Raw genomic sequence first — 54,715 nt, 5'->3', positions numbered from 1 at the left:
TAAAAACCTCGCAATCGCCCGAACATAGCGAAAGCGGATCCTATCGTTGTGGGAGCGACTTCAGTCGCGACAAGGACTTGCGATAAGGCACGATCGTCGCGACGAAAGTCGCTCCCACAGAAGAGCCAGTTTTTAGAGGTTGCCTTCAGAAGCCTGCGCGTGTTCGCCTTCTCCCATTTCTCACTCCTCTTCGCTGACTCCTGAAACTCACGCTTCCGCCTCCACATTCTTCCCCCGATACGCCGGCGTCAACACCAAGCGAAAGCAACTGCCACCGCCGGCAACACGCACATACTCGAGGGACGCCTGATTCGCCTCACTCATCTGACGAGCCAGATAAAGCCCCAGCCCCGTGCCGTATTCATGCGTGGTGTAGAAAGGCTCGAAGATCTGCGCGGCCACCTTTGGAGGAATGCCAGGGCCGCGATCGATCACTTCCAGAATCGGCACACCGTGTTCGCCATGACGTGCCACCACCATCACGCGCGCCGGCTGGCCGGGCATGCGGCCATAGCGCAGCGCGTTCTGCACCAGGTTCCAAACGACTTGCTGCAACTGCTGCGGATCGGCCATGGCGGCTACCGGATCGTTGCCGGCGATCACGCGTAGCGAGTCTTCGCCCAGGTCGTTGCCCTGGCGATATTCCTCGACGAAATTAAGCGCCCAGCGCCCGAGATCGAGCGTTTCCGGGCGGGAGCGCTCGCGCCGCGACAACTGCAGGATGTTCTCGATGATTTCGTTGAGGCGGACGCAGTGGTTGTTGATGATCTCGACCATGCGCTGGTCGGTGCTGCTCAGGTCCTGCGATTCGGCCAGGAGCTGTGCCGAGTAACGGATCGCGGCGAGCGGGTTGCGGATTTCGTGCGCGATCGAGGCGGACAGCCGGCCGAGCGAACTGAGCGTAAGTTCTTCCGCGCGACGCGAGACCAGCGAGGTGTCGTCCAGGAAGATCAGTACGTGCGAATCGTCGTTCGGTGCCAGGCGGGTAAAGCGCGGTACGACTTCGGGCACGCCATCGGCCAGCTGGGTGGCCGTCTCGTCGAGCTTTCCCGAAGTAATCCAGTGATACAGGCGGCGCGACAGCTCCGGCGCCAGCCGGCCCAGGTCGCGCTGGTCGGCGGAAGGATTGCCCAGCAGCATCCAGGCCGATTCGTTGATCTGATGGATGCGGTTGGCATCGTCCACCAGCAATACGCCGGTCTTCATGCGCCGAATGATCAGCTCGTTGACTTGCGAAAGGTTGGCCAGATCGATGCTGCGTTGTTCGGCCAGGGCTTCGGTGGCGCGCATCTGCCGGCTCAGTACGTGGCAGAGCAGGGTGCTGGCGAAATACGCCAGGCCGAACAGGCCCGATTCGAGCAGTTCCCGGTCCATGCTCGAATCGACACTGGGTAGTTCGAATACCGAGTGGCCGAGGATGCCCAGGGTGGCCAGTGCGGCGAAGAACAACGATAAGCGCAGCGGCAGGATCAGCGCGCCGGCACTCAGGTTCACCGCAAGCATCATCGCGATGCCGATGCGCGCATCGTGCATCGAAGTCACTGCCATGACCGCCGCGACGATATCCACCACCAGGCTGCCCGATACCACCAGTCGGCTGCGTTGGGTGCCGCGCCGGGTCAGCAGCAGGGCGGCCATGGCAAACAGCAGGAAGACCAGCGCCACGTTCCGCGCGAAGCCGGCATCGGTGAGCTTGGGCCAGCCAAGCCCCGGAGGACTGAAGGCCAGGCCGACGTAGATCAGCGCCTGGACCAGTCGAAAATAATTGAGGAAGGACAGTTCGTGGCGGACCGCCTCGACGGCGGGGCGCGATGCGGGAGCGGGGGACGGCGCGGTGGCTGGCACCTAGGCGGCACTCGTTGGCGTGGGCGATGGTGCCAGTATATGTGGTGAGACCAAGGGGAATAGAGAGGTCGGTCGCCTGCGGAGGCTGTGGCGCATCGCGGCATGCAGTGCCGGAAAAGGCCGCCCTTGGCCGCCTGGTCGCCTACGAAAAGTACCCATACGATCAAATACCTGGCGCCGCCCGGCCTTGCCGCACCGCACAAGCCCCTTTCCATCGCCCCGGGGTTCCGCGAAAATACCTGGCCGTATTGCGCGGTTTTCGCCATGCCCAGGCATGGCGGCAGCGCACTGCATGCCGGCAGCGCGTTGCTAGAAGTACCGCGGTCCGCTCTCCTCACCCGTGCCAAGGTACCGGCATGCGGTTTCAATGTTCCCCGTTCGCTCGAGGTATCGAATGAATTTCCACGAGTACCAGGCTAAAGAACTGTTCGCGCAGTACGGCATTGCCGTGCCGCCGGGCAAGGTTGCCAACTCTCCCGATGCCGCTGTCGACGCTGCCAAGCACCTTGGCGGTTCGCAGTGGATGGTCAAGGCACAGATTCACGCAGGCGGCCGCGGCAAGGCCGGCGGCGTGAAATTCTGCAAGAGCTATGACGAAGTGCGCGATGCAGCCAAGGGCATGCTCGGCACCAAGATGGAAACCTATCAGTCCGCCGGCCGTGCGCTGCCGGTGAACCTGGTTCTGGTTACCGACGCGACCAACATCGCCAAGGAACTGTACCTGTCGATCCTGGTCGACCGCGATTCGAAGTCCGTATCGTTCATCGCCTCCAAGCATGGCGGCGTGGACATCGAACAGGTCGCCAAAGACACCCCCGAAGACATCCACACGATCGTGGTCGACTTCGTCGAGGGCCTGCAGCCGTACCAGTGCCGTCAGCTCGGCTTTGCGATGGATCTCAACACCAAGCAAGTCGGTCAGCTGACCAAGATCATGCTGGGCCTGTACAAGCTCTTCAACGAGAAAGATCTGTCGCTGGTCGAGCTCAATCCGTTGGCTATCCTCGAAGACGGCAACCTTGCCGCGCTCGACGGCAAAGTCAACTCAGACGACAACGCCGAATTCCGACACGCCGATCTGGCCGCCATGCGCGACCTGAGCCAGGAAGACGCGGCCGAGGCGGCTGCCGTGCAGCACAACCTCAACTACGTGACGATGGACGGCACCATCGGCTGCATGGTCAATGGCGCGGGTCTGGCTATGGCGACCATGGACGTGATCAAGCTGGCAGGCGGCGAGCCGGCCAACTTCCTCGACGTCGGCGGCGGCGCCACCAAGGAGCGCGTGACCGAGGCGTTCAAGCTCATTACCTCTTCCGACAAGGTGAAGGCCATCCTGGTCAACATCTTCGGCGGCATCGTTCGCTGCGACATGATTGCCGAAGGCATCATTGCCGCGGTGAAGGAAGTAGGGTTGACCATTCCGGTGGTGGTGCGCCTGCAGGGCACCAACGTGGAGCTGGGCCGCGAACTGCTGGCCAACTCCGGTCTGGCGATCACGCCGGCCGACGATCTCAACGACGCGGCGCAGAAAGCCGTGGCCGCCGCGAAGTGAGGAGCATCCAAGCATGAGCGTTCTCGTTAATAAGAACACCAAGGTGATCGTGCAGGGCTTTACCGGCCAGCAGGGCACCTTCCACGCGCAACAGGCGCTGGACTACGGCACCACGGTTGTCGGTGGCGTCACCCCGGGCAAGGGCGGCAGCGAACACATCGGCCTGCCGGTCTTCAACTCGGTGTCCGAAGCCGTCGACGAAACCGGTGCCGATGCGTCGGTGATCTTCGTGCCGCCGCCGTTCGCGGCCGACTCGATCCTCGAAGCGGTCGACGCGGGTATCCGCGTGATCGTGGCGATCACCGAAGGCATCCCGGTGCTGGACATGCTGCGCGTAAAGAACGTGCTGGCCCAGCACCCGGAGACCGTGCTGATCGGCCCGAACTGCCCCGGCATCATCACTCCGGGCGAGTGCAAGATCGGCATCATGCCGGGTCACATCCACAAGCCGGGCAAGGTCGGCATCGTGTCGCGCTCCGGCACGCTGACCTATGAAGCCGTGTTCCAGACCACCAACGAAGGCCTGGGGCAGTCCACCTGCATCGGCATCGGCGGCGATCCGATCAACGGCCTGAACTTCATCGACTGCCTGAAGATGTTCCAGGACGATCCGCAGACCGAAGGCATCATCATGGTCGGCGAAATCGGCGGCAGCGCCGAGGAAGACGCGGCGGAGTTCATCGGCGAGTACGTCAAGAAGCCGGTCGTGTCCTTCATTGCGGGCGCCTCGGCTCCGGCCGGCAAGCGCATGGGCCATGCCGGTGCGATCATCTCCGGTGGCAAGGGCACCGCCGCGGCGAAGTTCGCCGCGCTGGAAAAGGCTGGCGTCACCACGGTGAAGTCGCCTGCCGACCTGGGCAAGACGCTCGCCAAGCTGATGAAATAATAAGTAGCGAGTCAGGCATTACATAAAAAGCCGCGGAATCCGCGGCTTTTTTATGCTCCGAAAGCGGTTGGCTTAGCCTGTTGCGACAGCCCCGATACCGTCCTCAATGTGGTTATCGTTACATGTGTGCGGGACAGTTTTCGACGGCCGTCTCGCGGTCTTTTTTTGCGTGCAACGACCGCGTCGTATAGGGCCGATTCGGCGCGGAGTCATGCGGCGATCGATAACGCAAGCACGCCTTGAAGCCGCTGAGATTGAGCGTCCGATTAACGCAACGCATCTCGCGCAGCCTTGCGCAAGACCTTTGTTATTGCCGAAAGCATTCGCGCACGTAGCGACCAATGTTGCCAGTACAGTGGGACATCCAGCCAACGTTTGGGGGCCAGTACTCGCAAGGCTCCGGCGGCCAGTGGCTTGGCCAGCAGGGATTCCGGTGCCATGGCCCAGCCCATGCCTAATGTTGCCGCTTCGACAAAGGCTGTCGAGGAAGGGACATAATGCACCGGCGGTGCAAGGGTTGCGCGCGTTACGCTGCGTGCGAAGCGCGCTTGCAAATCGTCCTTGCGATTGAACACCAGCATTGGCGCTTGGCCGAGGCTGCGGGCGTCGACACCCGCACCGAAATAGCGCTCCACCAGGGCGGGTGAGCCCACCGGCAGATAACGCATAGTGCCTAGCGGTTCCACATGGCAACCCTGTACGGGATGTGCGTCGGCAGTGACCGCGCCCAGCACATTGCCTTCGCGCAACAGACGGGTCGAATGGTCCTGATCTTCCACTCGAAGATCGAACAGCAAACCATGTTCTCGATGCAACTCAGCGAGCGGCTCGAGCAACCAGGTTGCCAATGAATCGGCATTGACGGCCATCGAGACACGGCCGCCGGCCATCTCGTCGTTATGCGCGCCGAAACCGTCCAGTGTCTCGATTTCCAGCAAGCGCATCTGCTGCACGCTGCGCAGCAGTTGCTGGCCTGCGGCGGTGGTTCGGCAGGGCGCCTGTCGCAGGATGAGTATTTGACCCAGGCGCTCCTCCAGCGCCTTGATCCGCTGCGACACCGCCGAAGGCGTCAGCGACAACCGCCGCGCGGCGCGTTCGAAGCTGCCTTCATCGATCACGGCCATAAAGGCGGCCAGCTGGGGATGGAGCAGGCTCACAATGGATTAGAAAAAATCAGCTGGGGTAAGAAAAATTAGTTTTACTAAATCGATCGGTCGATGGAAAGTGCCCGTTTCTTCGGGAGAGCATCAATGCTGTTGACCGCGTATTTCTATGGATTAGGTGCCGGCACCAGCCTTATCGTCGCGATCGGCGCGCAGAACGCCTTCGTATTGCGGCAAGGGTTGTTGCGGCGCTACGTAGCCGATGTCGTGTTCGTGTGCGCGTTGGCAGACGCTTGCCTGATACTGGCCGGTGTCGCCGGCATGGGCGCGGCCGTGCAAGAGCGACCGGGTCTGTTGAATGTGCTGCGTTACGCCGGAGCAGTCTTCTTGTTCGTCTATGGCGTCATGGCTGCGCACCGCGCCTGGCGCGGCGAGCAGGGCCTGCTCCCCGACGATCGGGCGCCGGACGCCCGCCGCCGCGTCTGGCTCGCTTGCCTTGGCTTTACCTTGCTCAATCCGCACGTCTATCTGGACACCGTCGTTTTGCTCGGCAGCTTGTCGACTCGCTATCCCGGCGCCTTGCGTTGGCTGTTCGCCGCCGGTGCCTGCACAGCCAGCGTATGCTGGTTTACCGCGCTGGGTTGGGGCGCTCGCGTCTTGTTGCCGGTGTTTCGCGACGCACGTGCCTGGCGAATGCTGGATACATTTGTCGCCTTGCTGATGTTTGCGCTGGCGACTCTGTTGTTGCTCCGGCCCCTGCGTTGATCCGACGACAAGCCAAATTCATTCGATCGCCGCCATCGCGCTGGGCGCCGCTGACCGGTCGTGGCTGTCGAGGTCCTATGTCCGTCGCCGTCTCCGGGGCGGTCGGCGCGAACTTTCCTGGCTCTTCAATCGCTCTTCGAAAAGTTCGACAAATGTCGGGAGCGATACGCCGTAGACCGCACTCAGTTCCCTGACCTGCAACAGATCTACGCCACGCTGCCCCACTTCGACAGCCGACACATAGGTTTGAGGCCGTTCCAATGTTTCTGCTACTTCCGCTTGGGACAGGCCTGCTTTAAGCCGCAGGTCTTTGAGTAGCAAGACCAGTTCGGCGTGTTCTGATGTGTAGATCGACGCTCGCTTCATAGCCGACCTCGAAGGGCAGCCTACAAGTTATTACTCGGCTACCATTTATTCGAAAGTCATCATACAACCCGTTAAATGGGTAACATTCGAAAAAGGAAGCTTGCGGAATGCGCTGCTCCGATCGAGGCCGAGATAACGCCTGCCACAAGATCGGCTATGTTCGTAAACGCGGCACGCGATAGCCACGGCGGGCACGATCCGCCTCGACACGGATTTCCCTCACCTATGAGCCAGATCGATCAACGCGCCAAGAAGATCCTGTTCGATACCTTCTGGAAGAACGGCTGGATAGACACCGATTACAGGAATACGCCGCCTGAAGATTTCGAGTATGCCAAGGCGCAAGGACTGATGTTCGATCCGCTCGTCATCACGCACGATGCGCTGATTGAACGCATTGTCGATCTCGCCCAAGGGATGCCCGCAGGCAAGCCAGCCAAAGCCTTTCTATGCAGTCTCTCCTCGCGGCGGGTCGATTGGCGTTCGGGTCTTGCTTCATGGCATGTCGCGCGGCGGATGCCCAAGCACCTCTACCAGGAGCTCAGGCGCCTGGGCGGACATACCTTCAGGAATGGCGTTTCGACGCCGCACTGGCGATACGAGTGCAGTGTTTGCGCGGGGCGGGATACCTATTGGCAGGAGGACCTCAATGTCCTCAACTTCGAGCGCGTTCGTTGGGGCGGTGTGCGCCATGGCGACTTGATCTATACGCTGCTGGATCTGGAACAATTGGAAAAGGCCCGGATCCCTGAGCCATTGCCCGAGGATATCGAGATCTTCAAAGGGATATTGGATGCGGCGACATCGCTTCGTCCGAACGATGCTCCCGGAGCCCTGCGCGAGCGGCTCCGCGGTGTGGTGCCATCCTCCAAGGAGGAGCGAAGCAGGCTTGTCGAGATACTCGCCTGCGCTGGCATTCTCCAGGCGTTGGCCACGGATCGCCCCCGGCTTGGCGGCACGCCCGACTGGAGGTTCATTACCGATTGGCGAGGTCAGGACGGATTCAATCCGACCGCGGTCGATGCACTTTTCGGCGCGTGGCTGTGAGGGGCCTGGAGAGTTCCCAGGCGTGGCCTTGCAAAAAGCCCGATGCGCTACCATTGGCGTCTCCGGTTTCCTGCTAGAAGCGTTATCGCATGGCTGTCCTACGTCTGGCCCTGGCCCAATTCGATTTTTCGGTCGGCGCAGTGGCCGCCAATGCCGCCAAGGTACGCGAACTGTTGGCCCAGGCGCGGGAGGGCGGGGCTTCGCTGATCGCCTTTCCCGAGCTGACCTTGAGCGGGTATCCGCCGGAAGACCTGCTCCTGCGTCCGAGCTTCTTGGCAGCGTGCGAGAACGAGTTGCATGCGCTGGCGCGCGAGACCGATGGCGTTGCCGCCGTCGTGGGGTATCCGCACAGCGAAGGCGAGGTCTATAACGCTGCGGCTTTGTTGCGCCATGGCACGGTCGAATGGACCGCGCACAAGCAAGCCTTGCCGAACTATGGCGTATTCGACGACAAACGTTATTTCCGTCCCGGTCACGAAACGCGTGTTGCCATGATCGATGGCGTGCGGGTCGGCTTCCTCATCTGCGAGGATGTGTGGGAGCCCGAACCCGCCGCGGCCGCTGCGGCGGCAGGGGCGGAACTCATTGTCGTGATCAACGCTTCGCCTTGGGACAAAGCCAAGCAGAAAACGCGCGAGGAAGTACTCGCCGCACGGGCCAGGGAAACTGGCTGCGCCCTCATCTACCTCAATATGGTCGGTGGTCAGGACGAGGTGGTTTACGACGGTGCATCGCTCCTGGTCGATGCCGATGGTACGGTGGCTGCACGTGCGCCGACGTTCACCGAGGTATTGCTATGGGCCGAGTTCGACAGCCAGACGCGCCAACTCGCCGCGCGCGATTGGCCGGCGCCCGACAGCCCCCCCGCCGAAAGTACGCTTTATCGCGCCCTGGTTCGTGGCATTGCCGACTACATCAACAAGAATGGTTTTGGCGGTGTGCTGTTGGGCTTGTCCGGCGGTATCGATTCGGCCTTGACTCTGGCATTGGCCGTCGACGCCCTCGGCCCCGAGCGGGTCACTGCGGTCATGATGCCTTCGCGTTATACCTCGCAGCTGTCGCTCGATGGCGCGCGCGAACAGGCCGAGCGGTTGGGCGTGGCGTACCATGTGATTTCCATCGAAGAGACCTATGGCTCCTTCGTACGCGCGCTTACGCCTGCGTTTGCCGGGAAGGCGGCCGATCTCACCGAAGAGAATCTGCAGTCGCGCACGCGTGGCGTGATGCTGATGGCGCTGTCCAACAAGCACGGTCGTTTGCTGCTGGCTACCGGTAACAAGAGTGAGATGGCGGTGGGTTACGCCACACTGTACGGCGACATGTGCGGAGCCTATGCGCCACTGAAGGATGTCTACAAGACAGTGGTCTACGGCCTCTCGCGTTGGCGCAACAGTATCGAAGGCGAGGGTGGCTGGGTGATTCCGCCACCGGTGATCGAGCGTCCGCCGTCGGCGGAGCTACGCGACAATCAGACCGATCAGGATTCGCTGCCGCCCTACGATGTGCTCGATGCCATCCTGGAACGCTTCATCGAAGGCGAGGAGTCGCAGGCGGAGATTGCCGCGCAGGGTTTCGATCCCGATACCGTTCGGCGGGTCGTGCGGTTGGTGCTGCTCAACGAATTCAAGCGCCGCCAGTCGGCGCCGGGCCCACGTGTAACTACGCGGGCATTTGGACGCGAGCGGCGTTATCCGATTACATCGGGCTGGCGCTGAGCGTTTGCCGCGAGGCCGCTGAGCGATGCTCACCGGCTGCGCGACGGTTCATTTGCAGTTGTAGCAAACCAGCGCGAAATCCTGGTCTGTATCGTCCCCCTGGTTGGGCAGGCCGTCAGAGTTGATATCGCTGGCCACTACCTCCAGCGTCAGCTCACCTTTGAGCTGCTCAGGGCTGAGGAAGACACCCTCGAGATTGTTCTTGGCGTCGGCCTCGCCGTTGCTCACCGACCAGCCTTCCTCGCCCAGTGCATTGCCCCAATAGTCGGTATCGCCGACCTTTACGTGGAGGTCGAGGTTGTTGTTCCACGCGGGCGTCGTCCCGCCCAGCCCATGGCCTGGTGCATCGGTCCAGGCCAGCATGATGCGCACGGGTAGGTTCGGGTCGTCGGCTTCCACTTGCTGGCGCCAAGTTTCGCCGCTGTTTTCGAACACATGAGTTTGATCGACGTAGAGCACCTTGGTCTTGGGTGCCAGTACGCTGTCGAGCTGCATGCGCCCCCAGCCTTGTTTGCTGTCCGGAGCACGACCCAGCGCCTTGCCGTCGGCATCTGCGCCGCCCGCCAGGTCACGAGCTGCGGCGGTGAAGGCGGCCTTGATCAAGGCTGGGCTCGGCGTGGCGTCGTATGCGAGCCGGTACTTCTGCACAAAAAGTGCGGCCGCACCGGCGACTGCCGGCGACGCCATGCTTGTGCCGCAATCGAGACCGTGCTTGCCGCCGGTAGCGGCAGAATCGACCCAGCAACCTGGTGCCACCATATGCGGAATGCGTCGACCATCCAATGCGGGACCGTGGGCGGTATTTGCAGAGAGGTCGTCGACGGAGCTGTCCTGCGACCTGTTTTCGAGCTGCGCCTTGGTCGAGCCAATAGTGAAGGCATTCTTGCTTTCGTCGGGCGAGCCTTGCGTCTGCGTACCGCCGTTCCCGTTCATGAAAGAGAGGACATAGGCAAGCGGTTGATCGCCGGTCTGGTCCGGGTCGGCGTCACGAATCGCGGCATCCACCTGACGCGTATCGTTGTCGTAACCGCGGGGGCTGCCGCCGGGTCCCCAGCTATTGCCGGAAATGATTGCGCCGTTGCGTACGGACTCCTTCATCAGCAGCGCCATGCCACCGGGTTGCAGGAAAAACGTACCGTAAATCTGCTCGACTAATTGAGCGCCGGGCGCGACGCCTAAGCCGCGCAGAAAATTTCCTTCCGGCTGCCGATCTATGGCGCCCGAACGACCGTCGCCCGCCATGATGGCTGCGGTGTGCGTGCCATGAAAGGATGTGGCCTCATGCCCGCACGTGGTGCCTTCGCAAGGAAGCATTCTCGCGGTCAGGTCTGGATGGGTATGTTCGATGCCTTGATCGACATTAGCGATGACAACCCCGTCGCCATCGACCTTCCAATCCTGCAGTGCTTGCAGATAGGTTGGCGCGACCCGGGTCCCTGGCTGGACGAAATCGCGGTTGAGCATATTGCTCAGCTCGCCACGGCTGCCACCGTCCTTTGGCAACGTCTGGATGCTGTAGACGCCCGGCGTCCGAGCTAACGTGACGATCCCATTGGCATCGGTACGGAGCGTGTGGGCCTGGAGTTGCCCCGGTTCGGTTACCGTCGATGTCGTGGCCTGACGTGAGGCCATGGCTGTGCGTGCTGCAGCCGACGATGGGCGAACCAGGACACGAACATCCTCCATGCCTCTGGTTTGGTGTCGCGTGGTGCCTTGCATGCGATAAGCCGGAAGAAAATCGCCGCTCCAACGCACTTGCGCCTGTCGCGACGCGGCTACCAGATGGCTGCGCTTTCCCCAGACGACATAGGTGTAGGGGTGGATGTACTGCACCGGCTCCAGGCCGCTGCTACGTAGCGCATCCAGCCAGGGCTGCTGCACGGGGCCATGGAACTGGACGAGGTGGAAGTCGTCTCCTTCCGCTTGAGTTCGCACCCAGGCCGCATCGGTCTTGATCGGGACGTGTAGCGGATCGAAGCGTTTCCCGCCGAGATCGAGCTCGTAGCCGGAGCGTGGTGCCTGGGCAGGATCGGCATGGATGGACAAGGGTAGGGAAACCGAAAGTAATGCAAGAGCAAGGCGTGATAAACGAACAGCCATGGGTCATTCCTTTTTTGATGGCAGGCCATCGACGCGCCATCGACGGTGGCTTTTATGAGAGGACTTTTGTTGGCGGCCGCAAACGGGGTTTTCCTGAGGGCAACGTCAAGCAGCAAGGTGCCGCCGCGTAGGCCATCGGCCATTCGATGATTTCCTGGGAGCTATCACGCCATTTGCACTTGACGAGGCCCGGCAGTTCAATAATTATTCCGACCCTCACTCACGAGGAGTGCGCCAATGATTGTCATCGCTACGCACACGTCCATCGTCGCCGTCCGGCAGCTTGCCGCTTGCTAATCGGTTTACCGATTTAGCCTTTCTCAGGTTGACGAGCTCCGTCCCTTCGGACGTGTCTTTCTCGCATTTTTGTCCTGCACCTGACGGTGCGGGTGATGTTTCGTGTCGCATGAGTGCCTTGGGCGCTCGCGCGCCGCATTGCCGAGTGCCTTGAACTTATGACTATGCATGAACACATGGCATTACGCCGTGTCGCTGCCTACTTGCGTGCCCGTATGGACGTGCAAGGGGACGTACAGCGGCTGGCTCCCTTTACGATCACCTTCGATCCGGCCAGCGCCGAGCCATCGCGCAACTATGCCGTGCCCGACGACGGCGCGACGGCAGGACGGTTCGCGGTATCGGCGCTCAAGGAGGCTTTTCTGCGCCGTGAGCGGATTCCCCGGTTGGAATACATCGACGAGCTGGCGCCTTCGCTGTTGGCCGAACTCAACGAGCAGGGTTTTGCGGTGGAAATGCCACTGTCGTTGATGACTTGCACGCGCGAGGCATTGGCCACCGAATGCGATCTGGACGGTGTGGCCTGGACCCTGGCCGAATCGGAGGCGCAATTGCACGCCGCCGCTTCGGTGCAAAACCATGCCTATGGTGTCGAGACGACGACCGAGGCCGACGTAGAGCGGCTGTATCGGGTCGTAGCACAGGGCGGCGCGGTCGCCTTGGCCCGTTGCGTCGAGGGTGTGCCGCTGGCGGCAGGCTTGTACACCCCGCCGCGCGAAGGTGTCACCGAGATCGCAGCCATCGGCGTGCATACGGATGTGCGTCGCCGAGGTCTCGGCCGAGCTGTCACCGCGCTGCTGGCCGATCATGCCTTTGTCCAGGGGGTGGAATTCCCGTTCCTGATGACCGAGGCGGCGAATGAGGAGCGCGTTTATGGGAGCGCCGGGTTTGTGCGGTTCGGGCGCATGTTGGTCGTCGCTGGCTCAAGAAGCGAGTGAATGGGAGCGAGGAGTGACGAGGCCGGCATAGTTGGGCTTTCTCTATTTCCTCGCTCCTCTCCACTAACTTCTTCTGGAGTGGGCACAAAAAAAGAGCCGGCACGCTGCCGGCTCTTTTTATCCTCTCACTCCAGACCTCAGTGGTGGCCGGAGAATGGAACCATCTTGCGCAGTGTCGACGGCGGACGCGGCCACTTGGGGTCGGTCAGGTAGGGGTGATCGGGGTAGTTCAGAGCCAGCACCTGGCGGGTCTGGTCGGCCAGGGCCTTCTGGTCCAGCGCGATGTAGCTGCGGGTCAGGATCGCCAGCGCATCGCCGGCCTGCGGCGCTTGCTGATAATGCTCGATCACGTACTGGGCGCGGTTGGCCGAGGCGATATAGGCCTTGTTGCGCAGGTAGAACTCGGCCACGTTGATTTCGAACTGTGCCAGCACGTTACGCAGGTAGATCATGCGCTGGCGCGCATCGGTGGCGTAGGCGCTATCGGGGAAGCGGCGGGTCAGCTCGGAAAAATCGTCGAAGGCCTGCAGGTTGTAGCCCTGGTCGCGACGGGTCTGGTTATCGTCACGGTGGAGCAGGCGCTCGATCGCGCCGCCGGTGCGATCGAAATTGATCAGGCCGCGCAGGTAATAGGCGTAATCGACATGCTTCTGTGTCGGATAGGTCTTGATGAACCGGTTGATGGTGGAATACGCATCGTCAGGCTGGTTGTCCTTGTACTGCGCATAAGCCAGTTCCAGCTGCGCCTGCTCGTTGTAGTCCCCGGACGGGAAACGCGCGATCAAACGCTGGTAGGCCTTGACGGCTGCGGCATAGTCTGCGTTTTCGAGCGAAGTATGCGCGGTGGAATAGAGCTTCTCCAGCGGCATGGTGTCGATGTTGTCGCGCTTGTGGCGGAACATCGAGCAACTGCTTACCGCCATGGCAACGACGAGCACGACTAGTATTTTGAGAACCGGCTGGGTTACGCGCATGGGTAGCTATTCTTCGGTGTCGAACGGTGGATGATAACCTATCGGGTCGGGACTCGGGACGGACGAGCCCGGGCGCAAGGAATTCCACCGTGCAGCCGGGGCACTGAAGCCTGGGTGCGGCACGGGGTCTTGGCGCCCGGACGTCGGATCGGCCGGCCCGGCCTGCCAAGTTCGAGTCTTAAAAGCCCATGACTACAGTGCGTCACGAAGCCATTGTCCCCTTGTCGGCCGCAGGTCGCAGATTCGACCAGGCCTTGGCGGAGATGTTCCCCGATTATTCGCGATCCCGGCTTACGGCCTGGATCAAGGACGGGGCAGCTACCCTGGACGGTGCTGTTACGGCGCCGCGACACCTGTTGCGGGGTGGGGAAAAAGTCTTGCTGCAAGCGGAGTTAGCGGTGGAGGTCCACTCGCAGCCGGAAGCTATCGCGCTGGATGTGGTGCATCAGGACGACTATCTGCTGGTGCTGAACAAGCCAGCCGGGCTGGTCGTGCACCCGGGGGCCGGAAACCCTGCCGGTACGGTGTTGAACGCCTTGCTGCATCTGGATCCGAAGCTGGCCGAGCTGCCACGCGGCGGCATTGTCCATCGCCTGGATAAAGAAACCTCCGGCCTGATGGTGGTGGCTCGCAGCCTGGCGGCACATACCGGCTTGGTCGAGATGCTGTCGCGCCACGAGGTGGAGCGGCAATACGAAGCCGTCGTACTGGGTACCCTGGTTGCCGGCGGCACGGTCGATGCGCCGATCGGACGCCATATGGGCGACCGCCTGCGCCAGGCGGTGCGCGACGAGGAGGACGGCAAGCACGCCGTTACCCACTACCGCCTGCGCGAGCGCTTCCGGGCCCACAGCCTGATCCAGTGCAGCCTGGAAACTGGCCGTACGCATCAGATTCGCGTGCATATGGCACATATCGGCCACCCGTTAGTGGGCGACCCGTTGTACGGCGGTGGGCTGAAGCTGCCCAAGGGCGCCACACCGGACCTGGTGGCAGCGTTGCGCGGCTTCCGTCGCCAGGCCTTGCATGCCGAGCGGCTGGCGTTTGAACACCCGGTTACCGGCGAACCGCTGTCGTTTGCCGCCGAGCGGCCGGCAGACCAGCAGGGGCTGATCGATGCACTGCGTGCCGATGCGGTAGGACACGAACCGGAGTGAGGGTGTTCTCCGGGACGGGGCCTCTCGCATCGTAGCTTCCCACGCTATACCCTGATGGCTCCCCCAGTCCTCGACACTTATGACTGCCGCTGCCTGGCTGTTTCCCGATTGGCCTGCTCCGTGTTCCGTCCACGCCGCCGTAACGACGCGGCAGGGGCCGGGTGTATCGGCGCCGCCGTTCGATCGCTTCAATCTTGGCTTGCGCAGCGGCGACCGGGCCGAGGCGGTAGTCGCCAATCGCAGTGCCTTGCACGAAGTGCTGGGTTTGCCGTCAAAGCCGCGCTGGCTGCATCAGGTGCACGGCACCGTGGTGGCCGAGCTGGGGCCTCTGCCGGGCGAGCATGAGCCGCAGGCCGACGCGGCGGTCTCGCATGTGCCTGGCACGGTGTTGGCGATTCTGACCGCCGATTGCCTGCCGGTGCTTTTCTGCACAGACGACGGTCGCCAGATCGGCGCGGCGCACGCCGGTTGGAAAGGCCTGGCTCATGGTGTGCTCGAAACTACGGTGGAGCAGATGCAAGTGGCGCCACAACGCATGATGGCCTGGCTGGGGCCGTGCATCGGCCAGGCGTCGTATGAGATCGATGCCCCGGTACGCGAGGTGTTCGTGCAGGAAGATGCTGCCGCCAGCGCCTATTTCAGCCAGACACGTCAGGGGCATTGGTTGTGCGACCTGGCCGGGTTGGCGCGTTATCGACTGGCGCGAATGGGCTTGACGCAAATTTACGGGGGCGGTTTCGATACGCGTACGGATGAGCGGTTTTATTCGTATCGGCGCGACGGAGCCAAGAGCGGACGATTTGCCAGTTTGGTCTGGCTCGAAGGCTAGGTGGGGTTAGAAAGCCTCACGCTTCGACTTCAGAAGAAGACACGCCGTCAAGCCGCCAAAGCGTTCAAGAATGCCGTGCGCCAAGCGGTAATGTCCTGCTTCTGCAAAACCTCCATCATTGCGTGCCAACGGTTGCGCCGTTCCTTCAGGGGCATCTTCAGTGCGCGCTCCAGCGCATCGGTCACTTCCTCCGTATCGGCCGGATTGACCAGCAGCGCCTGAGTCAGTTCCTGTGCCGCGCCGGCAAAGCGCGAAAGTACCAGCACGCCGGGATCCTTCGGATCCTGGCTGGCGACATACTCCTTCGCCACCAGATTCATGCCGTCGCGTAACGGTGTGACCAGGCCCACGCGCGCGATGCGGTAGTAGCCGCTGAGAACGTTATGCGGGAAGGAACTGTTGACGTAGCGGATCGGCGCCCAGTCGGGCGCTGCGTAGGCTCCGTTGATGTGCCCGGCGCTGCGCTCCAGCTCGCGACGGATTTGCCGGTATTCGGGCACGGTGGTGCGCGACGGCGGTGCGATTTGCAGGAAGGTTACCTTGCGATGCAGATCCGGTGCGCGCTCGAGCAAGCGCTCGTAAGCCTGGAAACGTTCGGGCAGGCCTTTGGAGTAATCCAGCCGATCTACGCCGATGATCAGCGCGCGGCCCTCCAGACTGATTTGCATCTGCTGGATTTCTTCCTGCTTGCCTGCCTGACGCGCCATCTCGGCGACCTGCTTGGTATCGATGCCGATGGGAAACACACCCGCGCGAAAGATGCGTCCATTGTCCGCGCGCATCCGGTGGCCCGGACGCATGACAGCATGGGCTTCGTGCAAGAAATAATCTTCCAGGGCGCGCAGGTCGCGTGCTGTATGCAAGCCGATCAGGTCATAACTGGACAGGGTCTCCAGCAGCTCGCGATGCTGCGGTAATGCGATCAGCAATCCGGCGGCCGGCAAGGGCGTATGCAGGAAAAAGCCGATGCGGTTGCGCACGCCTCGTTCGCGCAGCATCGAGGCCAGCGGAATCAGGTGATAGTCATTGACCCAGACCAGGTCGCCCGGTTCGATCAGCTCGACAAGCCGCTCGGCAAACAAGGTGTTGACGCGCAGATAGCCCTCCAGGTGACCGCGGTTGTAATCGACCAGGTCGGGCCGGTAATGCAGCAATGGCCACAGTGTCCGGTTTGCGTAGCCGTCATAGAAATGATCGTGGTGATCCTTGGACAGATCGATCGTGGCGTATTCCACCGGGCCGTCTTTCAATCGGTGTAATTCGCCCGCGGTACGTCTGGCGATCTTGCCACTCCAGCCGAACCACAAGCCGCCGCGTTCCCGCAGTGCATCGCGCATGGCCGAAGCCAGCCCGCCTGTAGCGGTCTGCTTGGGAAGGGCGACGCGATTGGAAACAACAATGAGGCGGGTCATAGCAGTCCTTGATGTGTTAGCGGAAACAGGTCGGCGAACCTGCGTTACATCGCATCCTCCCAGCGCCGTGACAGCCGCATGGCCGCCTGGATCAGGCCGACCAGCGAATAGGTCTGGGGAAAGTTGCCCCAGTGCTCGCCGCTGTGCGGCGCGAGGTCCTCGGACAAGAGACCCAGCGGATTGAGGCGGGCAAGCATGTTCTCGAACATGGCGCGAGCCTGGTCGCGCCGACCGGTGGCGGCGAGCGCTTCGATGTACCAGAAGGTACAGATGGTGAAACTGTTTTCTGGTGCGCCGAAATCGTCCGGTGCGATATAGCGGAACAGATAGTTGCCGCGGCCGAGTTCTTTGCCGATGGCATCGACGGTGGAGACGAAGCGTGGGTCGTCGGCCTTGAGAAAACCGATGTCGGCAAGCAGCAGCAAACTGGCATCGAGGCGGTCGCCATCGTAGGCATCGGCGAAATAACCCTTTTCTTCATTCCAACTGCGCGCCACGATGCGCGCGTGCAGTGCGACCGCTTCCTCGTGCCAATAGCGCGCCCGCTCATCCAGGCCTAATTCGGTGGCGATATGAGCCAGGCGTTCGCAGGCGGCCCAGCACATGGCGGCCGAATAGGTATGCACCGCACTGCGTCCGCGGAATTCCCACAAGCCGGCATCCGGCTCTTCAGCCATTTTCAGGGCCATGTAGCCCATCCGCTCCAGACGCGCGAACGTGCGCTGGTCGCCCTTGCTTTCCAGCCGCTGGTCGAAGAACAACTGCGCGGAGGCCAGCACGACCGAGCCGTAGACATCGTTTTGGCGCTGTCGCCACGCGTCGTTGCCTACACGAACGGGGCCCATGCCGCGATAACCGGCCAGGCTGTCGATCTGTCGTTCTGGCAGCTCGTGTTCGAACAGGATGCCGAATACCGGGCCGATCTCGCGATCGCCGTCGGCGGCCACCAAGTTGAACACGTAACGGATGTACTCCTCCATCGTGCGTGTCGCTCCGAGGCGATTGAGTGCGCGCACGGTAAAGGCCGCGTCGCGCAGCCAGCAGTAGCGATAATCCCAGTTGCGCGATGTGTGCGGCGCTTCGGGGATCGAAGTGGTCAAGGCGGCGACGATCGCGCCGGTCGCCTCGTATTGGCAAAGCTTCAAAGTAATCGCCGCACGTATGACATGGGTTTGCCATTCGTACGGTACCGACAGATAGCGCACCCACTCGCGCCAGTAGGCCAAGGTGTGATCGAGGGTGTGATGAATAAACTCGGCGGGACTCTGAGTCAGTGTTTCATCGGGTCCGAACACAAAGTGCGCGCTGCGATCGAGGAAGAACGGCAAACCACCCTCGATCAACGGAGAGGCGACGTCCGAGGTCAGGCGCATGACAGTATTGCTGAGCAGATAACGGATGTGATTGCTGCCGGAAGTTGTCTGCGGCGCATGGGCGCCGTAGTCGCACAAAGGCCGCAGCAGTATGCGGATGCGCGGCGAACCGGCAATCGGCCGTACACGCCGGGCGATCAGCACGGGGTGATAGAAGCGCCCATGTGCCCTGAAGCGCGGAGCGAAATCGACGATTTCGATCGCGCCGCCATGACGGTTGTAGAGCCGGGTCTGAAGAATGGCGCTGTTAGGCAGGTACTGCTGTTCGGCGCGCTCGAAATCGTCCAGTGCAATCGTCCAGTCGCCGCCATCGCGTTTTGGCGAGAGCAGGGCGCAAAAGCTGGCGTCGTCGTCGAAGCGCGGTAAGCAGCACCAGACGATCCGCGCCTGCGCGTCGATAAGCGCCGCGACGCTGCCGTTACCGATCACGCCCAATGACAAATTGGCCTGTGGCGTGCCGGTTAATTCAGATGCTGCCGTGTTGGCGGCGCTCTCCGGATTGTTGAGCATGCGTTGTCACTCCCAGGACGTGCAGAACGCGGGCCAGCCAGGCCTGCACGCTGGCCGGTCCAGGCAGGCCGTATTGGGCCAGGCTCGGTTCGCGCGAACCGACGCGGATGCTGATGCCGTTCTCCAGATTGGCGGCGGCAAAGCCATGCTCGTCGGTGAAATCGTCGCCGACGTAGACAGGCATGCGGCCGTGGAACGGCGCACGCGAAAGCAGCTCGGTCACGGCCTTGCCTTTATCCATGCCGGCGGGCTTGATTTCGATCACGCGGTGGCCAGGTTGCAGTTCGTAATCGGGCAGCTCGCGGACGAGCGCCTCGGCGGCCTCACGCAATGCCCGCATGGCGGGGTCGGTGCTGCGGTCATGCAATGCGATCGCCACACCCTTGTCTTCAAGCAGCACCTGCGGCAGGCGCTGGACCAGCACATCGGAGGCTTGTCGCAGTTTCTGCCGTGCGGCCGGATCCAGCTCGATTTCGCGACGGGCACCATCGGCGTGACGTAGTTGCAGGCCATGCACGCCGGCCATCGCCCATCGCGGGTTGCCGAACAGACGCTGCAGGTCGGCGATAGGACGGCCGCTGACCAAGGCCAGCGCGCCACCCAGCGCTGGGTGCAGTTCGGCCAAGAGCTTGGCTAAGGTTCGGCTGACATGGACCCGTTCGGGCCGGTCGGCGAATTCGAGCAGGCTGCCATCGACATCGAGGAACAACGCCCAGGTTTCATGGGCGCCAGGCAGCGGCGGCGCCGGCAGCGGCGTGGAGACAGGCATGGAAAAGTTCGTTCGAGCTGACACTCGGATCACCCTATCAGAGCCGGTGTGAAGGCTGGTCTTCACCTAAACGAATGCTTTCCGGGGCGCGAGTTATCCTTGAACCGTTAAGAAGGCGTCCACACATCGTGGAGCAGTGGCGGCCTGCCGCCGAAACACATCCAGAGCTTTCTTGCGGGGATCAATCCAATGCGGATGGACAAACTCACGTCGCGTTTCCAACAGGCGCTCGCCGATGCCCAGTCGTTGGCGGTCGGGCGCGATCACAACATGCTCGAGCCGGTGCATGTCTTGGCAGCGCTGCTCGATCAGCAGGGCGGTTCGACCGCGCCTTTGCTCACCCAGGCCCAGGTCAACGTGCCGGCGCTCCGCCAGCGCGTGGCCGAACAACTGGACCGTCTGCCCAAGGTCAGCGGCCAGGAGGGCAATATCCACGTCGGCAACGAGTTGACACGGCTGCTCAACCTGACCGACAAGCTGGCACAGCAACGCGGCGACCAATTCATCGCCAGCGAGTTGTTCCTGCTGGCCGCGCTGGAGGATAAGGGGGAGCTCGGTGCCGCGCTGAAGACGACCGGCGCCACCAAGGTCAACCTCGAAGCAGCCATCGACAAGCTGCGCGGCGGCGAGAAAGTGCAGAGCGAAAATGCCGAGGAACAGCGTCAGGCTTTGGAAAAATACTGTATCGACCTGACCGAACGCGCCGAGAGCGGCAAGCTCGATCCGGTGATCGGACGGGACGAGGAAATCCGTCGCACGATCCAGGTTCTGCAACGCCGTACCAAAAACAATCCGGTGCTGATTGGTGAGCCGGGCGTGGGCAAGACTGCCATTGTCGAGGGCCTGGCCCAACGTATCGTGAAGGGCGAGGTGCCTGAGGGGTTGCGCGATCGCCGCGTGCTCGCGTTGGACATGGGCGCGCTGATTGCAGGCGCCAAATTCCGCGGCGAATTCGAGGAGCGCCTGAAGGGAGTCCTCAACGATCTGGCCAAGCAGGAGGGCCGGGTCATCCTGTTCATCGACGAGCTGCATACCATGGTCGGTGCCGGCAAGGCTGACGGCGCGATGGACGCGGGCAACATGCTCAAGCCGGCGCTTGCGCGTGGCGAGCTGCACTGCATCGGCGCGACGACACTGGACGAATACCGCAAATACATCGAGAAGGACGCCGCGCTGGAACGTCGTTTCCAGAAAGTCTTCGTCGGCGAGCCTAGCGTGGAGGATACGATCGCGATCCTGCGCGGCCTGAAGGAGCGCTACGCGGTACACCACGGGGTGGAGATCACCGATCCGGCCATCGTTGCGGCGGCGACGCTGTCCAATCGCTATATCACCGACCGTCAGTTGCCGGACAAGGCGATCGACCTGATGGACGAGGCGGCATCGCGTATCCGCATGGAAATCGATTCCAAGCCGGAGGAGCTCGATCGCCTCGAGCGACGCCTGATCCAGCTGAAGATCCAGCGGGAGATGCTGAAGAAGGAAACCGACGAGGCGTCGAAGAAGCGTCTTGCCGACCTGGATGCGGATATCGAAAAGCTCGAGCGCGAATTTTCCGACCTCAACGAAGTGTGGAAGTCGGAAAAGGCTGCCTTGCAGGGTGCGACCAAGGTCAAGGAACAGATCGAGCAGGTGCGCCTGGAGCTCGAAGCTGCGCAACGCCGGCAGGACTACGCCAAGATGAGCGAGCTCCAGTACGGTCGCTTGCCCGAGTTGGAAAAGCAGCTCGCGGCCGCTCAGGCTGCCGAACAGCAGGACTTCAAGCTTGTGCAGGATCGCGTGACGGACGAGGAAATTGCCGAAGTGGTTTCGCGCTGGACAGGTATCCCGGTCAACAAGATGCTCGAAGGCGAGCGCGAGAAGCTGCTGCAGATGGAATCGGCGCTGCATCAGCGCGTGGTCGGCCAGGACGAGGCGGTGCGAGCGGTCTCCGATGCCATTCGTCGCGCGCGGGCGGGCCTTTCCGATCCGAATCGGCCCTACGGTTCGTTCCTGTTCCTGGGGCCCACGGGCGTGGGTAAGACGGAGCTGTGCAAGGCGCTGGCCGAGTTCCTGTTCGACACCCAGGATGCGATGGTGCGCATCGATATGAGCGAGTTCATGGAAAAACACGCCGTGAGTCGCCTGATCGGCGCGCCTCCGGGCTACGTCGGTTACGAGGAGGGCGGCTACCTGACCGAGGCGGTGCGCCGTCGGCCGTACAGTGTCATTCTGCTCGACGAGGTGGAGAAGGCGCATCCGGATGTGTTCAACATCCTGCTGCAGGTGCTGGACGATGGCCGCCTGACGGATGGGCAGGGCCGCACGGTGGATTTCCGCAATACCGTGATTGTGATGACCTCCAATCTGGGCTCGCAGATGATCCAGGAGCAAGCCAGCGATAGTGAGGCGGACTATTTGCAAATGAAGGCGTCGGTGCTGGGCGTGGTGCAGGCGCACTTCCGTCCGGAATTCATCAATCGCCTGGACGAGCTGGTGGTCTTCCGCCCGCTGGAAAAGAAACAGATTCGTCAGATTGCCCGAATCCAGCTGGCCTATCTGGAGAAGCGCCTGGCCGAACGCCAATTGCAGTTGGAGATCGGCGACAAGGCATTGGACTTGCTGGGCAATGTCGGCTTCGATCCGGTGTACGGTGCGCGGCCGTTGAAGCGGGCGATCCAACAGCAGTTGGAGAACTTGCTGGCACGGGAGATTCTGGAGGGGCGCTTTGTCGCGGGCGATCGAATCGTGGTGGATGCCGAAGGTGGGCGTCTGGCGTTCCACAAGGGCTGAGCCCCTGGTACGAAGGGGTGTGTGCGTAGGAGCGAGGCGTGAGTAAGAGTGGGGGGCGTGACCAGTTTTCTCTGCTCCCTCGCTCCCTCGTTTCTATGCGCTCACTCTTTTATCCGGCCGGCAGCCCTTCGGTCATCGCGGCTCGGCTCGCTCAAGCTCGCCACCCCGTCTTCCATATGTCCGGCCAGGCGACGTAGCCATCTGTCGGCTTCGGCTACCGTCACGCTGAGATCGTACCAATTGGCGAGGTCGCGCAAATCCCAACTGTCGGTCTCGGTCCCACGCGCAGGCACCGAGTACATGCGCACGTCCTCGTCGGTATAGCCGTTCTTCACCGTAAACGTGCATGCGCGGCTACCTTCGTTATGCATCGTCAAATGCACGCGTCGATTCGCCGGGTCATAAGCGAGCGATGTTTCCGGCATCGCGTCGGCAGTAGCGATATGTCCATTCCATACGCGCAGAAAGCCGTTAGGTCCATGGGCTTCAAGCTGGTAGGCGCTTTCGGAGCTCCAGTCGTCCGCAAGCGTTTTTCCTGCTTCGACGGTATAGCGTCGCGGCCCATCGTCGCGATGGGCTGCATACACCTGAAACACGGCTCCTGCGCCGCCCGTATTGGCGAATCTCAGTCTGTACTGCCTGCCTGCGGTGTCCAAGCTGCCCTGAATATCCAGTTCGTACGGCAATGCGCGTGCGAGACGCCGCCGATTCGATTCGGGTGAGGGCATCGATGGCGCAAGGGGCACGGTAGGCTCGGGAAGGTTCGAGCACTGCGCATCGGCTTCGGCGGGATAGCCGTTCGTCTCCGGTAGGCTGGGCCACGCGGTATCGCCGGCTGTGAAGTCGAACACCGAGGTAAGGTCGCCGCAGACCGCTCGCCGCCAGGGACTGATATTCGGTTCGACCACGCCAAAGCGAGCTTCGAGAAAACGCAGCACCGATGTATGGTCGAAGACTTGCGAACACACCCAACCGCCCCGGCTCCATGGCGAGATGGCCATCAATGGCACGCGAAAACCCAATCCGATCGGTTTGCCGTCGACGATCTCGCCATCTGTGCTGGCGGTCGAGAGCCCTTCGGCGACCGAGGCCGGCGGTGTCGGCGGCGGTACATGGTCGAAGAAGCCGCCGTTCTCGTCGTAATTCAGGATGAATACCGTCTTGGCATAGACATCGGGACGGGCCACCAAGGCGCCCAGCAATTGGGCCGTCAGGTGCTCGCCATATGCGGGTTTGTAGTTGGCGTGCTCCGAGAGGTAATCCGGCGCAACGATCCACGACACCTGCGGTAATGTATCGTCGGCGACGTCCTTGGCGAATGCGGCGACCAGGTCCGGCACGGTCACCATGCCGCGCTCATAAAGCGGCTGGCCCGGCGTGGCACGCTTGAAGTTGGCGAACCAGGCCAGTGCGTTATCGTCGAAATTATTGCTCTGTTGATACACCTTCCAGCTGATCCCGGCCTCCTGCAGGCGCTCGGCATAAGTAGCCCACTCGAAACCTTCGCTAGGTTCGGTATTGTCCAACGCCGCGTCCCGCCCGACCGAGAGACCATTGGTGCCGCTGAAAAAATGCAGTCGATTGGGATTGGTCTGGGTGAGGGTGGAGCAGAAATACTGGTCGCACAGCGTGAACGCATCGGCCAATGCGTAGTAGAAGGGTAAGTCGTCACGGGTGAAATAACCCATCCCCAGCCCGGGCTCACGCGCTGTATTCCAAGCATCGAATCTTCCGCCATTCCAGATTGCCGTATCTACCGGGTAGCTCATCGCTGGCGCGTGCATGCACATGCCGCTGGTATGCGCTGTATCGATACGGAACGGCAGCATATAGCCGGCCTGGCTCGCATCCGGCTGGCGCCACACTTTGTCCTGACCACCAGGCAAGGGTGCCGGTACGCGATCGGCGAAACCGCGGACGCCGGCAAGACTGCCGAAGTAATGATCGAACGAGCGGTTCTCCTGCATGAAGATCACTACGTGCTGCACGTCGGTGATATCGCCGGTCTCCCGCGCGGCTGGGGTGGCCAGGGTTTGCCGAATCACCGGAGGCAAGGCGCACATTGCGGCCAAGCTGCCGGCGGAAGCGGCGCCGATCTTCAGAAATCGGCGCCGCGCGGGATCGTCGATGCGGTTCATGGGTCGCACGAGCCGTTCTGCGGGGCTCGTGCTAGGACACCGCATCAGTGTTGCATTACTGTGCCAATAACAGGTCAGTTTGTTGGCGCATCGAGATTCCCGTTACCGGGCGAGTTCTTCGGAGATGAATGCCATCCGTTCAGATCGCCTGATCCTCTTCGTGGTACGTAAATCTTCCATCATGCTCCGCCGTCGGTTGCTCGAATCGAATGACGGGCACGGCCAGTCCGTTGGATTTGACGAAGAAGCTGCGTTGAATGGCTTGCGCGGACGCGCGTCCGTTGGCATCCCCTGGTGTGTATAGATAGAAGACGCATTCATGTAGTTCTGCCTGAAGAAAGGGGGGGCTGAAAAGAGCGTATGAAAGATCGACCTTTTTTCGAACGTCTTGATGTAGTTCATTTCCGAAATGTCTCGAGCTAGATTCCTTGGCGACGGTAGTCCTTAACATGTGCCGTCCCTCCGCCAGCACTGACGAAACCGCCACGGTGCTGCTAAGATCGCGGCGCCTTGAGGTGACTGCTGCTTGTTTTAGCAGCGGTTGAAACGGGAATTCGGTCAGTCTCTTGAGACCCAAGCCGAAGCTGCCCCCGCAACGGTAAGCGAGCAAACGGGCCGTACGAAGCCACTGTGCGTGAAGCATGGGAAGGCACGGTCCGGGAGGAAGAACCCTCACTCGCGAGCCCGGAGACCGGCCTCGAAGGTAATACCGGACAGGCGGCGGGCCATGTCGGGCGCCGTCTCGTTTCTCTCGGCACCGCTCCGGCAAGCCCCCTGTCCATCGCCATTCATGCCGCGCGGGTAGGCGCGGACTCGGGAGCTTGAAAGCTGTGCAGACTTACTCTTTGACGTTAGGCCGTGCCTTGCTGGCGGCTGCTTTGTTCAGCGCGTTTTCCTCGGCTTTCGCCGACGGTGCCGCCACCGATCTCAACCAGGTCGTCGTGACCGCCACTCGTACGGCCCAGACCCAGGACCAGACGCTGGCACCGGTAACGGTGATAGACCGTGCCGATATCGAACGGTTGCAGCCAGCATCCATTGTCGATCTGCTGCAGGGAGGACCTGGCCTGCAATTGACCAACACCGGCGGTATGGGCAAGCAGACGTCGATCTACATGCGCGGCACCAATAGCGACCAGGTTCTGGTGCTGGTCGACGGCGTGAAGATCGGCTCGGCGACCGCTGGCGTGGCGGCATTGCAGGATATCCCGCTGGAGCAGATCGAGCGCATCGAGATCGTGCGCGGGCCGTTTTCCAGCCTTTACGGTTCGGAAGCGGTCGGCGGTGTGATCCAGATCTTCACGCGCCGCCCCGAAGGGGCCTTCGTGCCGCATGCCAGCTTCGGTGCTGGCAGTTACGACACCCTCAAGGGCGCCGTAGGCGCTGCCGGCAAGCAGGGCGCCGGCTGGTACTCGTTGGAGGCTTCGCATGACCAGACGCACGGCTTCAACGCTTGCCGCGGTCCGGGTGGCTGCTTCACGATCGAGCCGGACAATGACGGTTACAAGAACGACGCCCTCACCTTGCAAGGCGGTTACAAGTTCAATGAGCAATGGGATGCCGATGCGCGCTTCTTCGAGGCTCGTGGTAACAACGAATATGACGGCACCAGCAGCAACAGCTCCAAGACGGAGTCGCAAGTCGCCGGTGGCCGGGTGCATTACAAACCGTTCGACAAGCTGACGCTGACGCTTGCGTTGGGCCAGAGCAAGGATTTCAGCAGCGACTATCTGGATAACGTCTACGTCGATACCTTCAATACACGCCGTAAACTCGGCTCATTGCAGGCAGATATCAGCGCCGGCGGCGGCTTATATACCCTCGGCTATGACGTGCAGCACGACAACATCGACGGTACGACCGCCTATATGATCGATCGCCGTACCGATCGCGGCGTCTTCGGTCAGTGGCAGCAGACGTTCGGCAGCCAGCAACTGCAGGCCAGTGTGCGCCGTGACGACGATACCCAGTTCGGTGGCCGCAACACGGGCTCGGTGCTGTGGGGCTGGGATTTCACCAGGTCGCTACGTGTAACCGCCAGTTACGGTACCGCTTTCCACGCGCCGACCTTCAATGAACTTTACTATCCCGATTTTGGCAACCCGGATCTGAAGCCCGAGCATTCGCGCAGCGCGGAACTCGGCTTGCGCGGCACGCACGGCTGGGGAGGCTGGACGCTCAATGCGTATGAAACCCACATCAGCGACCTGATCGCTTTCACCGGTCCGAACTTTCTGCCGATCAATGTCGATCGCGCGCGTATCCGTGGCGTGGAGGCGACGGCCCACACCGAAGTCGCCGGTTGGATGCTGCAAGGCACGGCCAACTGGCTCGATCCGCGCGACGACAGCCAAGGCCCCGACCGCGGCAATCTGCTGCCGCGCCGTGCCAAGCAGACCGCGCGCTTCGATATCGACAGGAAGATCGGTCAATTCAGCTTCGGGGGCAGTTACTTCGTCTCGGCCAAGCGCTTCGACGATACCGAGAATGAAACCCGCCTGGGCGGCTATTCGCTGACCGACTTGCGTGTGGCCTATGCCTTCGCGCCCGATTGGCGTGTGCAGTTCAGCGCCAACAACGTGTTCGACAAGCGCTATGAGACGGCGGCGTTCTTCAATCAACCGCGTCGGAACTACATGCTGACCGTGCGTTGGCAGCCAGCACAATAAAGCCCGCCAAGTAACTTGACTCACAAGAGGCATTCCTCGATGAAGGCACTATCCCGTACGCATGGCGCGATGATCCTGGTCTTGCTGATCGCCTGCATGATCGCCACCCGCTTCAAGCATTTCGGCGACGTGCTGCATTTGCCGGATGCCTCGATGGCGGTGTTCTTTATCGGCGGCGTTTATCTGCGCCGCCATCTGGCCTTTGCGGGCTTCATGACCCTGGCTGTGCTGCTGGACTGGGTCTCGGTGAGCTATGCCGGCGTGAGCGATTTTTGCATCACGCCGGCCTATGTGTTCCTGCTGCCCGCCTACGCTTCATTGTGGTACGCCGGACGGCTGTGCGGTATGCGCTCTGGGCTGGCGATGCTGGCAGTCGGTTTCGTCGCCGCCTGTGCGTCGTTCGCCATTTCCAACGGCGGTTTCTATTGGTTGGGTGGACGCTACGCGCAACCCCATGTGTCCGAATATCTGGCCCGCCTGTGGCAGTGGGGGCCGTTGTTCGTGCGGACGACGACGATCTACATTGCCGTGGCTCTGCTGCTGCGCCGGCTGGTCGTGGCGCTGATGCCGACAACGGTCGATGCCGTCGTTTCGAAGCAGGCATGAAGACATGCCAATGACCTCGACGCCGATTTGCTGGTTGACCGGTCTCGCGCTGGCCATCCTGATGGCTTGTACGCGCGCGCCGACGCTCGCTGGTTTTCTGCCGCGTATCGCTCGCTATTATCCCCATTGGCTTGGCGTGACATCGGGCTACGTGGCCGCAGCAGTCGCATTGCAGGCGGCTGCCGTCGTATGGGGCGGGCGCTCGAACAGGTTGCAGCAGGGTATACACGTATGAATGACACGAACGATCGCCACGACATGACCCCCGAAGAGCGTCATCGCGAACGCATGCAGCGCAAAAAAGAACTGGTGGACCGCAAGATCGCCCGCGCCGTCATCGAGCGTGGCGTGCTGGTGGTCAACACCGGCAATGGCAAGGGAAAGAGTTCGTCCGGCTTCGGCATGCTCGCTCGCTCGCTGGGGCATGGTTTCCGCTGCGGCGTAGTGCAGTTCATCAAGGGCAGTTTTTCCACCGGTGAGGAGGCGTTCTTCCGGCGCTTCGACGATGAGCTCGACTACCACGTGATGGGCGAAGGTTTTACCTGGGAGACGCAAGACAAGGCGCGCGATATTGCCGCCGCGCAGGCCGCATGGCAGGTGGCCGCGCGGATGCTCGCCGATCCGTCCTACGACTTCGTCCTGCTTGACGAACTGAATATCGCTTTGGTCAAGCAGTACGTTACGCTGGAACAACTGCTGCCCGCGTTGGCCGAGCGTCCCTCCGCCCAACACGTAGTCATCACCGGGCGCGGCGCGCCGCAGGCTCTGCTCGATGTGGCCGATACCGTGACCGAGATGCGCATGGTCAAGCACGCGTTCGAAGCGGGCATCAAGGCGCAAAAAGGTATTGAGCTGTGAACGATCGGCTGTGCCCGGCCTTGCTGGTCTCGGCGCCCGCATCGGGGCAGGGCAAGACCAGCGTGACCGCTGCGCTTGCGCGCTGGCACCGTCGCCAGGGACGCGTGGTGAGAGTGTTCAAGACCGGTCCGGATTTTCTCGATCCCACCGTACTGGAACGCGCCAGCGGTGCGCTGGTCTACCCGTTGGATATGTGGATGGGCGGCGAGGAGGACGTGCGCGCGCGTCTGTATGCCGCCGCTGGCGAGGCGGACCTGATCCTGATCGAAGGTGTGATGGGTCTGTTCGACGGCAGCGCTTCCAGCGCCGATCTGGCGATGCGGTTGGGCATACCTGTGCTGGCGGTGATCGACGGTTCGGCCATGGCGCAGACCTTCGGCGCCGTGGCGACCGGCTTGGCGCGCTACCGTGAAGGGCTCCAAGTCTATGGTGTCACCGCCAATCGCGTGGGCAGCGATTATCACGCCCAATTGCTGGCTGGCAGTCTGCCGTCGGACCTGACCTGGCTCGGCGCGTTGCCGCGCGATCCGGCGATGGCGTTGCCCGAGCGGCATCTGGGCCTGGTTGCTGCGAGCGAGCAGGACGATCTGGAACATCGCCTCGATGCGCTGGCCGACGCCTGGGCAGCGCATGCGCAAGACCGGCTACCGTCGCCCGCGCGATTCGTCGAAGTCGTACTGCCGCCGGTCGAACGGCTGCTGGAAGGGCGTCGTATTGCGGTGGCTCGCGATGCCGCCTTCTGCTTTATCTATGCGGCTAATCTCGATGTGCTAAGGCAGAGTGGAGCTCAGATCGCATTCTTTTCGCCATTAGCGGGCGATGCGCTGCCGCCTTGCGATGCCGTATGGCTGCCTGGTGGTTATCCGGAGTTGCACTTGGCCGCTCTTGCACGCAATGCGCGTCTGCGCGATGCGTTGCATCGGCATGTGGACACCGGTAAGCCCCTGCTCGCCGAGTGCGGCGGCATGCTCTATTCGCTCGATGCCTTGACCGATCGCGATGGCGTGGCGTATCCCATGGCCGGTTTGCTGCAGGGCCAGGCAGCGATGCAAGCGCGCCTCAGCGGCTTGGGCATGCAATCGGTCCAATTGCCCGAGGGCGATCTGCGAGGTCATGCCTTCCACTATGCCAAAGCCCAGATCACACCGTCGCCGTTGGCATTGACGATCAATCCGGATGGAGGCCCTACGCGCGAGGGAGTCTACCGGCGCCAGCGCATGACCGCGAGCTTTATGCATCTGTATTTTCCGTCGAATGCGACGGCGGCCATGAGTTTGTTCTTGCCGTGACCGCCCTGGGTCTGCTCGCGGCAATGCTGCTCGATCTGGCTTGGGGCGAGCCGCGCCACGCGCACCCTCTGGTCTTGTTCGGTCGATTCGCGGCATTCCTGGAGCGAGTCGGTTACGGCGATTCGCATTACAAAGGCGTCATGGCATGGTGTGCCGCGGTGCTGCCGTGGACTGCGCTTGCCTGCGCGGTTTCGTACATATCGGTGCGGATATCGCCTTGGGCTTCGTTCGCATTCAATGCGCTCGCATTGTATCTGGCAGTCGGCTATCGCAGCTTGGGCGAGCATGCGCGCCCGGTGGCGCGGGCCCTGCGAGAACACGATCTGCCTGCGGCGAGGCGCGCGGTGTCGCGCATGGTCAGTCGCGACACCGCGGCGCTGGACGGCGAGCGCATCGCCGCCGCGGCAACCGAATCGGTATTGGAGAACGGTGCCGATGCCGTGTTCGGCGCCCTGTTCTGGTTTGCCGTGTTCGGGGCACCCGGCGCCGTGCTGTATCGCCTCGCCAACACACTCGATGCGATGTGGGGTTATCGCACGCTGCATTACGAGCGTTTTGGGTGGGCCGCGGCACGTATCGACGACGTGCTGAACTTTATTCCCGCGCGGCTTACCGCAGCGACCTATGCGCTATGCGGCGATGCGGCCTGCGCATGGCGCTGCTGGCGTGGGCAGGCGCGGAACTGGGATAGCCCCAACGCCGGTCCCGTGATGGCGGCCGGCGCGGGTGCGCTACGCGTGCGCCTGGGCGGTCCGGCGCCTTACCACGGAACAATGGAGGAGCGTCCGTTACTCGGTGAGGGCGAGGCACCATCGGCTGCGACGATCGATACTGCGTTGGCGCTGGTTCGGCGCGCCGTTGTGTTGTGGTTGAGCGTTGCGTTGCTCTGGGCCTTGGCGAGCGCAGGAGGGCGACATGTTTGAGCACACCGGGCTAGAGCACGGCGGGCGTCTGGCGCGGGCAGCCAGGACGTATGGGATTGCATTGGAAGACTGGCTCGACCTATCCACCGGGGTCAGCCCTTACGCATGGCCGGTGCCGGCGATACCGGCGCAAGCATGGCAACGCCTGCCCGACGACGAAGACGGTTTGATCGAGATAGCGCGCGATTACTACGGTAACGGCTTTCTGCTGCCGGTGGCCGGTTCGCAAGCGGCAATCCAGGCTTTGCCGACGCTGCGCGCACCCTGCGAGGTTGGCGTGCTGGCACCCGGTTATGCCGAGCATGCGCACGCCTGGCGTAAACACAGCCACCGCGTGACGCTTGCCGCTGCGAATCTATTGTTCGCCGAGGTCGAGCGCTTCGATGTGGTCGTGCTCATGCATCCCAATAACCCGACTGGGGAGCGCTTCGCGCCCGACGACCTGCTGGCCCTTCAGGCGGCGCTGGCCGCGCGTGGCGGTTGGCTGGTGGTCGATGAGGCGTTTATTGACGCAACGCCGGATCAAAGCCTGTGCACGCATGTTGGAAACGAGGGGCTGATCGTATTGCGCTCGGTAGGCAAATTTTTCGGCATGGCCGGCGCGCGCGCAGGCTTTGCCTTTGCGCCGCCGCCATTGCTGCGCGCCCTGCATGAGCAACTCGGTCCGTGGACGCTGAGCGGCCCCACGCGCTATGCGCTTAAACAGGCTTTATCCGACGACCTGTGGCAAGCCGGCGCCGGCGATCGATTGCATCGAGAAAGCCAGCGTCTGGCACGGGTATTGACCCGACGGGGTCTGCCGCCAACGTCTGGCACGGCATTCTTCCAATGGTGTTGCGACGCGCGCGCGGAGGTGCTTCATCGGCAATTGGCACAGCGTGGCATTCTTACGCGATTGTTCGATACGCCCGCCAGTTTGCGTTTCGGACTGCCAGGCGACGATGAGGCGTTCGAGCGCCTGGAACGTGCGTTGGGCGAGACCGTTTGAGATGACCGCACGTGTCGTCATGGTGCAGGGTTGCACGTCGGATGCCGGCAAGAGCACGATTGTCGCTGCATTGTGCCGTTGGTTGCACCGGCGCGGTATCGCGGTGGCGCCGTTCAAACCGCAGAACATGGCGCTCAATTCCGCCGTAACGATCGACGGCGGCGAGATCGGTCGCGCGCAGGCCGTGCAAGCCCAGGCGGCGGGTATCCCTGCGCATACCGATTTCAATCCGGTTCTGCTCAAGCCCAATTCGGATACCGGTGCGCAGGTCATCGTCAACGGTCATGCGGTGGCGAACATGAATGCGCGCGATTATCACCAATACAAGGCTGTCGCGATGCAGGCGGTATTGGCAGCGCACGCGCGGCTGAGCGATGTCTATGCAGCGGTCGTAGTCGAGGGTGCGGGCAGCCCGGCCGAGATCAATCTGCGCGATCGCGATATTGCCAATATGGGTTATGCCGAAGCCGTCGATTGCCCGGTCGTGCTGCTGGCCGATATCGATCGCGGTGGCGTATTTGCACATCTGGTAGGCACGCTGGCGCTGCTTTCGCCGAGCGAGCGCGAGCGTGTGGTCGGGTTCGTTATCAATCGCTTTCGCGGCGACGTCTCGCTGTTGCAGCCCGGACTCGATTGGCTCGAACGCGAGACAGGCAAGCCGGTGCTAGGTGTATTGCCCTACCTGCATGGGCTGCAGCTGGAAGCCGAAGATGCGCTGCCACGGAACGCAGTGAGTAACGCGAAGACCGATCTGCGCGTGGCCGTACCGGCGCTGCCGCGCATCAGCAACCACACCGATTTCGATGCGTTGCGCGCGCATCCGCGGATCGATCTAAGGTTCGTCGGACCGCGTGAAGATTTTCCTGCGTGCGATTTGATTGTGCTGCCCGGCTCCAAATCCACCCGCGCCGACCTTCATTGGCTGCGCAAACAGGGGTGGGAAGAGGCAATCGCACGCCATTTGCGGTATGGCGGCAAGCTGATCGGTATTTGCGGGGGGCTGCAGATGCTCGGTCGCGCGGTGCACGATCCGCATGGCATCGAAGGCCCGCCGGGCTCCAGCCCAGGGCTGGGCTGGCTGGACCTGGAAACCGTCCTTGCACCCTCCAAGCAATTGCGCCGCGCCAGCGGTCGATTGGTACTGGACGATGCGCCCGTGCACGGTTACGAAATCCATTGCGGCGTAAGCACGGGCGCCGGATTGACGGCGCCGTCGAGTCATTTGGACGACGGTCGCGACGATGGCGCGATATCGGCCGATCGCCAGGTGCTGGGCACCTATCTGCATGGCGTGTTCGATCACCCGCCCGCGCAGGCCGCCTTGTTGCGTTGGGCTGGCATGCACGATGCTGCGCCGGTAGATGTCCTGGCCGCGCGCGAACGCAGCATCGACCGGCTTGCCGATGCCATCGACGATCACTTGGACACCGCCGTCTTGGCGGGTCTGTTTGGCTTGGAGACTGCCGCATGTACTCACCGACGCTGATCCTGGGCGGAGCCCGTTCGGGCAAGAGCGCCTTGGCCGAACGCCTGGCCGAGGCCTCCGGCAAGACGACGTTCTACCTCGCCACAGGCGTGGCGGGGGACGGAGAAATGGCTGAACGCATTGCGCACCACCGGGCGCGCCGGTCTGCCGAATGGACCACCATTGAAGAACCGCTGCGGCTGGCCGATACCCTGGTCGAATACGCACGAGAGGATCGCTGCCTGCTGGTCGATTGCCTCACCCTCTGGCTTACCCAGGTACTGTGCGATGCCGATCCGGCCTGTTTCGCGCGCGAGCGCACGGCATTGCTCGATTGCCTGCCGCACCTGCCTGGCGAGGTACTTCTGGTGAGTAACGAAGTTGGGCTGGGCGTGGTGCCGATGGGCGAACTGAGTCGCCGCTTTGTCGACGAGGCAGGTCGCCTGCATCAAGCCATAGCCAGGCTTTGCCCCCGCGTATTATTTGTCTCCGCAGGTTTGCCGTTTGCTTTAAAGGGCCTTGTGCCGGAAGGAATTGCCTGAATGAATGCGTCGTGGTTGGAGCGGCCGGTTGCGCCTCTAAATGAAGCTGCTATCGAAGCGGCTGCCGCGCGCCAGGAGCAATTGACCAAGCCGCCCGGTTCGTTGGGTGAAATGGAGCACGTCGCGATTCGATTGGCAGGCATGCAAGGCCAGCTCAAGCCGTGCGTCGATCGCATCTGGATCAGCATTTTCGCGGGCGATCACGGCGTCGCAGCGGCAGGTGTTTCTGCCTTTCCGCAGGCGGTGACTGGGCAGATGATCCTCAATTTTGCCGCGGGCGGGGCAGCCATCAGCGTGCTGGCGCGCGAGTTGGGTGCCACGCTGGAAGTGGTCAATCTTGGCACTGTGAACGATCCGGGGGAGTGCGCGGGTGTGCGGCGCGCGTTTATCGCAGCGCAAACTGCCGATTTCTGTGCTGCTCCGGCCATGACCGAAACGCAGCTGGCAGAGGCACTGGCTGCTGGCGAGCACAGCGTCCAACTGGCCCGGGACGCGGGTGCGCAGTTGTTCATCGGCGGCGAGATGGGCATTGGCAATACCGCTGTCGCCACGGCGCTGGCATGCGCCTTCCTCGATGAGCCGCCCGCACGGCTGGTCGGTGCGGGCACTGGCCTGGATGCAGCGGGTATCGCACGCAAGAGCGAAGTGATCGAACGCGCCTTGCGCCGCCACGCGGGGCTGACCGATCCGTTGGCGATTCTGCGTTGCCTGGGCGGGTTCGAGTTGGCGGCACTGGCAGGCGCCTATATCGCCGCGGCGCAGGCGGGTTTGCCCGTATTGGTGGATGGTTTCATTGCGAGCGCCGCCGCATTGGCAGCCGTGCGTATCCAACCGGGTGCGCGCGATTGGCTGTTGTTCGCGCACCGCTCGCACGAACGCGGCCATGCGCGCGTGCTGGAAGCCCTGCATGCTCGTCCGCTGCTCGACCTGGACCTGCGCCTGGGTGAGGGCAGCGGTGCGGCTGCCGCGGTGCCTTTGCTGCGTCTGGCCTGCGCGCTGCATGGCGGCATGGCGACCTTTGCCGAGGCTGGAGTGGCCGACGCATGAACGCTTCGATCGAGCTGCTGCGTCATGGCGATACCGGTCAGCGCAGTTATCGCGGGCAGCTCGACGATAGCCTGAGCGCGGTCGGTTGGAACCAACTGCGCGAAGCGGTGATGGGGCGCGAATGGGACGCTGTGGTCTCCTCGACTCTGCGCCGCTGTGCCGATTTCGCTGCCGAATTGTGCGCCGCGCGCCAGTTGCCATTGCGCCTGGACGCAAGGTTGGCCGAATACCACTTCGGCCATTGGCAGGGTGTGCCGATCGAGGAACTGGCCGAGCGGCACAGTGCCGCGCTTGCCCGCTTCTGGAGCGATCCGGTGCGCTATCCGCCGCCGGGCGCCGAGCCATTCGATGCATTCCGGCAGCGACTGAGCGAGGCGCTGGACACCGTCGTCTGCGGTCATCCCGGTCGGCGCGTACTGGTAGTGACGCACGGCGGCGCGATCAGATTGCTGCGTTGCGTGGCCGAATCGCGCGATTTCGGCCAGATGGCCAATATCGAAGTGCCGCATGCTTCATTGCATCCGCTGGTCTGGCCGTCGCCATGATGCGCGACTTCCTGGCCGCCCTGGGTTTTCTCACCCGCCTGCCAGTGCCGCTGCATGTGTTCGACGATGGGCGCGCTGGTGCGCGTTCGCTGCCCTGGTATCCAGCCGTCGGTGCCTCGATCGGGGCGATGCTTTGGCTATTGGTCTGGCTGCTGGGCCGCTGGCCGCCGTTGTTGTCGGCAGCCTTGTTGTTGCTGGCCTGGGTGACGGTGACCGGCGCCCTGCATCTGGATGGCTTGGCCGACAGTGCCGATGCCTGGATCGGCGGGATCGGCGATCGCGAGCGCACCCTGGCGATCATGAAGGACCCGCGATGCGGGCCGGCCGGGGTCGTGGCGCTGGTACTGGTATTGCTGCTCAAGTTCGCCGCGTTGGCCAGTTTGCCCCGCGCTGGCAGCGCGGCCTTGGTGCTGGCACCGATGCTGGCGCGCGCGGGGCTTACCCTGGCCTTCATGACCACGCCGTATGTGCGCCCGCAGGGGATGGGCTCGCGCCTGCGCGAAGCGCCGCCAGCAGCGTGCCGGATTGCCTTGGCAGTCGTCGTCGGGGCCGCCTTGTCGTGCGGCTGGCATGGCCTCTTGGCGCTTGCCGTCGCTGGCGCGGTCTTCGCCCTATGGCGTCACGCCTGCCTGAAGCGTCTGGGCGGTTTCACCGGCGACACCTGTGGCGCATTGACCGAACTGGTCGAGGCGGCGGTGTTGGTGGCGCTGGTCGCGGCGGCGGCGGCTTCGGGCTAGGATTTCAATTTTCCCCATCTCGTACGTCTTGTTTTCCGAAAAGCCCCTTCTTTGGGTCGGATAAACCTGCCGAAGGACGATGCGAGCGACCTATCGACATGCAGCTTTAAAACTTCATGGACAAGCCAAACCAGGGCGACGACGCGGCTGCGCACCGCGAACGGATCCGGGCGCTGTACCTGGAGCATCACCGTGCGCTGGTGGCGTTCCTGCACGGCAGGCTGAGTTCGGCTGCCGATGCGCAGGAGGTCGCGCAGGAGGTGTACGTAAAGTTGTTGGCGCTGGAAGACGTGTCGCATATCGAATCGCCCAAGGCATTTCTGTTTCGCATGGCCGCCAATCTGTCGTCCGATTACCAGCGCAAGCGTGGCGTGCGGGCTGCCGTGCCCGCGGATCCGCATACCGACGACTGGCATGGCACGCCTATTCCGGAGCAGCACGCTTCGGCTCTTCAACAATGGACGCTGGTCCAAGAGGCATTGCGTGAGCTTCCCGAAAAAACCCGCAGGGCATTCGTCATGCACGTAATCGAGGGACGCGATTTCAGCGTGGTCGCCCAAACGATGAAACTTAGCGAACGCATGGTGCGCTACCACGTCGGGGCGGCCATGGCGCATTGCCGCGATCGCATCGCGGTGGAGGTGCCGACATGGTGACCCCCCTACCGACCGTCGGCGATCCCATCGGCCGCGCCGCTGCGGACTGGTGGGCGCGCTTGCGCGATCCGGAGCCATCCGATGAAACGATCTTGCAGTGGTTGACTTGGATAGAGGCCGATACGCGGCACGCAGAGGCCTATGAAGCGGTCTGCCGGCTGGGCGAGCGATTGCAGAACGTCGATGCGGTGACGCGGGCGCGCATGTCGCGCGAGGTTGCTGTGGCTGTGCCGCGGCGCCGGTGGTTGGCAGGCTTGGCCGTGGCGGCGAGCCTGGTGCTGGCTGTGCTGGGTTGGCGCCTGGCGACGACGCCTCAATATGTGGCGTCGGAGCGTTATGCCAGCGCCATCGGCCAGGATCGAGACATTCGCCTGGTCGACGGTTCGACCGTGGAACTGGGTGGAGCGTCGAGCCTCACGGTGCGCTACGCCGCCGCCAGGCGAGACATCGAGCTGGACGCGGGCGAGGCGTTCTTTACCGTCACGCACGATCGGCGGCGTCCCTTCGTGGTAGCCGCCGGCCCGGTCGAGATCGAGGATGTGGGGACAGCCTTCAATGTCCGCCGGACGGGCGACCGCGTGGTAGTGGCTGTCACCGAGGGGCGTGTCAAGGTGCAGTCCCCCGGGGACAAGGCGGCCAATAAAGGGGACGCCGGAACAGAGCTGCGCGCGGGACAGCAGGCGGTATATGAACCGCACAGCGGCGTGTTCAGCATCTCGCCGGTGACGGCGGCCCAGGCCCTGGCCTGGCGGGACAATCGCCTGGAGTTCGTGGACGAGCCATTGTCTGTGGTGATTGCCAACGTCAATCGCTATAGCCGCCGGCCGATCCAGATCGCCGACCCCAGGCTGGGCCAGCTCACTTTTACCGGGACGGTAAAGATCAATACCATTGACAGTTGGATCGGCGCCTTACCCAGGGTGTTCCCGGTCCAGGTCAGCGCGTTCGCCGATCATGTCGTGCTCAACGGCACGGCAAAGTAGGTGGCGAGCGAATAAACAAAAACAGCCGGAAACGGAAGAGGGAGCGGTTTGCCGCTTGGGGATCGATCGACGATGGCGTTAGCAAGGCGCGGGCGACGGTGACAAGCCGGCGCAACGGCAGCGGTTGGCGGCGACTCGCGTTGCAAGGCGCGGGTGGCGTCCTGCTGTTCGCGCTGCTTGGCGCGGCGCAAGCCGAGCCGGTCAGCCAGGCCATGCAGGCCATGGTGACGTTTTCGATTCCGCCACAGTCGTTGTCGAGCGCGCTGATGACGCTGGGCAAGCAGGCGAACGTGCAGATCCTTACCTCCAGCGACAGTATCGCGGGACTGCGGTGCGACGGGGCCTACGGCAGGCTTAGCGTCGAGGCGGCGCTGGCCAAACTGCTGGCCGGGACCGATCTGCAGTACGAGACCTTCGATGCGCAGACCGTGGTGGTGCGGCAGCGCACATTTATCCCTTCGGTTTCATTCGAAAGCGCGCTGATCGGTGCGCAGCCGAGCACGCCTATCGTGACGGCCCTGGCGGCGATGCAGGTCGCCGGCGTGGCGCTAGGGGACGCGGGATACAAGGTCGATGCCACGCGTAGCGCCACACGCAGCAACACGGCGCTGGCCGATATTCCGCAGTCGATCACGGTAATCACCCGCGATCTCATCGATTCGCAGCAAGCGGTCAACGTTTCGGATGTAGTGCGCAACGTTGCCGGCGTCAATTATGTCGATGGCTATGGCGGTGCGCCGCTGTTTCGCATTCGTGGTTTCAATGTCGGCAACGGCATGACCGATGGTTTGCCCAACGGCGTAGCGCGCATCGAGGACCTGCCCCCGCTGATCGGCATCGAGCGGGTCGAGGTACTGAAGGGGCCGGAGACCATCCTCGGCGAGTCGTCGGTGGACAACAACTTCGGTGGCTCCGTGAACATCGTCATGAAGCAGCCACAGGCCGAGCCCGTGCGCGAGCTGACCTTCTCGCTTGGCCAATACGATGGCGCGCGGGCCGGTTTCGACTTTGCCGGTCCGCTGAGTGCGCATGGCGGTGAGTGGACATACCGCATGATCGCCGCGGGCAACTATGCCGACAGCACTGCGCAGGGCTATCGCGGCCAGCGTAGCGGATATGTCGCGCCATCGATCGCATGGCAGGGACGTGCCACGCGGGTAACCTTCGGTCTGGAATACGTCAACAACCGCGTACCGGTGCCCGATCACTCGGTACTGCTCGGCGATACGCTAAGCACGGCATTACCCTTCGGCATCTTGCCGGGCAATGCCAGCGATCACGCAGTTTTCCGTACCGCGCGCGCGGTCTACAGCATTGAGCACAAGCTCAACGACGACTGGAAACTCGAAAGCCGCGGCCAGTACGTCGATCAGCGCAACAGCGGGGAAAACTGGTCGTTCTCCGGCGGCAATCTGAGTGGCTATCTGGATGCGCTCGCGCAATCGTTCCGTTATTCGGACGCGTTCTACACCATGCAGAACGACATTGCAGGTCATTTCAGCCTGGGTGGACTCGACCATCGCGTAATGCTGGGGATAGATTACGCGCGTACCCGTGCCGGCGCCGGTGACGATCCGGGCGAATTCAAGGTGAGCAGGCCGATTTCATTCGATGCCTTCGGCGCGATGACACTGCCGTCGGCACGACAGCAAAGCATCACATCGACAGCGTCTGCGGAGCCCCTGGGCGGTGCTTGGTCGACCAATACCGGGGTGTTCCTGCAGGACCAGATCGCCATCGGGGACCAGTGGGACGTGCTTGCCGCGGTGCGTCGAACGGCGTACGAACTGTCTACGCGCAATAACGGCGTGGCTGCGGAAACCTTGCACAAGGCTAAGTGGGTACCTAAGCTTGGCGTGGTCTACAAGCCGCTCGACGGCGTTGCGTTGTATGCCTCTAGCGCCACCGGTTTCCAGGCCGATTCGATGATCGGCCAAGACGGCCAACCGTTGCCGCCGTCGATCTCTCGTCAGCTCGAGGCCGGTGCCAAGATCGACCTGTTCGAAGGGCGGGCGCGTCTGACGACGGCCTGGTACAGGATCAAGCTCGATCACAGCGTCGATCTGGTCGCGCCGGATCCGCCGTTCTTTGCCATTCCCGGCCCTGGCCAGACCAATCGAGGCGTGGAGACCGAGTTGAGCGGGGAAATCGTGCGTGGGTTGGATGTCAGTGCCAGTTTCACCGATGCACGCATCCATAACGACGACGGCAGCACGGCCACGGGATCGCCGGAGCGCCAAGGCAGCGTGTGGATGAGTTATCGATTCCAGCGCGAAGCGCTGCAGGGCTGGGGCGTGGCCGGCGGCATCTTCGCACGCAGCCGCAGCGTCGGGCGAAGTAGCGAGGATCTTACCTATTTCGATATTCCGGGACAGGCCAGTGTCGAGGCCAATGTCTCCTATACGGCGGCTCGTTGGCGCGCCACCCTTGGCGTAAAGAATCTTTTTGCACGTACGCTCTATGCGGTCAATTTCGATCAGTCGTTCGTGCCGATCCGCGAGGGGCGCGTATTTCTTCTGAGCGGCGTTTACGATCTCTAGCGTATTCACGCGCTGGCGGCCATGACCCCAAGCGCAAGCGACGGGCGCGTATCCGTTGCTTTGGCGTTATGCAAAGGGGCACTGGTTCGTGGGCGATAGCCCTGGAATGCCTGCAGGAACAAATCACAGGCTTCGCGGCGAAAATCTTCGCGGCGCGCATCCATGGCACGGCGACGTTGCGAGCTGGCCTGCGGGTGCGACAAGTCGTACAGCGGCATATCGTAGCAGCCCGCTTCCGTCAGCACGCCGCCGTGAGCCTGCAGGAAGGTGTCGCTATCGCCATTGCGCCTGAGTTGTGCGTGGCCGCTCACTGCACGGATGGATTCGATGCCATAAGAAACCGCCAGCGCGCGCAGCAACGACAGGAGCAGGTCCTTTGGCTTCAGCCCACAACTGCCGCGAACGAATTCGCGCGTCGCTTCCTCGGCCATGTATGGCCACGCGCCGCGCAAGCTGCCGATCAGCAACCCCTCGCTGCCAGCGAACGTAATCACGCAGGATGCCAGGACTTCCTTGTATGCGTTGAGTAGATAAATACCGAGCTCGCCCGCGCCATCGTCGGCAGGTTTGCGCAAGTGCAGATACGCCGGTAGCCCGTTCTCCAGGCGCAGGGTAGCTACGCGCAGGTCGTGGCCCCTGACGATCCGTTCGCGCATGCGGCGGGGGAAGTGCTGCGTGAGAAAGGTGTAGTGCGCATCGACGATACGCAAGCGGGCGTCGGCATCGAACTGTCGACTGATATAGGCCCGATGCCAGCGGTCGTGCAGCCGTGGATCGGCCATGGCTGCCTCGCGCAGGATATCGCAGGTCTCCACGTGCGCCAGCCATCGCCTCTGTTGCGGAAAGTGGCGCAGCCAGCGATAGGTGCGCAGAGCCGAACGCAGCGGGTTTTCGCCGCGCCGAGCTGCCTGGACAGTGCGCAGGGCCTTGAGCCAGGATACAGCCGTTGTTTTTGCCTCGCCGATCATCGAAACCGCCTTGGTACCGGGACTTCGGAGAGCTATGACGTGCGAGGCGGGAATTTTTGAAATCAGCCTGCTCGATCGGACCAGGCGGGGCTTGGTGCCTCCCCCTGCCTGGAGGGGGAGGCCGGACGCGTCATGCCATCAATGCTTCCCTACCATCGATACGCCACCTTGCCGTACACATACGCCCCATTGAACCCGAACGGCGAGAACACCGAATACGGCAGCGAGCCGCCATTGTCGTTGGCCTGGATGACCCGGTCGGGGTAGGTGTTGAACACGTTGTCGGCACCCAGGGTGAAGGTCCAGCGATCCAGGTTGTAACTGGCCGCCAGGTCCAGCAGCCATTTGGCGCCGAAGGTCTGGTCGAGCGACGCGGTGGTGGAGTTGTACGAGACAAAGCTGCCGTAACGAGTCAACGTACCATTGAGGCTCCAATGCCCCAGGACGTACATCTCGTTGATGATCAGCTTACTGCGTGGCGTGGTATCGGCGAGCAGTCCGTACTGATCGCGACGGTCGATGCGCTTGAGATTCAAGCCCAGTGCATCGAGCGCCGCCGGATTCGGCTTGACGTCGGTAACCTTGTTCTTGTTGTAGTTGTAGCTCAGCGTCGAGGTCAGGCTGCCGGCATCGCCGAAATCCGATTGCCAGCTCGTCACCAGGTCGATGCCGCGTGTACGCGTATCCACCGCGTTGGTGAAATACGACACGCCGCTGTAGTTGGTATCGGTGACACCGTTGGCAGCCAGATAGGCTTGTACCGCCGGCGAGGTCGTGGCCAGCGTGCTAGACAGCGTGATGCGGTTGTCGATCTTGATCTGGTACAGGTCGATGCTGATGTTCAGCGGATCGAGCGGATTCCACACCATGCCCAGAGTGTAGTTGTGCGATTTCTCCGGCTTGAGCTTCTGTGCGCCGAGCAATTGTCCGATCTGGCTGGTCGCCGGAACCAGGCTGGTGTTGTAGATGCCGGCGGGCAGGCCAAGCGAGTTGCCTTCGCCGAAAAAAAGCGACGAGGTCGACGAATAGAACTGCTGAGCCAACGAAGGTGCGCGGAAGCCGGTGGAGGCGCTGGCACGCAAGGCAAAGCGGTCGGTGAAATCGAAGCGGCCTGCCAGCGAGCCGGAGGTGGTGCTGCCGAAGTCGGTGTAATCCTCGTGCCTCACAGCCAGCGACGTGCCCAGCCGATCGGTCAGGTTGGTTTCCAGGCTCAGGTACTCGGCTACGTCGTGGCGGCTGTGCGAACCGGCATTGGCTGGCTGAAAGCCCGCGTAGCCCTGCGCGCCGCCCGATACACCGGAGGTGCCTACGTACCAGGATGGCTCGTCGCCGGCATCGATGCGGTAGGTCTGGCGCAGGTATTCCGCGCCGAAGGCCAGCGTGACGGCGTTGGGTAGCCAACCGACGGAGAGATCTTTGGCGATATCCACGTCGAAGGCTTGCTGGCCCGCGTCCAGGATGCCGTCGTGGAACTGCGTGGGGCTGTAGCCGAAATCGTTGAGCCAGGCGCGATTGACGCTTTGTAGCGTCTCATAGGAAACGCGGTTGCCACCGGCGTTCGCGCTGATATCCCAGCGCCAGCCACCGCCAGTCTTGCCACGCAACCCTACAACCAGCGATTGATCGGTGGAGTCGGAGTTTTCCAGTGGCAGATAGCCATTGGGATAGATCGACGGTACTGAGTTGGCATTGGCCAGGCTGCGGAAGAAAGCGGGGGAGGTACTGTCGCGATTGCCGTAATGGCCAAAGGCATAGAACTGTACACCGGGTGTGATGTCGTATTGCGCATTGAGCAGCACATTCTTGTCTTTCACCGCCGGATCGCCGTAGCGTTGGGTGACGCCTTCGAAGGCGCGCGCACGGGTGACGCCCGCGCGGTTGGTGTAATCCTGATTGCCGTCTTGCACGGTCAGGCGCAGCCAGCCTTTGTCGTTATTGAGCGGAATGCCGAAATTGGCGGCGCCTTGCCATTGCCGGCCATCGCCAGCGGAGTATTGGCCACCGGTGACTTCCACCGAACCGCCTTGGGCGCCTTTTTTCAGCACGATGTTGATCACCCCAGCGATCGCATCGGAGCCGTACTGCGCCGATGCGCCGTCACGCAGGACTTCGATGTGGTCGATCGCAGCCATCGGGATGGTGTTGAGATCGACTGCTTGGGAGCCACGACCGAGCACGCCATTGGTCAGGATGATTGCGCCGGGGTGCCAGCGCTTGCCGTCGACCAGCACCAGTACCTGATCCGGCGACAGGCCACGCAATTGCGCCGGACGCTGCGAATCGGCAGTGTCGGCGGCCGCGGGGCGAGGGAATGTCAGCGAAGGAATGATCCGCGCCAACGCGGTCGTCAGTTCGCTGGTGCCGCTCTGGCGTAGCACATCGGCCGAGACAACGTCGATCGGTGTCAGCGAGCTGCTTTCGGTGCGGTTATCCGAGCGCGTGCCTGTGACGATCACCGGGCCGAGGTTCTTGGCCTTTTCGGTGCTTGGCGTATTGCTGCCGGCGTCCTGTGCGACGGAGGGGCCGGTCAGGGTCAGCAGTGCAATGCCGATCCATGCCGGCAGCGATTTTTTTTGTGTAGACATTCGAGTGAAAACTCCCCAGAAGTTTGGTGCGTTGCAGCAGGTCATGCAGGCTAGGCCGCCGCTCCACGCACGTCAATCAAAGACGTCTAGACGTCTATATGATGTGTTTTTCTATCGATATGCTCCGTTGCGGATGCCTCCCTCCCGAGTGGCCTCCCGAAGCAAAACAGCCGGGGGACATTGAAATTCGCCCCGGAGCCCAGATAATGGCCGGCTGACCGCCCTCTCCGGGAAGGCGGCCAATGCATCGAGCCGGAGTCACCATGCCTATCTATGAATTCGAATGTTGCGCGTGCGGTCACCGTTTCGACCGCCTGCAGAAAATGTCCGACCCGGACCCCGAGACCTGTCCGACCTGCGGAGCCCCGCGTGTACAGCGCCGCTTGAGTGCGCCGCAGTTTCGCCTGGCAGGCGGCGGCTGGTACGAGACCGACTTCAAGAAGGACGGGGATAAAAAGCGCAATCTTGCTGGCGATGCTGCCCCCGCGCCGGCGGCATCGGCACCTGCGCCCGCTCCCGCTCCCGCGGCGTCCGCGTCAGGAAACACTGACAAATAAGTCGGTACTCATCTCGGCCGAGTCGCAATATATTGCGATTTGCGCGCCAGCCACCATCCTTGGGGGAGTCAAGGACTAAGGAGCTGCCGTGAAGGGATATGCAAGGACGATGCGGGCCTGGGTCGGTGGGCTGGCGGTCGGTGCTGTCTGCGCTGGCCCTCGACCGGCTCAAGCCCAGGACGGCGGGCGCGAAAGTCCGGTTTACTGCGCCAGCAACGGTAATCAGGAAGCCCGCTGCAGCATGCCCTGGCGCGACTCGGTCTTGCTGCAGCAGCTATCACGCGCGCCATGCGACGAGGGTATCGGCTGGGGCACTGAGCCCTATGCCGTATGGATCAAGAAGGGCTGTCGCGGAACGTTAATTTCCGTTGAGCGATATCGGAGCGATCGCGCCGATGGGATACCCGTGCCCGCAGATCGCGAGCGTCGCGACGATTTTCGTGAGACACGCGATTCGGCGAGCCGCCGCGGGCACAGCCACGACAATCGGTCGATGATCCGGTGCGAGAGTCGTGGCCGCGCGCGCCGGTATTGCGGTTCGAATATCGATCGGTACGACGTCACGATGGCCACGCAGATTTCCAGCGAGCGATGCGTCCGTAGTTACAACTGGGACGTCGCTGGCGGAAGCATTTGGGTCGATAGCGGATGCGGGGCCGATTTTGAGGTTCGCTGAAGTATGCCAAGGGTGCAGCTCACGGGTATGTCGCTTTCGGAGCGTCTGCCTGTTTCGCTGCTCGACGATGCCTTCGATCATCGACTTGTGGATAGCACGGATATTACGCATTACAGCAAGGAAGTTGGATGAACACACTAGCCGGAATCACATTTACAGCCGCCTCTGTATTGGCGGGCTTTGCGGGTATGGGGCTTTCGTACGACGCCGAAGCACAACGTTACCGCGACGATGACCGTGACGGTTATCGCGACGACGTTTATTGCGCCAGCAACGATGGGCGCGATGCGCGTTGCCGCACGCCCTGGCGCGACTCGGAGATGGCCCAGCAGATGTCGAGGGCATCCTGCATTCGTGGCCGTACATGGGGCAACGATCGTTACGGTGTCTGGGTCACGGACGGATGCCGTGCAACTTTCCGCGAAGCCAGGCGCGGTGGCGGTCGGCCGGACTATGCGCCCGCCCGCCCGAGCCCTGTCGAAGGGCCGGATTATGTCTATGCCCGGCCGGACATCGCATACCGTCCTGGCTACAACGATGGCCCGGGGCGAGAGGTCTATTGCGCCAGCAACGACAGCCGGGGTTCGCGTTGCCAGATGCCGTGGCGCTATTCGGAGCTGTCTCGTCAGATGTCAAAGTCGCCGTGTATCTATAACCAGACCTGGGGCAGCGATCCGCACAGTGTCTGGGTAAAGCAGGGTTGCCGCGGTCAATTCGTGGAGGCACGCGGCCGGTAGTCTTTCGAATCGACGCCGGGTCAACCGACAACCGGCGCCTCCCAAAAGCTGAATCGCAACATTCTGCGGTCGCGCGAGCGGTATTTTCGCCGCGCCCGGTTGGGGCTAACGTGGCCCCACCCACACCAGCAAGGAAGTTTTTGCGTGAATGCCTTGACCAAAATCGCACTCACAGCCGCCTGTGTCCTGACTGCCGTGGCTGGCATGACGCTGACGCGCGACGCCGAGGCGCAGCGCTACGGCGGCGATCGTAATGACGAGGTTTATTGCGCCAGCAACGATAACCGCGGCTCCCGTTGCCAGATGCCCTGGCGCGACTCGGAACTGGCACAGCAGATGTCCAGTGCGGCCTGTATTCGCGGTCGCACCTGGGGCAGCGATCCCAACAGTGTCTGGGTCAAGGATGGCTGCCGCGGCAATTTCCGCGATGCGCGTGGCGGTGGCCGGCCGGGCTACGGTGGCGGTCCGGGCCAGGAGGTCTACTGTGCCAGCAACGACAATCGTGGCTCGCGCTGCAAAATGCCGTGGCGTTATTCCGAACTGTCCCGCCAGATGTCCAATGCCGCCTGTATCGAGGGGCGCACCTGGGGCAGCGATCCATACAGCGTATGGGTCAAGGATGGTTGCCGTGCCCAATTCGTGCAGGCGCGTGGCCGCCCGCGCTGGTAACCGCCTCGCTTCGAACGAAAACCATCAGCCCCGGCCCGGTCCGGGGCTGATGGTTTTCGGCGGCCGCATCGCCTGGTAGGCGCGCGAGTGTTACCATTCGAAGTCTTTCCTCCCGTTTCCCTGCAAGGGCCTTTCGCCCGGAGTTTCAAGCGCATGCGCACGCATTTCTGCGGACTCATCGACGAGTCGCTGGTCGGTCGTACCGTCATCCTCTGCGGCTGGGTCAATACGCTCCGCCTGCAAAGCCATGTGGCGTTTATCGATCTGCGCGACCATGAGGGTATTGCCCAGGTGGTCGTCGAGCGTGAGAACGGAGATGCGTTCACCGTGGCTGGCGAGATCGGTTACGAGTATTGCCTGCGTGTGACCGGTACCGTCCGCAAGCGCCTGTCAGCCAACGACAAGCTCAAGACCGGCACGGTCGAGCTGCTGGCCGATAAGGTCGAAGTGCTCAATGCCGCGCGCGACCTGCCGTTCGCGTTACACGAAAACCCGAACGAGGACATGCGGATGACCTACCGCTACCTCGATCTGCGCCGCCCGGAAATGCAAAAGATGATGCGCACGCGCATCAAGCTTGTGCAGTCGCTGCGCCGTTACCTGGATGCCCGTGGCTTTCAGGATATCGAAACGCCGATCCTCACCAAGGCGACGCCGGAAGGCGCACGCGACTACCTCGTGCCCAGTCGTGTACATGCCGGTCAGTTCTATGCGCTGCCGCAGTCGCCGCAGCTGTTCAAGCAGATCCTGATGATGGCGGGCTTCGACCGCTACTACCAGATTGCGCGCTGCTTCCGCGACGAAGACCTGCGCGCCGACCGTCAGCCGGAATTTACCCAGCTCGATCTCGAGTTCGCCTTCGTCGAAGAGAAGGACGTACAGGATTTTGTCGAGGAAATGATCCGCCAGGTCTTCAAGGACGTGGTGAACGTCGACCTGGAAGCTGCGTTCCCGCGCATGACCTGGGAAGAAGCCATGCGGCGCTTCGGTTCGGACAAGCCCGACCTGCGCATCGCACTGGAGCTGGTCGATGTAGCCGACGCGCTCAAGCTAGTCGAATTCAAGGTTTTTGCCGAGCCGGCTAACGATCCGGCAGGTCGCGTGGCCGCGCTGCGCCTGCCTGGCGGTGCCACGTTGACACGCAAAGAGATCGATCAGCTGACCGAATATGTGGCCAAGTACGGTGCCAAAGGCCTGGCGTGGCTGCGCGTGGACGATCTGGCCAAAGGTCGCGAAGGTATCAATTCGCCGGTGGCCAAGTTTCTTGACGATGCCGCGCTGGATGCCGTGCTCAAGGCAACCGGTGCGCAAAGTGGCGACATGGTCTTCGTCGGCGCGGGCAAGTGGAAGACGGTCACCGATTTCATGGGTGCGCTGCGTCTGAAGGTCGGCAAGGACCGCGGTCTGGTCGATGGAAGCTGGCGGCCGCTGTGGGTCACCGACTTTCCGATGTTCGAGTACGACGATGAGGCGCAGCGCTTCGTTGCCTTGCATCACCCGTTCACCGCGCCCAAGGTCGACGATATCGCCGACCTGCGTGCAAACGCAGCGACAGCGGTCAGCCGCGGCTACGACATGGTGCTCAACGGCAACGAGATCGGTGGCGGCTCGATCCGTATCCACCGTCCGGAGATGCAGAGCGCAGTGTTCGAGCTGTTGGGCATCGGCGCCGAGGAGGCCGAGGCGAAGTTTGGCTTCCTCCTCAAGGCATTGAAGTTCGGTGCTCCACCGCACGGCGGTCTGGCCTTCGGCATCGATCGCATTGCTGCGCTCATGGCCGGTACCGAGTCGATCCGTGATGTCATTGCCTTCCCCAAGACCACCAGCGCACAGGATCTGATGACCGATGCGCCGTCGGCGGTGTCGGAGCCTCAATTGAAGGAATTGCACGTCCGCGTAGCCGCTGACGAGTGAAGCCGGCAGTTGCGCCGCCTGTGGTAGGTCCGGGGTGAGGAGAAGCGTTTCCCTCCCGCCTTGCGTTGCCGAAGGCGCGACCTCGCCAGCCGCGCAAGCGGATGGCCGCCCTTTACTCACGAACCGTCACGATAACTCTCGCCGCAACCGGCTATTCTGAGGGCTCAGCTATCAACTGCACGCCCATGTCCGATCACGTCGTCCTGCTGCATGGCCTTTGGATGCGCGGTTTCGCGCTGGTCATGTTGCACCGCCGTCTGATGGAAGCGGGATTTCGCGTGCATCGATTCGATTATATGAGCGTTGCCAGCGTGCAGGAGCGCGTGCTGGGGCAACTGCATGACCTGATGCGCGAGTTGACCCCGGCCGGGCAGGTGCATTTGGTAGGGCACAGCCTTGGCGGCTTGCTGGCATTGCGCGCCTGCACTCCTGACGACGAGTTGCCTACCGGGCGCATCGTTTGCATGGGCTCGCCCGTCCTGGGGAGCTCCGCCGCTCGCCGACTGGCCGGGATGGGCCGAGGCGGCGAGGTCTTGTTGGGACACAACCGCGCCCTGTTGGAAAACGGGCTGGAGCAATGGACCGGTCGACGTGAGGTCGGCATGATCGCCGGCCGCACCCCGATCGGGTTGGGCTCGATGCTGGCACATATTCCCGGAGAGCATGACGGCACCGTGGCGGTGGCGGAGACCCGGCTGCCGGGTCTGACGGACCATTGCCTGGTCGAGGCCAACCATACAGGCCTGCTTTTTTCGCCGGTGGCGGCGCGGCAGGTGACCTGCTTTCTGCGGCACGGGCGGTTTGAGGCGGGCCTGTAAGCCTCTCCTGCCCTGTCTAAGTCCGGAGGGAAGGAACTTGCACAGGGCCAAGTCTGAGCGCTTCGTATTTGCGTGGCCGGCCCCTCTTTCCAGGCTCCGGTGGGAGCGAGGAGGGGGGAGGGGCGCTCGCGAGGGCAGGTACCTATTTCTCAACCCCCATCGACCGGCTAAAATTCTCCTCTTGTCCTTTCAAAAGCTTGCCAGGAATCGCCATGGGTAGAGGCCCGTCCATCGAAGGTCGCAAGAACGCCGAAGACGCCAAGCGCGCCAAGGTGTTCACCAAATTGATCCGCGAGATCACCGTGGCTACCCGCGCGGGCGTGCCTGACCCGTCTTCCAACCCTCGTCTGCGCGCAGCGGTGGATAAGGCGCTGTCGGCCAATATGACCAAGGACACCATCGAGCGCGCGATCAAGCGCGGCTCCGGCGCCGACGGCGGCGCGGCGATGGAAGAATTGCGCTACGAGGGCTATGGCCCGGGCGGTATTGCCCTGATCATCGATTGCTTCACCGATAACCAGACGCGCACTGTCGCCGATGTACGCTCCGTACTGAACAAGAACGGAGGTAACCTGGGCACCACCAATTCGGTGGCGTTCCAGTTCACCCGCTGCGGCGAGCTGGTGTTCGCTACCGGTGGCGATCAGGCCAAGGAAGAGAAGGTGCTCGAGGCTGCGCTGGAAGCCGGTGCCGACGACGTCATCAACGAGAATGGCGAAAGCGCCGTGATCTGCGCGCCGGAGAATTTCGAGGCGGTGCAACAGGGCCTGATCGACGCCGGCCTGCACGCCGAGCACGCTGGCGTGACCATGCGTCCGAACAATCGCGTCGCCGTCTCGCCGGAAAACGTCGAAGCGCTGCAAACCTTGCTGGACAAGCTCGACGCGCTGGACGATGTCAGCGAAGTCTCGCACAACGCGGTGTTGCCGACGTGATGTCTTCCTGCGGGGCTCGGGACTCGGGACTCGGGACTCGGGGTCTTCGCGGCGTGCTGTACGCATCGCGATGTTTTGCCCACCAGAGCTATTGAGCGGCCGATCTGGTCGCCATCGCTATGTCAACGCCCCATCTTCCCGAGTCCCGAACCACTCGCATCATCGGCATCGACCCGGGCAGCCAGCGTACCGGCATCGGCATCATCGAGGTCGACGATGCCGGCCGGCTGTCGCATGTTTTTCACACGGCAGTGGCTGTTGCCGGCGAGCCGAGCTTTCCGTTGCGTCTCAAACGCATCTTCGACGAAGTCTGTGACATCATCGCCGCGCACCGGCCGACCGAGTGCGGCATCGAGCGTGTGTTCATGGCGCGAAATGCCGATTCGGCACTCAAGCTGGGGCAGGCGAGGGGGGCCGCGATTTGCGCGGTGGCGAGCCAGGGCATCGAAGTGCACGAATATGCGCCAACCGAAGTCAAGCAGGCCGTGGTCGGTAGCGGCCGCGGCGACAAAACCCAAGTGCAACACATGATGGGCGTGCTGCTTGGCCTCAAAGGACCTTTGCAGGCCGACGCGGCCGATGCATTGGCCGTTGCCATTGCCCATGCGCACACCCGCGCCAGCATCGCCCGCGTTGGCATTCCCCGTACCGCTTGGAGAAGGCGCCGATGATCGGCCGATTGCGTGGCATCCTCGTGTCCAAGCAGCCACCGTGGCTGCTGGTGGAAGTGGGTGGCGTGGGCTACGAGCTCGAAGCACCGATGTCGACCATCTACGACTTGCCGCAGACCGGCCAGGAAGTGACCTTGCTGACCCACTATGCGGTCAAGGAAGACAGCGTTGCGCTTTATGGATTCCTGCGCGAGGCCGAGCGTGCATTGTTCCGAAATCTGCAGAAGGTCAGCGGCATCGGCGCAAAGATTTCGCTGGCCGTGCTTTCGGGCGTCTCCACCAACGAATTCGCCCGACTGGTGCAGAGCGGCGATGTCGTCGCGTTGACCAAGATTCCCGGCATCGGCAAGAAGACTGCCGAGCGTATGGTGGTGGAGCTGCGCGACCGCGTGGACGGCCTGGCCACGGCCGTGCCGGGCATCGCCGCGACTGCGCCCGGCGTGCCCGCCGATCCGGCGGCCGAAGCCACCGTCGCCTTGCAGCAATTGGGCTACAAGCCTGTCGAAGTCACCCGCTTGGTGCAGAAGGTCGCCGCCGAAGGCGACAGCGCCGAAACGATCATTCGCAAGGCGCTACGCGCCGCTTTAGGGAGTTAGCGACGTGGGCCAACATACACCGCCGCTGGACGCTTCGATGGATACGAAGCGCAGGCTGGCTGCTCTGGCGGCAGGCGCGGTCGGTGTCGTCTTTGGCGACATCGGTACCAGCCCGCTGTACACCATGAAGGAAGTGCTCGGCACGCACGGGATGACAGTCACCCCTGAGAGCGTCATGGGCGTACTGTCGCTGGTGTTCTGGTCGTTGATGATCGTGGTCTCGATCAAATATGTGACCTTCGTGATGCGCGCGGACAACAAGGGCGAGGGCGGCATCATGGCGCTGATGGCCCTGGCCCAGCGGTCTGTGGGTTCATCGGCGCGCGCGCGCTGGTTATTGGCGGTGATCGGCATCTTCGGTGCCGCGTTGTTCTATGGCGACGGTGTGATCACGCCGGCGATTTCGGTGCTCGGTGCCGTCGAGGGCCTGGAGATCGCCGCGCCGGCCTTGAGCAACTACGTCGTGCCGATCTGCCTGGTGATCATGCTGCTGCTGTTTGCCTTGCAGCGGCATGGCTCTGCCAAGGTCGGTGCGATGTTCGCGCCGATCATGGCCGTGTGGTTCGTAGTGGTGGCCGTGCTCGGTGCGCGTCAGATCGTTCAGCACCCGTCTGTGCTCTGGGCGATCAATCCGGTGTATGCGGTACGTTTCATCGTCGCGCACGAACTGCAGGCGTTCATCGCGCTTGGCGGTGTCGTGCTGGCGTTGACCGGCGCCGAGGCGCTGTATGCCGATATGGGTCATTTCGGCAAGAAGCCGATCCGCCTGGCCTGGTTCTTCTTCGTGTTGCCCGCGCTGCTGATCAATTATTTCGGACAGGGCGCGCTGCTGATCATGAACCCGAAGGCCATCGACAGCCCCTTCTACCTGCTGGTGCCCGATGCGCTGCTTTATCCAATGATCGGCTTGGCCACCGCGGCGGCGGTGATCGCTTCGCAGGCGGTGATTTCCGGTGCGTTCTCGATGACGCGCGAGGCGATTTCGCTCGGCTATGCGCCCCGCATGCGCGTCGTGCACACCTCGCGCGAGATGTCCGGCCAGATTTTCGTGCCTTGGATCAATGGCTTGCTGCTGGTGTTGGTGCTTGCGGCCGTGGTCGGCTTCAAGAGTTCGGAAAACCTCGGCGCGGCTTACGGTATTGCCGTGACCGGCACGATGACCATGACCACGCTGCTGGCTCTGGTGGTTGCGCGCCGGCAGTGGAAGTGGAACTGGTTCGCGGTGGTCGTCGGCGGCATCTTCCTGCTGACGATCGACCTGGCATTCTTCGGTGCCAACGCGCTGAAGATCGCGCACGGTGGCTGGTTCCCGCTGGTGCTTGGCGTCGTGGTGTTCGTGATGATGACCACTTGGCGCCGCGGCCGCGAATTGGTGGTGCGCGAGATCAAGCAATCCGGTCTTGCACTGGAGCCGTTCATTGACAATATCCACGAGCATCCGCCGCTGCGCGTGCCTGGTACCGCGGTGTTTCTGACCGCCAATCTCGATGCCGTGCCGCACGCCTTGCTACATAACCTCAAGCACAACAAGGTGCTGCACGAGCGCAATGTGCTGCTGACGGTCGAAGTGCTGGAAACTCCGGTGGCCGATCCCGAGGAACGCATCGACATCCGCTCCCTCAATGGCGAGTTTTACTGTCTGAGCCTGCGATTCGGCTTTGCCGAGGACCCGAATATCCCGCTGGCGCTCAATCGCTGCTCGCGCGAAGGCCTGCCGTTCGAGATGATGGACACCACCTTCTTCCTGTCGCGCGAAAACATCGTTGCCGATGTGCGGCGTCCCGGCATGGCATTGTGGCGCGACAAGCTGTTCGCGTTCATGGCGCGCAATGCGATGCCCGCGACGGCATTCTTCCAGATTCCGGGCAATCGCTTGATCGAGCTTGGGGCGCAGGTGGAAATCTGATTGGCGGGACTCGGGACTCGGGGGTATACACTGTATGTGCTCTTGTTTCTGGTGTTTTTGGGTGTGCTCCTAGAGAGGATTACGCATGTTTGATGTTTTTGCCGAGTCCCGCTAATGCCCGACCACCGCATCATCACCGCCTCCACCCAGCTCGACGACGAAGCGCTCGAGGCCTCGATCCGACCCAAGCGCCTGGCCGAATACCTTGGCCAGCAGGCGGTGCGCGAGCAATTGTCGATCTATATCGAGGCCGCCAAGAAGCGCGGCGGTGCGCTGGATCATGTGCTGATCTTCGGGCCGCCCGGACTGGGCAAAACGACGTTGAGTCACGTGATCGCCAACGAACTGGGCGTCAACGTACGCTCCACCTCCGGCCCGGTCCTCGAGCGCGCAGGCGATCTGGCCGCGCTGCTGACCAACCTCGAAGCGCATGATGTACTGTTCGTCGACGAAATCCATCGCCTCTCGCCCGTGGTCGAGGAAGTGCTGTATCCGGCGATGGAAGATTTCCAGATCGACATCATGATCGGCGAAGGGCCGGCGGCCCGTTCGATCAAGCTGGATCTGCCGCCATTTACCCTGATCGGAGCGACGACACGTGCGGGTCTGTTGACCGCGCCGTTGCGCGACCGCTTTGGCATCGTGCAGCGCCTGGAGTTCTATTCGCCGGCCGAGCTGACCGCCATTGTGCGTCGCTCGGCGCGCATCCTCGGCATCGCCTGCGAAGTCGACGGGGCGGAAGAAATCGCCCGTCGCTCGCGCGGCACGCCGCGCATCGCCAATCGCCTGCTGCGTCGCGTGCGGGACTATGCCGAAGTGCGAGCCGGAGGCCAGATCACCCGCGCCGTGGCGCAGGCTGCCATGGACATGCTCAAGGTCGATGCCGAAGGCTTCGACGACCTGGATCGCCGCCTGCTGACCATCATCATCGAAAATTTCGACGGTGGGCCCGTCGGTGTGGAATCGCTGGCCGCGGCGCTCAGCGAAGATCGCGGCACCCTGGAAGACGTGGTAGAGCCGTACCTGATCCAACAAGGCTTTCTGGTGCGTACTGCGCGTGGCCGCATGGCCAGTCCGAAGGCCTGGCGTCACTTGGGATTGACGCCGCCGCCACGACAGTCGGTGCCGGACCTGTTTTCTGGCGCGCCCGATGCCTGAGGGGCGTTTTCGCGAGGGACGAGTAACGAGGGCGCAAGTTCGTGAGGCCCATGAAAACCGCGGCGCCGCGATTTGGACGCCTCGCTACTCGCCCCTCTTTCCAACTGCTAGCCACTTCCAAGCGAA

At 62.6% G+C, this 54,715-nt stretch carries 46 protein-coding genes and 1 riboswitch; of the genes, 35 read left to right on the top strand and 11 right to left on the bottom strand.

Features of this window, described 5'->3' with window-relative positions:
- Positions 1-207 precede the first annotated feature (207 nt).
- Complete coding sequence (locus tag VIM98_RS04805) at positions 208-1,845, bottom strand: sensor histidine kinase (RefSeq protein ID WP_331991957.1); 1,638 nt, start codon at positions 1,843-1,845, stop codon at positions 208-210.
- Between the two features lie 394 nt (positions 1,846-2,239).
- Here VIM98_RS04805 and sucC point away from each other — a divergent pair, with 394 nt between their 5' ends.
- The gene (gene sucC, locus VIM98_RS04800; protein WP_331991956.1) at positions 2,240-3,400 is read left to right on the top strand and encodes an ADP-forming succinate--CoA ligase subunit beta; all 1,161 of its coding nucleotides are present in this window, start codon (positions 2,240-2,242) and stop codon (positions 3,398-3,400) included.
- Between the two features lie 13 nt (positions 3,401-3,413).
- The gene (sucD, locus tag VIM98_RS04795) at positions 3,414-4,286 is read left to right on the top strand and encodes a succinate--CoA ligase subunit alpha (protein ID WP_331991955.1); all 873 of its coding nucleotides are present in this window, start codon (positions 3,414-3,416) and stop codon (positions 4,284-4,286) included.
- A gap of 266 nt (positions 4,287-4,552) precedes the next feature.
- Here the strand turns inward: sucD and VIM98_RS04790 are convergent, their stop codons facing one another.
- Positions 4,553-5,443, bottom strand: a complete 891-nt coding sequence (locus VIM98_RS04790) for a LysR family transcriptional regulator ArgP (RefSeq protein WP_331991954.1) — start codon at positions 5,441-5,443, stop codon at positions 4,553-4,555.
- 93 nt (positions 5,444-5,536) lie between these two features.
- On the opposite strand from VIM98_RS04790, the gene VIM98_RS04785 reads away from it, so the two are divergent.
- The gene (locus tag VIM98_RS04785) at positions 5,537-6,154 is read left to right on the top strand and encodes a LysE/ArgO family amino acid transporter (RefSeq protein WP_331991953.1); all 618 of its coding nucleotides are present in this window, start codon (positions 5,537-5,539) and stop codon (positions 6,152-6,154) included.
- Between the two features lie 75 nt (positions 6,155-6,229).
- On the opposite strand, the gene VIM98_RS04780 is transcribed toward VIM98_RS04785, so the two are convergent.
- Positions 6,230-6,520, bottom strand: a complete 291-nt coding sequence (locus tag VIM98_RS04780) for a helix-turn-helix transcriptional regulator (protein WP_331991952.1) — start codon at positions 6,518-6,520, stop codon at positions 6,230-6,232.
- Positions 6,521-6,745: 225 nt separating this feature from the next.
- Between VIM98_RS04780 and VIM98_RS04775 the strand changes: the two genes are divergently transcribed.
- Together VIM98_RS04775 and VIM98_RS04770 are read left to right on the top strand one after the other, a co-directional pair.
- Complete coding sequence (locus tag VIM98_RS04775; RefSeq protein ID WP_331991951.1) at positions 6,746-7,567, top strand: hypothetical protein; 822 nt, start codon at positions 6,746-6,748, stop codon at positions 7,565-7,567.
- 89 nt (positions 7,568-7,656) lie between these two features.
- The gene (locus tag VIM98_RS04770) at positions 7,657-9,282 is read left to right on the top strand and encodes an NAD+ synthase (protein ID WP_331991950.1); all 1,626 of its coding nucleotides are present in this window, start codon (positions 7,657-7,659) and stop codon (positions 9,280-9,282) included.
- A gap of 48 nt (positions 9,283-9,330) precedes the next feature.
- On the opposite strand, the gene VIM98_RS04765 is transcribed toward VIM98_RS04770, so the two are convergent.
- On the bottom strand, positions 9,331-11,382 hold the full coding sequence (locus VIM98_RS04765) for a S8 family serine peptidase (RefSeq protein ID WP_331991949.1): 2,052 nt from the start codon (positions 11,380-11,382) through the stop codon (positions 9,331-9,333).
- A 473-nt stretch (positions 11,383-11,855) separates the two neighbouring features.
- Between VIM98_RS04765 and VIM98_RS04760 the strand changes: the two genes are divergently transcribed.
- Positions 11,856-12,617, top strand: coding sequence for a GNAT family N-acetyltransferase (locus VIM98_RS04760; protein ID WP_331991948.1), 762 nt, complete (start codon positions 11,856-11,858; stop codon positions 12,615-12,617).
- A 137-nt stretch (positions 12,618-12,754) separates the two neighbouring features.
- Here VIM98_RS04760 and VIM98_RS04755 read toward each other — a convergent pair whose 3' ends face one another.
- Positions 12,755-13,591 (bottom strand): outer membrane protein assembly factor BamD, encoded by an 837-nt coding sequence (locus tag VIM98_RS04755; RefSeq protein ID WP_331991947.1) that lies wholly within the window; start codon positions 13,589-13,591, stop codon positions 12,755-12,757.
- Between the two features lie 188 nt (positions 13,592-13,779).
- Between VIM98_RS04755 and rluD the strand changes: the two genes are divergently transcribed.
- Positions 13,780-14,748 (top strand): 23S rRNA pseudouridine(1911/1915/1917) synthase RluD, encoded by a 969-nt coding sequence (gene rluD / locus VIM98_RS04750; protein ID WP_331991946.1) that lies wholly within the window; start codon positions 13,780-13,782, stop codon positions 14,746-14,748.
- 79 nt (positions 14,749-14,827) lie between these two features.
- Positions 14,828-15,577 carry a peptidoglycan editing factor PgeF gene (pgeF, locus tag VIM98_RS04745; RefSeq protein ID WP_331991945.1) on the top strand — a complete coding sequence of 250 codons (750 nt, stop codon included), beginning with the start codon at positions 14,828-14,830 and terminating at the stop codon, positions 15,575-15,577.
- Between the two features lie 47 nt (positions 15,578-15,624).
- Here pgeF and otsA read toward each other — a convergent pair whose 3' ends face one another.
- The 3 genes from otsA to otsB are packed head-to-tail and all read right to left on the bottom strand — an operon-like array spanning position 15,625 to position 19,641.
- Entirely contained in the window at positions 15,625-16,989 is a 1,365-nt protein-coding gene (gene otsA, locus VIM98_RS04740; protein ID WP_331991944.1) for an alpha,alpha-trehalose-phosphate synthase (UDP-forming), read from the bottom strand.
- 44 nt (positions 16,990-17,033) lie between these two features.
- On the bottom strand, positions 17,034-18,872 hold the full coding sequence (locus tag VIM98_RS04735; RefSeq protein ID WP_331991943.1) for a glycoside hydrolase family 15 protein: 1,839 nt from the start codon (positions 18,870-18,872) through the stop codon (positions 17,034-17,036).
- Positions 18,829-19,641: a trehalose-phosphatase gene (gene otsB / locus VIM98_RS04730; protein WP_331991942.1), complete on the bottom strand. Its 813-nt coding sequence runs from the start codon at positions 19,639-19,641 to the stop codon at positions 18,829-18,831. The genes VIM98_RS04735 and otsB overlap by 44 nt, the downstream gene beginning before the upstream one ends.
- A 189-nt stretch (positions 19,642-19,830) precedes the next feature.
- Between otsB and clpB the strand changes: the two genes are divergently transcribed.
- Positions 19,831-22,413 (top strand): ATP-dependent chaperone ClpB, encoded by a 2,583-nt coding sequence (gene clpB / locus VIM98_RS04725; RefSeq protein WP_331991941.1) that lies wholly within the window; start codon positions 19,831-19,833, stop codon positions 22,411-22,413.
- A 101-nt stretch (positions 22,414-22,514) separates the two neighbouring features.
- On the opposite strand, the gene VIM98_RS04720 is transcribed toward clpB, so the two are convergent.
- Positions 22,515-24,551, bottom strand: coding sequence for a phosphocholine-specific phospholipase C (locus VIM98_RS04720; RefSeq protein ID WP_331991940.1), 2,037 nt, complete (start codon positions 24,549-24,551; stop codon positions 22,515-22,517).
- A 496-nt stretch (positions 24,552-25,047) separates the two neighbouring features.
- Positions 25,048-25,265: riboswitch (cobalamin riboswitch) on the top strand.
- A gap of 116 nt (positions 25,266-25,381) precedes the next feature.
- Between VIM98_RS04720 and btuB the strand changes: the two genes are divergently transcribed.
- The 15 genes from btuB (at position 25,382) to VIM98_RS04645 (ending at position 40,399) form a co-directional block, all read left to right on the top strand.
- Entirely contained in the window at positions 25,382-27,220 is a 1,839-nt protein-coding gene (gene btuB, locus VIM98_RS04715) for a TonB-dependent vitamin B12 receptor (protein ID WP_414650190.1), read from the top strand.
- A 39-nt stretch (positions 27,221-27,259) separates the two neighbouring features.
- The gene (locus VIM98_RS04710; protein ID WP_331991939.1) at positions 27,260-27,826 is read left to right on the top strand and encodes a hypothetical protein; all 567 of its coding nucleotides are present in this window, start codon (positions 27,260-27,262) and stop codon (positions 27,824-27,826) included.
- A 10-nt stretch (positions 27,827-27,836) separates the two neighbouring features.
- Positions 27,837-28,061, top strand: coding sequence for a hypothetical protein (locus VIM98_RS04705; protein ID WP_331991938.1), 225 nt, complete (start codon positions 27,837-27,839; stop codon positions 28,059-28,061).
- 23 nt (positions 28,062-28,084) lie between these two features.
- On the top strand, positions 28,085-28,684 hold the full coding sequence (gene cobO / locus VIM98_RS04700; RefSeq protein ID WP_331991960.1) for a cob(I)yrinic acid a,c-diamide adenosyltransferase: 600 nt from the start codon (positions 28,085-28,087) through the stop codon (positions 28,682-28,684).
- Positions 28,681-29,973 (top strand): cobyrinate a,c-diamide synthase, encoded by a 1,293-nt coding sequence (locus VIM98_RS04695; RefSeq protein ID WP_331991937.1) that lies wholly within the window; start codon positions 28,681-28,683, stop codon positions 29,971-29,973. The genes cobO and VIM98_RS04695 overlap by 4 nt, the downstream gene beginning before the upstream one ends.
- A gap of 23 nt (positions 29,974-29,996) precedes the next feature.
- The gene (gene cbiB / locus VIM98_RS04690; RefSeq protein ID WP_331991959.1) at positions 29,997-30,896 is read left to right on the top strand and encodes an adenosylcobinamide-phosphate synthase CbiB; all 900 of its coding nucleotides are present in this window, start codon (positions 29,997-29,999) and stop codon (positions 30,894-30,896) included.
- Positions 30,889-31,884, top strand: a complete 996-nt coding sequence (gene cobD, locus VIM98_RS04685) for a threonine-phosphate decarboxylase CobD (protein WP_331991936.1) — start codon at positions 30,889-30,891, stop codon at positions 31,882-31,884. Before cbiB ends, cobD begins: the two co-directional genes overlap by 8 nt.
- A gap of 1 nt (position 31,885) precedes the next feature.
- On the top strand, positions 31,886-33,370 hold the full coding sequence (locus tag VIM98_RS04680) for a cobyric acid synthase (RefSeq protein WP_331991935.1): 1,485 nt from the start codon (positions 31,886-31,888) through the stop codon (positions 33,368-33,370).
- Entirely contained in the window at positions 33,352-33,891 is a 540-nt protein-coding gene (gene cobU / locus VIM98_RS04675; RefSeq protein ID WP_331991934.1) for a bifunctional adenosylcobinamide kinase/adenosylcobinamide-phosphate guanylyltransferase, read from the top strand. Before VIM98_RS04680 ends, cobU begins: the two co-directional genes overlap by 19 nt.
- Positions 33,892-34,938: a nicotinate-nucleotide--dimethylbenzimidazole phosphoribosyltransferase gene (cobT, locus tag VIM98_RS04670; protein WP_331991933.1), complete on the top strand. Its 1,047-nt coding sequence runs from the start codon at positions 33,892-33,894 to the stop codon at positions 34,936-34,938.
- Positions 34,935-35,483, top strand: coding sequence for a histidine phosphatase family protein (locus tag VIM98_RS04665; protein ID WP_331991932.1), 549 nt, complete (start codon positions 34,935-34,937; stop codon positions 35,481-35,483). Before cobT ends, VIM98_RS04665 begins: the two co-directional genes overlap by 4 nt.
- Positions 35,480-36,220 (top strand): adenosylcobinamide-GDP ribazoletransferase, encoded by a 741-nt coding sequence (locus tag VIM98_RS04660; protein WP_331991931.1) that lies wholly within the window; start codon positions 35,480-35,482, stop codon positions 36,218-36,220. Before VIM98_RS04665 ends, VIM98_RS04660 begins: the two co-directional genes overlap by 4 nt.
- Positions 36,221-36,336: 116 nt before the next feature.
- Positions 36,337-36,876 (top strand): RNA polymerase sigma factor, encoded by a 540-nt coding sequence (locus VIM98_RS04655; protein WP_331991930.1) that lies wholly within the window; start codon positions 36,337-36,339, stop codon positions 36,874-36,876.
- The gene (locus VIM98_RS04650; RefSeq protein WP_331991929.1) at positions 36,870-37,859 is read left to right on the top strand and encodes a FecR family protein; all 990 of its coding nucleotides are present in this window, start codon (positions 36,870-36,872) and stop codon (positions 37,857-37,859) included. Before VIM98_RS04655 ends, VIM98_RS04650 begins: the two co-directional genes overlap by 7 nt.
- Before the next feature lie 98 nt (positions 37,860-37,957).
- Complete coding sequence (locus VIM98_RS04645) at positions 37,958-40,399, top strand: TonB-dependent receptor (RefSeq protein ID WP_331991928.1); 2,442 nt, start codon at positions 37,958-37,960, stop codon at positions 40,397-40,399.
- Positions 40,400-40,404: 5 nt separating this feature from the next.
- Here VIM98_RS04645 and VIM98_RS04640 read toward each other — a convergent pair whose 3' ends face one another.
- On the bottom strand, positions 40,405-41,367 hold the full coding sequence (locus VIM98_RS04640; protein ID WP_331991927.1) for a DUF535 family protein: 963 nt from the start codon (positions 41,365-41,367) through the stop codon (positions 40,405-40,407).
- A gap of 149 nt (positions 41,368-41,516) precedes the next feature.
- Positions 41,517-43,952: a TonB-dependent receptor gene (locus tag VIM98_RS04635; RefSeq protein WP_331991926.1), complete on the bottom strand. Its 2,436-nt coding sequence runs from the start codon at positions 43,950-43,952 to the stop codon at positions 41,517-41,519.
- Between the two features lie 263 nt (positions 43,953-44,215).
- On the opposite strand from VIM98_RS04635, the gene VIM98_RS04630 reads away from it, so the two are divergent.
- The 11 genes from VIM98_RS04630 (at position 44,216) to ruvB (ending at position 54,589) form a co-directional block, all read left to right on the top strand.
- Positions 44,216-44,509, top strand: coding sequence for a zinc ribbon domain-containing protein (locus tag VIM98_RS04630; protein ID WP_331991925.1), 294 nt, complete (start codon positions 44,216-44,218; stop codon positions 44,507-44,509).
- A gap of 88 nt (positions 44,510-44,597) precedes the next feature.
- Entirely contained in the window at positions 44,598-45,185 is a 588-nt protein-coding gene (locus tag VIM98_RS04625) for a DUF3011 domain-containing protein (RefSeq protein WP_331991924.1), read from the top strand.
- 128 nt (positions 45,186-45,313) lie between these two features.
- A complete protein-coding gene (locus VIM98_RS04620) occupies positions 45,314-45,922 on the top strand; it encodes a DUF3011 domain-containing protein (RefSeq protein WP_331991923.1) in 609 nt (202 codons plus the stop codon).
- A 144-nt stretch (positions 45,923-46,066) separates the two neighbouring features.
- The gene (locus tag VIM98_RS04615) at positions 46,067-46,591 is read left to right on the top strand and encodes a DUF3011 domain-containing protein (protein ID WP_331991922.1); all 525 of its coding nucleotides are present in this window, start codon (positions 46,067-46,069) and stop codon (positions 46,589-46,591) included.
- A gap of 153 nt (positions 46,592-46,744) precedes the next feature.
- Positions 46,745-48,505, top strand: coding sequence for an aspartate--tRNA ligase (gene aspS / locus VIM98_RS04610; protein ID WP_331991921.1), 1,761 nt, complete (start codon positions 46,745-46,747; stop codon positions 48,503-48,505).
- Positions 48,506-48,690: 185 nt separating this feature from the next.
- Positions 48,691-49,323, top strand: a complete 633-nt coding sequence (locus VIM98_RS04605) for an alpha/beta hydrolase (RefSeq protein ID WP_331991920.1) — start codon at positions 48,691-48,693, stop codon at positions 49,321-49,323.
- A 212-nt stretch (positions 49,324-49,535) separates the two neighbouring features.
- Positions 49,536-50,258 carry a YebC/PmpR family DNA-binding transcriptional regulator gene (locus tag VIM98_RS04600; RefSeq protein ID WP_331991919.1) on the top strand — a complete coding sequence of 241 codons (723 nt, stop codon included), beginning with the start codon at positions 49,536-49,538 and terminating at the stop codon, positions 50,256-50,258.
- Between the two features lie 119 nt (positions 50,259-50,377).
- The gene (gene ruvC, locus VIM98_RS04595; RefSeq protein ID WP_331991918.1) at positions 50,378-50,929 is read left to right on the top strand and encodes a crossover junction endodeoxyribonuclease RuvC; all 552 of its coding nucleotides are present in this window, start codon (positions 50,378-50,380) and stop codon (positions 50,927-50,929) included.
- The gene (gene ruvA / locus VIM98_RS04590) at positions 50,926-51,525 is read left to right on the top strand and encodes a Holliday junction branch migration protein RuvA (protein ID WP_331991917.1); all 600 of its coding nucleotides are present in this window, start codon (positions 50,926-50,928) and stop codon (positions 51,523-51,525) included. The genes ruvC and ruvA overlap by 4 nt, the downstream gene beginning before the upstream one ends.
- A gap of 37 nt (positions 51,526-51,562) precedes the next feature.
- Positions 51,563-53,431: a potassium transporter Kup gene (locus tag VIM98_RS04585; protein ID WP_331991958.1), complete on the top strand. Its 1,869-nt coding sequence runs from the start codon at positions 51,563-51,565 to the stop codon at positions 53,429-53,431.
- A 114-nt stretch (positions 53,432-53,545) separates the two neighbouring features.
- On the top strand, positions 53,546-54,589 hold the full coding sequence (gene ruvB, locus VIM98_RS04580; RefSeq protein WP_331991916.1) for a Holliday junction branch migration DNA helicase RuvB: 1,044 nt from the start codon (positions 53,546-53,548) through the stop codon (positions 54,587-54,589).
- Positions 54,590-54,715: the final 126 nt, after the last annotated feature.

The sequence above is a fragment of the Dyella sp. genome (assembly GCF_036568765.1).
GTDB lineage: Bacteria > Pseudomonadota > Gammaproteobacteria > Xanthomonadales > Rhodanobacteraceae > GSA-30.
This window is presented reverse-complemented; position numbering and strand designations above follow the sequence as displayed.

Coding starts and splice junctions, on each gene's coding strand:
- sucC (WP_331991956.1), top strand. CDS start 2,240: ATGAATTTCCACGAGTACCAGGCTAAAGAACTGTTCGCGCAGTACGGC.
- sucD (WP_331991955.1), top strand. CDS start 3,414: ATGAGCGTTCTCGTTAATAAGAACACCAAGGTGATCGTGCAGGGCTTT.
- VIM98_RS04785 (WP_331991953.1), top strand. CDS start 5,537: ATGCTGTTGACCGCGTATTTCTATGGATTAGGTGCCGGCACCAGCCTT.
- VIM98_RS04780 (WP_331991952.1), bottom strand. CDS start 6,520: ATGAAGCGAGCGTCGATCTACACATCAGAACACGCCGAACTGGTCTTG.
- VIM98_RS04775 (WP_331991951.1), top strand. CDS start 6,746: ATGAGCCAGATCGATCAACGCGCCAAGAAGATCCTGTTCGATACCTTC.
- VIM98_RS04770 (WP_331991950.1), top strand. CDS start 7,657: ATGGCTGTCCTACGTCTGGCCCTGGCCCAATTCGATTTTTCGGTCGGC.
- VIM98_RS04765 (WP_331991949.1), bottom strand. CDS start 11,382: ATGGCTGTTCGTTTATCACGCCTTGCTCTTGCATTACTTTCGGTTTCC.
- VIM98_RS04760 (WP_331991948.1), top strand. CDS start 11,856: ATGGCATTACGCCGTGTCGCTGCCTACTTGCGTGCCCGTATGGACGTG.
- VIM98_RS04755 (WP_331991947.1), bottom strand. CDS start 13,591: ATGCGCGTAACCCAGCCGGTTCTCAAAATACTAGTCGTGCTCGTCGTT.
- rluD (WP_331991946.1), top strand. CDS start 13,780: ATGACTACAGTGCGTCACGAAGCCATTGTCCCCTTGTCGGCCGCAGGT.
- pgeF (WP_331991945.1), top strand. CDS start 14,828: ATGACTGCCGCTGCCTGGCTGTTTCCCGATTGGCCTGCTCCGTGTTCC.
- otsA (WP_331991944.1), bottom strand. CDS start 16,989: ATGACCCGCCTCATTGTTGTTTCCAATCGCGTCGCCCTTCCCAAGCAG.
- VIM98_RS04735 (WP_331991943.1), bottom strand. CDS start 18,872: ATGCTCAACAATCCGGAGAGCGCCGCCAACACGGCAGCATCTGAATTA.
- otsB (WP_331991942.1), bottom strand. CDS start 19,641: ATGCCTGTCTCCACGCCGCTGCCGGCGCCGCCGCTGCCTGGCGCCCAT.
- clpB (WP_331991941.1), top strand. CDS start 19,831: ATGCGGATGGACAAACTCACGTCGCGTTTCCAACAGGCGCTCGCCGAT.
- VIM98_RS04720 (WP_331991940.1), bottom strand. CDS start 24,551: ATGAACCGCATCGACGATCCCGCGCGGCGCCGATTTCTGAAGATCGGC.
- VIM98_RS04710 (WP_331991939.1), top strand. CDS start 27,260: ATGAAGGCACTATCCCGTACGCATGGCGCGATGATCCTGGTCTTGCTG.
- VIM98_RS04705 (WP_331991938.1), top strand. CDS start 27,837: ATGACCTCGACGCCGATTTGCTGGTTGACCGGTCTCGCGCTGGCCATC.
- cobO (WP_331991960.1), top strand. CDS start 28,085: ATGACCCCCGAAGAGCGTCATCGCGAACGCATGCAGCGCAAAAAAGAA.
- cbiB (WP_331991959.1), top strand. CDS start 29,997: ATGCTGCTCGATCTGGCTTGGGGCGAGCCGCGCCACGCGCACCCTCTG.
- cobD (WP_331991936.1), top strand. CDS start 30,889: ATGTTTGAGCACACCGGGCTAGAGCACGGCGGGCGTCTGGCGCGGGCA.
- VIM98_RS04680 (WP_331991935.1), top strand. CDS start 31,886: ATGACCGCACGTGTCGTCATGGTGCAGGGTTGCACGTCGGATGCCGGC.
- cobU (WP_331991934.1), top strand. CDS start 33,352: ATGTACTCACCGACGCTGATCCTGGGCGGAGCCCGTTCGGGCAAGAGC.
- cobT (WP_331991933.1), top strand. CDS start 33,892: ATGAATGCGTCGTGGTTGGAGCGGCCGGTTGCGCCTCTAAATGAAGCT.
- VIM98_RS04665 (WP_331991932.1), top strand. CDS start 34,935: ATGAACGCTTCGATCGAGCTGCTGCGTCATGGCGATACCGGTCAGCGC.
- VIM98_RS04660 (WP_331991931.1), top strand. CDS start 35,480: ATGATGCGCGACTTCCTGGCCGCCCTGGGTTTTCTCACCCGCCTGCCA.
- VIM98_RS04655 (WP_331991930.1), top strand. CDS start 36,337: ATGGACAAGCCAAACCAGGGCGACGACGCGGCTGCGCACCGCGAACGG.
- VIM98_RS04650 (WP_331991929.1), top strand. CDS start 36,870: ATGGTGACCCCCCTACCGACCGTCGGCGATCCCATCGGCCGCGCCGCT.
- VIM98_RS04640 (WP_331991927.1), bottom strand. CDS start 41,367: ATGATCGGCGAGGCAAAAACAACGGCTGTATCCTGGCTCAAGGCCCTG.
- VIM98_RS04635 (WP_331991926.1), bottom strand. CDS start 43,952: ATGTCTACACAAAAAAAATCGCTGCCGGCATGGATCGGCATTGCACTG.
- VIM98_RS04630 (WP_331991925.1), top strand. CDS start 44,216: ATGCCTATCTATGAATTCGAATGTTGCGCGTGCGGTCACCGTTTCGAC.
- VIM98_RS04620 (WP_331991923.1), top strand. CDS start 45,314: ATGAACACACTAGCCGGAATCACATTTACAGCCGCCTCTGTATTGGCG.
- aspS (WP_331991921.1), top strand. CDS start 46,745: ATGCGCACGCATTTCTGCGGACTCATCGACGAGTCGCTGGTCGGTCGT.
- VIM98_RS04605 (WP_331991920.1), top strand. CDS start 48,691: ATGTCCGATCACGTCGTCCTGCTGCATGGCCTTTGGATGCGCGGTTTC.
- VIM98_RS04600 (WP_331991919.1), top strand. CDS start 49,536: ATGGGTAGAGGCCCGTCCATCGAAGGTCGCAAGAACGCCGAAGACGCC.
- ruvC (WP_331991918.1), top strand. CDS start 50,378: ATGTCAACGCCCCATCTTCCCGAGTCCCGAACCACTCGCATCATCGGC.
- ruvA (WP_331991917.1), top strand. CDS start 50,926: ATGATCGGCCGATTGCGTGGCATCCTCGTGTCCAAGCAGCCACCGTGG.
- VIM98_RS04585 (WP_331991958.1), top strand. CDS start 51,563: ATGGATACGAAGCGCAGGCTGGCTGCTCTGGCGGCAGGCGCGGTCGGT.
- ruvB (WP_331991916.1), top strand. CDS start 53,546: ATGCCCGACCACCGCATCATCACCGCCTCCACCCAGCTCGACGACGAA.